The sequence below is a fragment of the Solimonas variicoloris DSM 15731 genome, assembly GCF_000382285.1.
Taxonomy (GTDB): Bacteria; Pseudomonadota; Gammaproteobacteria; order Nevskiales; family Nevskiaceae; genus Solimonas; species Solimonas variicoloris.
Map to the genome: position 1 here is coordinate 1 of NZ_KB907926.1, position 55,190 is coordinate 55,190.

At 68.5% G+C, this 55,190-nt stretch carries 54 protein-coding genes and 2 riboswitches (1 of these 56 running past the window's edge); of the genes, 16 read left to right on the forward strand and 38 right to left on the reverse strand.

All coding sequences use genetic code 11. The annotated features are described in order from the left end of the window. A partial coding sequence (locus H149_RS0102570; protein WP_020648168.1) for a BMP family ABC transporter substrate-binding protein occupies positions 1 to 882 on the forward strand: 882 nt, incomplete at its 5' end. Between the two features lie 11 nt (positions 883 to 893). On the opposite strand, the gene H149_RS0102575 is transcribed toward H149_RS0102570, so the two are convergent. Further along, complete coding sequence (locus H149_RS0102575) at positions 894 to 2,588, reverse strand: AMP-binding protein (RefSeq protein WP_020648169.1); 1,695 nt, start codon at positions 2,586 to 2,588, stop codon at positions 894 to 896. Positions 2,589 to 2,685: 97 nt separating this feature from the next. Between H149_RS0102575 and H149_RS0102580 the strand changes: the two genes are divergently transcribed. Next, entirely contained in the window at positions 2,686 to 3,831 is a 1,146-nt protein-coding gene (locus H149_RS0102580) for an acyl-CoA dehydrogenase family protein (protein ID WP_039747815.1), read from the forward strand. Between the two features lie 85 nt (positions 3,832 to 3,916). Here the strand turns inward: H149_RS0102580 and H149_RS22530 are convergent, their stop codons facing one another. From H149_RS22530 to H149_RS0102595, 4 genes are all read right to left on the reverse strand, one after another. Beyond that, positions 3,917 to 5,539, reverse strand: a complete 1,623-nt coding sequence (locus tag H149_RS22530) for an AIPR family protein (protein WP_083930768.1) — start codon at positions 5,537 to 5,539, stop codon at positions 3,917 to 3,919. Between the two features lie 240 nt (positions 5,540 to 5,779). After that, on the reverse strand, positions 5,780 to 7,786 hold the full coding sequence (locus H149_RS0102585; protein ID WP_020648171.1) for an acetyl/propionyl/methylcrotonyl-CoA carboxylase subunit alpha: 2,007 nt from the start codon (positions 7,784 to 7,786) through the stop codon (positions 5,780 to 5,782). Between the two features lie 94 nt (positions 7,787 to 7,880). Next, a complete protein-coding gene (locus H149_RS0102590; RefSeq protein ID WP_020648172.1) occupies positions 7,881 to 8,702 on the reverse strand; it encodes an enoyl-CoA hydratase/isomerase family protein in 822 nt (273 codons plus the stop codon). Positions 8,703 to 8,722: 20 nt separating this feature from the next. Then, positions 8,723 to 10,348, reverse strand: a complete 1,626-nt coding sequence (locus H149_RS0102595) for an acyl-CoA carboxylase subunit beta (RefSeq protein WP_020648173.1) — start codon at positions 10,346 to 10,348, stop codon at positions 8,723 to 8,725. A 255-nt stretch (positions 10,349 to 10,603) separates the two neighbouring features. Here H149_RS0102595 and H149_RS0102600 point away from each other — a divergent pair, with 255 nt between their 5' ends. Continuing rightward, the gene (locus H149_RS0102600) at positions 10,604 to 11,323 is read left to right on the forward strand and encodes a DinB family protein (protein WP_211213527.1); all 720 of its coding nucleotides are present in this window, start codon (positions 10,604 to 10,606) and stop codon (positions 11,321 to 11,323) included. A 91-nt stretch (positions 11,324 to 11,414) separates the two neighbouring features. On the opposite strand, the gene H149_RS0102605 is transcribed toward H149_RS0102600, so the two are convergent. From H149_RS0102605 to fabR, 15 genes are all read right to left on the reverse strand, one after another. After that, positions 11,415 to 12,278 (reverse strand): SDR family oxidoreductase, encoded by an 864-nt coding sequence (locus H149_RS0102605; RefSeq protein WP_026352778.1) that lies wholly within the window; start codon positions 12,276 to 12,278, stop codon positions 11,415 to 11,417. Positions 12,279 to 12,351: 73 nt separating this feature from the next. Next, positions 12,352 to 13,287, reverse strand: coding sequence for an electron transfer flavoprotein subunit alpha/FixB family protein (locus H149_RS0102610; protein WP_020648176.1), 936 nt, complete (start codon positions 13,285 to 13,287; stop codon positions 12,352 to 12,354). A gap of 19 nt (positions 13,288 to 13,306) precedes the next feature. After that, complete coding sequence (locus H149_RS0102615; RefSeq protein WP_026352779.1) at positions 13,307 to 14,053, reverse strand: electron transfer flavoprotein subunit beta/FixA family protein; 747 nt, start codon at positions 14,051 to 14,053, stop codon at positions 13,307 to 13,309. A 124-nt stretch (positions 14,054 to 14,177) separates the two neighbouring features. Further along, a complete protein-coding gene (locus H149_RS0102620) occupies positions 14,178 to 15,839 on the reverse strand; it encodes an electron transfer flavoprotein-ubiquinone oxidoreductase (RefSeq protein ID WP_039747818.1) in 1,662 nt (553 codons plus the stop codon). 146 nt (positions 15,840 to 15,985) lie between these two features. Further along, a complete protein-coding gene (locus tag H149_RS0102625) occupies positions 15,986 to 17,806 on the reverse strand; it encodes an acyclic terpene utilization AtuA family protein (protein ID WP_039747820.1) in 1,821 nt (606 codons plus the stop codon). Positions 17,807 to 17,933: 127 nt separating this feature from the next. Continuing rightward, positions 17,934 to 18,470, reverse strand: a complete 537-nt coding sequence (locus H149_RS0102630) for a phosphatidylglycerophosphatase A family protein (RefSeq protein WP_020648180.1) — start codon at positions 18,468 to 18,470, stop codon at positions 17,934 to 17,936. Further along, positions 18,467 to 19,420, reverse strand: a complete 954-nt coding sequence (thiL, locus tag H149_RS0102635) for a thiamine-phosphate kinase (protein ID WP_020648181.1) — start codon at positions 19,418 to 19,420, stop codon at positions 18,467 to 18,469. The genes H149_RS0102630 and thiL overlap by 4 nt, the downstream gene beginning before the upstream one ends. Positions 19,421 to 19,429: 9 nt before the next feature. After that, positions 19,430 to 19,885, reverse strand: a complete 456-nt coding sequence (gene nusB / locus H149_RS0102640; RefSeq protein WP_020648182.1) for a transcription antitermination factor NusB — start codon at positions 19,883 to 19,885, stop codon at positions 19,430 to 19,432. Continuing rightward, entirely contained in the window at positions 19,882 to 20,334 is a 453-nt protein-coding gene (gene ribH / locus H149_RS0102645; RefSeq protein WP_026352780.1) for a 6,7-dimethyl-8-ribityllumazine synthase, read from the reverse strand. Before ribH ends, nusB begins: the two co-directional genes overlap by 4 nt. A 97-nt stretch (positions 20,335 to 20,431) precedes the next feature. Next, positions 20,432 to 21,571 (reverse strand): bifunctional 3,4-dihydroxy-2-butanone-4-phosphate synthase/GTP cyclohydrolase II, encoded by a 1,140-nt coding sequence (gene ribBA, locus H149_RS0102650; RefSeq protein WP_020648184.1) that lies wholly within the window; start codon positions 21,569 to 21,571, stop codon positions 20,432 to 20,434. Positions 21,572 to 21,577: 6 nt separating this feature from the next. Next, a complete protein-coding gene (locus tag H149_RS19460) occupies positions 21,578 to 22,171 on the reverse strand; it encodes a riboflavin synthase (RefSeq protein ID WP_020648185.1) in 594 nt (197 codons plus the stop codon). Between the two features lie 23 nt (positions 22,172 to 22,194). Further along, positions 22,195 to 23,271, reverse strand: a complete 1,077-nt coding sequence (gene ribD, locus H149_RS0102660; RefSeq protein ID WP_020648186.1) for a bifunctional diaminohydroxyphosphoribosylaminopyrimidine deaminase/5-amino-6-(5-phosphoribosylamino)uracil reductase RibD — start codon at positions 23,269 to 23,271, stop codon at positions 22,195 to 22,197. 46 nt (positions 23,272 to 23,317) lie between these two features. Continuing rightward, complete coding sequence (nrdR, locus tag H149_RS0102665) at positions 23,318 to 23,851, reverse strand: transcriptional regulator NrdR (protein WP_020648187.1); 534 nt, start codon at positions 23,849 to 23,851, stop codon at positions 23,318 to 23,320. A gap of 29 nt (positions 23,852 to 23,880) precedes the next feature. Beyond that, positions 23,881 to 25,158, reverse strand: coding sequence for a serine hydroxymethyltransferase (glyA, locus tag H149_RS0102670; RefSeq protein ID WP_020648188.1), 1,278 nt, complete (start codon positions 25,156 to 25,158; stop codon positions 23,881 to 23,883). 138 nt (positions 25,159 to 25,296) lie between these two features. Next, a complete protein-coding gene (fabR, locus tag H149_RS0102675; RefSeq protein WP_039747904.1) occupies positions 25,297 to 25,968 on the reverse strand; it encodes an HTH-type transcriptional repressor FabR in 672 nt (223 codons plus the stop codon). A gap of 143 nt (positions 25,969 to 26,111) precedes the next feature. Between fabR and H149_RS19465 the strand changes: the two genes are divergently transcribed. The 3 genes from H149_RS19465 to H149_RS23735 are packed head-to-tail and all read left to right on the forward strand — an operon-like array spanning position 26,112 to position 28,751. After that, on the forward strand, positions 26,112 to 27,206 hold the full coding sequence (locus H149_RS19465; protein WP_020648190.1) for a ferredoxin reductase: 1,095 nt from the start codon (positions 26,112 to 26,114) through the stop codon (positions 27,204 to 27,206). Positions 27,207 to 27,244: 38 nt separating this feature from the next. Then, entirely contained in the window at positions 27,245 to 28,327 is a 1,083-nt protein-coding gene (locus H149_RS0102685; protein WP_154654617.1) for a fatty acid desaturase family protein, read from the forward strand. Between the two features lie 13 nt (positions 28,328 to 28,340). Then, positions 28,341 to 28,751 carry a hypothetical protein gene (locus H149_RS23735; protein WP_020648192.1) on the forward strand — a complete coding sequence of 137 codons (411 nt, stop codon included), beginning with the start codon at positions 28,341 to 28,343 and terminating at the stop codon, positions 28,749 to 28,751. 674 nt (positions 28,752 to 29,425) lie between these two features. Here the strand turns inward: H149_RS23735 and nadA are convergent. The 4 genes from nadA to H149_RS19470 form a co-directional block, all read right to left on the reverse strand. Beyond that, positions 29,426 to 30,523, reverse strand: coding sequence for a quinolinate synthase NadA (gene nadA / locus H149_RS0102695; RefSeq protein WP_020648193.1), 1,098 nt, complete (start codon positions 30,521 to 30,523; stop codon positions 29,426 to 29,428). A 79-nt stretch (positions 30,524 to 30,602) separates the two neighbouring features. Next, positions 30,603 to 32,387, reverse strand: coding sequence for an aspartate--tRNA ligase (gene aspS, locus H149_RS0102700; RefSeq protein ID WP_026352783.1), 1,785 nt, complete (start codon positions 32,385 to 32,387; stop codon positions 30,603 to 30,605). A 202-nt stretch (positions 32,388 to 32,589) separates the two neighbouring features. Next, on the reverse strand, positions 32,590 to 32,886 hold the full coding sequence (locus H149_RS0102705) for an FmdB family zinc ribbon protein (RefSeq protein WP_020648195.1): 297 nt from the start codon (positions 32,884 to 32,886) through the stop codon (positions 32,590 to 32,592). A gap of 84 nt (positions 32,887 to 32,970) precedes the next feature. Further along, positions 32,971 to 34,056 carry a sensor histidine kinase gene (locus tag H149_RS19470; RefSeq protein ID WP_083930770.1) on the reverse strand — a complete coding sequence of 362 codons (1,086 nt, stop codon included), beginning with the start codon at positions 34,054 to 34,056 and terminating at the stop codon, positions 32,971 to 32,973. A 126-nt stretch (positions 34,057 to 34,182) separates the two neighbouring features. On the opposite strand from H149_RS19470, the gene H149_RS0102715 reads away from it, so the two are divergent. After that, positions 34,183 to 35,055: a DMT family transporter gene (locus tag H149_RS0102715; protein WP_020648197.1), complete on the forward strand. Its 873-nt coding sequence runs from the start codon at positions 34,183 to 34,185 to the stop codon at positions 35,053 to 35,055. On the opposite strand, the gene H149_RS0102720 is transcribed toward H149_RS0102715, so the two are convergent. Further along, positions 35,052 to 35,837: a competence/damage-inducible protein A gene (locus H149_RS0102720; protein ID WP_020648198.1), complete on the reverse strand. Its 786-nt coding sequence runs from the start codon at positions 35,835 to 35,837 to the stop codon at positions 35,052 to 35,054. The genes H149_RS0102715 and H149_RS0102720 overlap by 4 nt on opposite strands. Before the next feature lie 49 nt (positions 35,838 to 35,886). Then, positions 35,887 to 37,650, reverse strand: coding sequence for an isocitrate dehydrogenase (NADP(+)) (icd, locus tag H149_RS0102725; RefSeq protein WP_020648199.1), 1,764 nt, complete (start codon positions 37,648 to 37,650; stop codon positions 35,887 to 35,889). A gap of 156 nt (positions 37,651 to 37,806) precedes the next feature. On the opposite strand from icd, the gene H149_RS0102730 reads away from it, so the two are divergent. Continuing rightward, on the forward strand, positions 37,807 to 38,352 hold the full coding sequence (locus H149_RS0102730) for a DJ-1 family glyoxalase III (RefSeq protein WP_020648200.1): 546 nt from the start codon (positions 37,807 to 37,809) through the stop codon (positions 38,350 to 38,352). Between the two features lie 63 nt (positions 38,353 to 38,415). On the opposite strand, the gene grxD is transcribed toward H149_RS0102730, so the two are convergent. Then, positions 38,416 to 38,742 carry a Grx4 family monothiol glutaredoxin gene (gene grxD / locus H149_RS0102735; protein WP_026352784.1) on the reverse strand — a complete coding sequence of 109 codons (327 nt, stop codon included), beginning with the start codon at positions 38,740 to 38,742 and terminating at the stop codon, positions 38,416 to 38,418. A gap of 172 nt (positions 38,743 to 38,914) precedes the next feature. Here grxD and H149_RS0102740 point away from each other — a divergent pair, with 172 nt between their 5' ends. From H149_RS0102740 to nadC, 4 genes are all read left to right on the forward strand, one after another. Further along, entirely contained in the window at positions 38,915 to 39,490 is a 576-nt protein-coding gene (locus tag H149_RS0102740; protein ID WP_026352785.1) for a superoxide dismutase, read from the forward strand. 79 nt (positions 39,491 to 39,569) lie between these two features. After that, positions 39,570 to 40,472, forward strand: a complete 903-nt coding sequence (gene argF / locus H149_RS0102745; protein ID WP_020648203.1) for an ornithine carbamoyltransferase — start codon at positions 39,570 to 39,572, stop codon at positions 40,470 to 40,472. Positions 40,473 to 40,580: 108 nt separating this feature from the next. Then, positions 40,581 to 41,240 (forward strand): DedA family protein, encoded by a 660-nt coding sequence (locus H149_RS0102755; RefSeq protein ID WP_020648204.1) that lies wholly within the window; start codon positions 40,581 to 40,583, stop codon positions 41,238 to 41,240. A 36-nt stretch (positions 41,241 to 41,276) separates the two neighbouring features. Continuing rightward, positions 41,277 to 42,131, forward strand: a complete 855-nt coding sequence (gene nadC / locus H149_RS0102760) for a carboxylating nicotinate-nucleotide diphosphorylase (RefSeq protein ID WP_020648205.1) — start codon at positions 41,277 to 41,279, stop codon at positions 42,129 to 42,131. Positions 42,132 to 42,141: 10 nt separating this feature from the next. Here the strand turns inward: nadC and H149_RS0102765 are convergent, their stop codons facing one another. From H149_RS0102765 to H149_RS0102805, 9 genes are all read right to left on the reverse strand, one after another. Continuing rightward, positions 42,142 to 43,272 carry an aminotransferase class V-fold PLP-dependent enzyme gene (locus H149_RS0102765; RefSeq protein WP_020648206.1) on the reverse strand — a complete coding sequence of 377 codons (1,131 nt, stop codon included), beginning with the start codon at positions 43,270 to 43,272 and terminating at the stop codon, positions 42,142 to 42,144. A gap of 106 nt (positions 43,273 to 43,378) precedes the next feature. Further along, positions 43,379 to 44,671, reverse strand: coding sequence for a D-amino acid dehydrogenase (locus H149_RS0102770; RefSeq protein WP_020648207.1), 1,293 nt, complete (start codon positions 44,669 to 44,671; stop codon positions 43,379 to 43,381). A gap of 52 nt (positions 44,672 to 44,723) precedes the next feature. Next, positions 44,724 to 44,832, reverse strand: a riboswitch (glycine riboswitch). A gap of 369 nt (positions 44,833 to 45,201) precedes the next feature. Beyond that, a riboswitch (glycine riboswitch) is annotated at positions 45,202 to 45,297 on the reverse strand. Between the two features lie 110 nt (positions 45,298 to 45,407). Continuing rightward, on the reverse strand, positions 45,408 to 46,184 hold the full coding sequence (gene murI, locus H149_RS0102775; protein WP_020648208.1) for a glutamate racemase: 777 nt from the start codon (positions 46,182 to 46,184) through the stop codon (positions 45,408 to 45,410). Beyond that, a complete protein-coding gene (locus H149_RS19475; protein ID WP_020648209.1) occupies positions 46,181 to 47,074 on the reverse strand; it encodes an alpha/beta fold hydrolase in 894 nt (297 codons plus the stop codon). The genes murI and H149_RS19475 overlap by 4 nt, the downstream gene beginning before the upstream one ends. 5 nt (positions 47,075 to 47,079) lie before the next feature. Further along, positions 47,080 to 48,972, reverse strand: a complete 1,893-nt coding sequence (gene sppA / locus H149_RS0102785) for a signal peptide peptidase SppA (protein ID WP_039747825.1) — start codon at positions 48,970 to 48,972, stop codon at positions 47,080 to 47,082. A gap of 22 nt (positions 48,973 to 48,994) precedes the next feature. Beyond that, positions 48,995 to 50,116 (reverse strand): beta-ketoacyl-ACP synthase III, encoded by a 1,122-nt coding sequence (locus tag H149_RS0102790; protein WP_020648211.1) that lies wholly within the window; start codon positions 50,114 to 50,116, stop codon positions 48,995 to 48,997. 37 nt (positions 50,117 to 50,153) lie between these two features. Further along, the gene (locus H149_RS0102795) at positions 50,154 to 51,563 is read right to left on the reverse strand and encodes an alpha/beta hydrolase family protein (protein ID WP_020648212.1); all 1,410 of its coding nucleotides are present in this window, start codon (positions 51,561 to 51,563) and stop codon (positions 50,154 to 50,156) included. Positions 51,564 to 51,680: 117 nt separating this feature from the next. Further along, positions 51,681 to 51,974 (reverse strand): hypothetical protein, encoded by a 294-nt coding sequence (locus tag H149_RS0102800; RefSeq protein WP_020648213.1) that lies wholly within the window; start codon positions 51,972 to 51,974, stop codon positions 51,681 to 51,683. A 13-nt stretch (positions 51,975 to 51,987) separates the two neighbouring features. Further along, a complete protein-coding gene (locus tag H149_RS0102805) occupies positions 51,988 to 52,299 on the reverse strand; it encodes a hypothetical protein (RefSeq protein ID WP_020648214.1) in 312 nt (103 codons plus the stop codon). Positions 52,300 to 52,346: 47 nt separating this feature from the next. Between H149_RS0102805 and H149_RS0102810 the strand changes: the two genes are divergently transcribed. After that, complete coding sequence (locus H149_RS0102810; protein ID WP_020648215.1) at positions 52,347 to 52,856, forward strand: YqiA/YcfP family alpha/beta fold hydrolase; 510 nt, start codon at positions 52,347 to 52,349, stop codon at positions 52,854 to 52,856. Continuing rightward, entirely contained in the window at positions 52,853 to 53,272 is a 420-nt protein-coding gene (locus H149_RS0102815; protein WP_020648216.1) for a DUF3293 domain-containing protein, read from the forward strand. The genes H149_RS0102810 and H149_RS0102815 overlap by 4 nt, the downstream gene beginning before the upstream one ends. Before the next feature lie 231 nt (positions 53,273 to 53,503). Here the strand turns inward: H149_RS0102815 and H149_RS0102820 are convergent, their stop codons facing one another. Both H149_RS0102820 and H149_RS0102825 read right to left on the reverse strand, forming a co-directional pair. After that, complete coding sequence (locus H149_RS0102820; RefSeq protein WP_020648217.1) at positions 53,504 to 53,818, reverse strand: Rdx family protein; 315 nt, start codon at positions 53,816 to 53,818, stop codon at positions 53,504 to 53,506. Next, positions 53,788 to 54,279, reverse strand: coding sequence for an acyl-CoA thioesterase (locus tag H149_RS0102825; protein ID WP_020648218.1), 492 nt, complete (start codon positions 54,277 to 54,279; stop codon positions 53,788 to 53,790). Before H149_RS0102825 ends, H149_RS0102820 begins: the two co-directional genes overlap by 31 nt. 95 nt (positions 54,280 to 54,374) lie before the next feature. On the opposite strand from H149_RS0102825, the gene H149_RS0102830 reads away from it, so the two are divergent. Together H149_RS0102830 and sufB are read left to right on the forward strand one after the other, a co-directional pair. Next, positions 54,375 to 54,833, forward strand: coding sequence for an SUF system Fe-S cluster assembly regulator (locus H149_RS0102830; RefSeq protein WP_026352787.1), 459 nt, complete (start codon positions 54,375 to 54,377; stop codon positions 54,831 to 54,833). Positions 54,834 to 54,862: 29 nt separating this feature from the next. Beyond that, positions 54,863 to 55,190, forward strand: partial view of a Fe-S cluster assembly protein SufB gene (gene sufB, locus H149_RS0102835; protein ID WP_026352788.1) — the 5' portion only. The gene runs 1,154 nt beyond the window's last position; 328 of the gene's 1,482 nt are visible here — the first part of the coding sequence; the start codon lies at positions 54,863 to 54,865; the stop codon falls past the right edge of the window.

The following is a 55,190-nucleotide window of genomic DNA, read 5'->3' on the forward strand; positions in this document are numbered from 1 at the left end:
TACGTCGAGAGCGTGCCCGAGGGCGCCGACGCCGAGCGCGTCATCCGCCAGCTCGCCGCCGACGGCAACAAGCTGATCTTCACCACCTCGTTCGGCTACATGGAGGCGACGCTGAAGGTCGCGCGCCTGTTCCCGAAGACCGTGTTCATGCATGCCACCGGCTACAAGACCGCGAAGAACGTCGGCGTCTACGAGGCCCGCACCTACGAGGCTGCCTACCTGCTCGGCGTGCTCGCCGGCGGCATGACCAAGAGCAACACGCTCGGCTACGTCGCCTCGTTCCCGATTCCGGAAGTGATCCGCAACATCGACGCCTACACGCTCGGCGCGCAAAGCGTGAATCCGAAGATCAAGACCAAGGTCATCTGGGTCAACACCTGGTACGACCCGGGCAAGGAGCGTCAGGCCGCCGAGACGCTGATCGCGCAGGGCGCCGACACGCTGTGCCAGAACACCGATTCGCCGGCGACGCTGCAGGTCGCGCAGCAGAAAGGCGTCTACGCCTGCGGCTGGGATTCGGACATGGCGCGCTTCGCGCCGAAGGCGCAGCTCGCCGCCGGCGTTTCCGACTGGGGGCCGTTTTACATCCAGACCGCCCGGGACGTGATCGCCGGCACCTGGAAGAGCGGCGACACCAAGTGGGGCGTCGCCGAGGGCATGGTGCAGATCGCCTCGCTGCTGCCCGGCATTCCGGCGCCGACGCTCAAGGTCTTCGAAGAGCAGAAGAAGGCGCTCGCCGCACAGCGCTTTCACGTCTTCCAGGGCCCGATCAAGGACCAGAGCGGCGCGGTCCGCATCGCCGCCGGCACGATGCCGACGGCGCAGCAGCTGCTGTCGCTGAACTGGTACGTGCAGGGCGTCGACGGCGCGCTGCCGAAGTAGGCGCGCGCGGTTCAGTCCCAGACCACGGGCTCGCGCCGCGCCTGCCAGCGCGACACCTCCGGCGCGTAGCGGCCTTCGAGCTGCGCGCGCCGGATCTTCATCGTCGGCGTGAGAAAGCCGTTGTCGATGGTCCACTGCTCGCGCACCACGGTGAGGAACTCCAGACGCTCGTGCGGATCGAGCCGCGCGTTGACCGTCTCGAGCAGGCCGCGCAGCTCGGCGTCGAGCGTCGCGCGCAAGGCGGCGTCGGCATCCGCCGCGCGCGACAGCTCGGCCGGCAGCATCACCAGCGCGAACGGCTGCGGCTGCTCGGCGCCGGCCACGCAGACCGCCTCGATGCGCGGATGCGCGCCGAGCCGGTTCTCGATCGGCGCCGGCGCCACGTACTTGCCCTTGCTGGTTTTGAACTGTTCCTTGGCGCGACCGGTGATCTTCAGACGACCGATCTCGTCGATCTCGCCGACGTCGCCGGTATGCAGCCAGCCGTCGGCGTCGATCGCCTCGGCGCTGCGCTGCGGATCGCGGAAGTAGCCCTGCATCAGCCACGGCGCGCGCATCAGCACCTCGCCCTGCGCCGAGAGCCGGCATTCGACGTGCGGCCACGGCGTGCCGACGTAGCCGACGCGCATCGTCTGCGGCCGCGAGGCGTGTGACAGTCCGAAGTTCTCGGTCATGCCGTAGACCTCCAGCAGATCGAGGCCGAGACCGCGATACCAGTCGATCACCGCCGGCGGCAGCGGCGCCGCGCCGGTCGCCGCGAAGCGCACCGCGTCGAGCCCCAGCTGGCGCAGGATCTTGCGCTTGATGAAGCGGCCGAGCAGCGGCACGCGGCAGAGCCGGTCGAGCTTCTCCTTCGGCAGCTTGGCGAACACACCCTGCTGGAACTTCACCCACAGGCGCGGCACCGAGAAGAACAGCGTCGGCCGCGCGCGCTGCAGATCGGCGACGAAGCTGTCGAGCGAATCCGCGAAGTAGACGCGGAAACCCTGCCGCACCGAGTTCGCCTCCACGCCGATGCGCTCGGCGACGTGCGCGAGCGGCAGGTACGAGAGGATGCGGTCATCGCCGCTGAAGCCGAAGGTCTCGCCCATCACCTTCGCGCAGCCGGCGATGTTGGCGAACGCGTGCATCGCGCCCTTCGGCGCTCCGGTCGTGCCCGAGGTGTAGACGATCGTCGCCAGATCATCGGCCGGCCGCGTCGGCGAATCGGCGATCGGCGCGTAACGCGCCAGCAGCGCGTCCCAGGACTCGCTCGCCGGCTCGCCGTCGAGCGGCGCCGGCGCCAGCGGCAGGCGAATGCGCGGCATGCTCTCCGGCACGCCCGGCGCCATCGCCGCCCAGTCGTCGAGCTTGCCGATGAAGATCGCCCGCGCCTCGGCGTGATCGAGGATCTGGCGGATCGAATCGGCGGCCAGCGTCGGATAGATCGGCACGCTGACGTGGCCGGCCATCCAGATCGCAAAATCGGCGAGCAGCCAGTGCGCGCAGTTCTTCGACAGGATCGCCACGCGCGAGCCGGCCGGCCAGTGCTGCGCGCGCAGAAACGCGGCGATGCGTCGCACCTCGTCCATCGCCTCGCGCCAGCGGTAGTCGCGCACCGCGCCGCCACCGAGCGGCTGCGTCAGGTAGATGCGCTCCGCGCGCTCGCGCTCCCAGCGGTACAGCCGCTGCAGCGGCAGATCGCTCTCAGCCAGCGTAAGGCCCATTACTTTCTTCCTCGTTTTATAGTCGGACCGCTCGCGATATCTCCTCGCGAAGCTGATTGAATCAGCGTTCAAACCAGAAAATCAACCGGTAATCAACGTGACCCATAAATCGCTTTTCTACACCGAGGAGCATGAGGCCCTGCGTCGTGAAGTGCGCCGCTTCGTCGAGCGCGAGGTGACGCCGAACATCGAGCGCTGGGAGGCCGCCGGCGAGCTGCCGCGCGCCCTGCACCGCCGCGCCGCAGAAGCCGGCCTGCTGCAGATCAGCTTTCCGTCGGCTTATGGCGGCGTCGAGGTGCCGGACCTGTTCTACATGATCGTGCTGACCGAAGAGCTGGCGCGCGCCGGCAGCGGCGGCCTGATCGCCAGCCTGATGTCGCATGGCATCGCCACGCCGCCGATCGCCCACGTCGGCACCGACGAGCAGAAGCGCCGCTTCGTCGCGCCGGTGCTCGCCGGCGAGAAAGTCGCGGCGCTGGCGATCACCGAACCCGGCGGCGGCTCCGACGTCGCCAACCTGCAGACGCGCGCGCGGCGCGACGGCGACCACTACGTCGTCAGCGGCAGCAAGACCTTCATCACCTCCGGCATGCGCGCCGACTTCATCACCACCGCCGTGCGTACCGGCGGCGACGGCATGGGCGGCGTCTCCTTGCTCGTCATCGAAGGCGACACGCCGGGCCTGACGCGCTCGCCGCTGCGCAAGATGGGCTGGTGGTGCTCGGACACCGCGACGCTGTACTTCGACGAATGCCGCGTGCCGGTCGCCAACCGCATCGGCCCCGAGAACCAGGGCTTCATGGCGATCATGCTCAACTTCAACCAGGAGCGGCTGATGCTTTCCGCGCAGGCCTGGGCCTTCGCCACCGTCTGCTACGAAGAAGCGCTCGCCTACGCGCGCGAGCGCCAGACCTTCGGCCGGCCGCTGATCCGCAATCAGGTGATCCGCCACAAGCTGATCGACATGCGCATGCGCATCGACGCCGTGAAAGCAAACCTCGACCTGCTCGCCTGGCGGGTCTCGAACAAGCAAATGCCGGTCGCCGAAGTCTGCATGCTGAAGAACCTGGCGACCGAAACGCTCGAATGGGTCGCCGGCGAAGCGATGCAGGTCTTCGGCGGCGCCGGCTACCTGCAAGGCTGCAAGCTCGAGCGCATCTACCGCGAAACCAAAGTCCTGACCATCGGCGGCGGCTCGCGCGAAGTCATGAAGGATCTGGCGGCGCGGCAGATGGGGTATTAAGACCTATTTTCGACGGCTTCTCAGAACCAGCTATAAAAACTGACCAAGCCCTACCTTGCGGCCCGAAGCAAACTCTCGTTGCGATTTATAAGCCAACCGCAGTGAGCTCCTGGCTAAGAACCTCGCACTTCTGCGCGTTCTTGAAGAGAACCGCCAAGTAACAATCCTTAAACTTATCATTAATTATTACCAATAGTGCATTATGCAGCTTCTCTACCGTGGCAGCATCAATGGAACCGGAGTGATTTAGGACTAATCGATTCTCGATGAACCGATTGCCATGCGTAGCCAATTGTTTCTCACGATCACTTTTGGCATCTGCTAACTCTTGCACAACTTTCTGGGCTTTCCGCCATAGCTGACAGTTCTTCCACGCTTTAGAGGCATCGGGAACTGGCGAAAACAACTTCTGATAGTAGCCAGCAGGATCAGTTAAAGAGCCGACGTTTCGCTTCGCCATAACCACATCCGTTATGTTCTTACTCGTTGCAGCGAGACTCAATGCAAGCTCCTGAACATCAAGTCCTTTCGCTAAATCAGAAATTACCTCACCTCGCCGATAACAGTACTGAACACCAATCTTCCTGAATGCCTCAGCGAGGCCATCCTGCACCGTATCTAGCGCCAAAAAATCTCGCGGCTCTACTCGATTCTGAGTATTTGTAGCCGTAGTTATTTGATTCCCAATATCGAGTGGCGCTTTCCCGATAGACACAATCTTGAGCTGAATATAGCCCTTTTTTACTTTCTGCGGTGCGCTCTTGTAAGCGTTCGCAATTGCACTCGTCGTTTGAGCCCCATTAACGATCTTTATGTTCGACACTGACCACAGAGAACTTTCGCGCTGATCCCCCAGGCCGACCGGTTTTCTTTTAATCTCGTCGCATATTGCAGTAATTCCGTTATTCAGATACCAGAACGTAGACGGACGCTCAGTCAAACTTTCCGCTATACGGGCATTAATGTCGCTGCTCGAAAGCGTATATCTAATATTTTCTGAAAAAAGCAGCTCACCATGAGCCTTATGCCATTCCGCAACATCAGCACAAGATATTCTCCCATAAATTGCATAATAGGGATCCTTATGCTCCCCCCAATCAAGGAGGCTCAGATCAACGTCTGTTTTTATTCCGGACTTCGAACTCTTTATTGCCCTAACAATATCCGTGATATTAAAAACAGAATACGCAACCACTTCCTGATCATTGGTATTGTTTTCAGACAGGAACTTATCCAGAATCCTTCTACAATCTTCGCTTAGAGGATTTTCACTGTTAAAAGTGGCGACGAGAACAATCCCGGGATCATTTTTAAGCCCCGCCTCGATCTCGGCCGCGATAGCGGAAAATCGTGGATTAAAGTTCTTCCAATTCAGATCAAGAAGCTCATAAGCCCCTTGGACGAATTTATGCAAATCACCCGTATCAATGGTTTTAGTGCCTGCGGAAGACCATTTAGACTGAATTAAAAAAAGCCTGTTTTTGTTTGGATCGTAATAGCAACCATCAATACCATTATCCTTGTATCCATCGGTAACGTACTTTGCCACGTCCTTATACGGAAGCCCGGAAATGCTGGCCAAGCAGATTGCAACGAGCCCGCGTGAAAGGACCTTCTGGTCGTCCCCTACACAGTCGCTGACATCAAGGACATCGCGAATGGACGCCTCTATATGCGTCTTTACCCTAGTCGCAAGTATCTTGCTCATGGATCGAGAGGTGAGTTAAAGGTCTCCATTTGCACTTTAGTTGCTCCAATGCCCCAAAGTCATCCGCCCGATCGCAGCACGGTTTTGCGCCAAGGACCACCTTCTCGCAGAGCAATGCGCCTCGCCGTCGGCAAGAATCGGAGCATTCGGAGATTCCCCGTAGATCTGGAGACACAGCCAGTGTGTGGCGGCGGCGCTACCGATTCGAGACGAATCCTAGCAACGGCGCGAGTCTGCGCCTCACCTCTCCGGCACCAGCTGCGCCAGCAGCTGCCGGCTCTTGACCTGCTGTCCCGGCTGGACGTGGACGCTTTCGACGCGGCCGCCGACCGGCAGGGCGAGCTGGAATTCCATCTTCATCGCTTCGAGCACGACCAGCGTCTGGCCCTTGCCGACGGTCTCGCCGGCGCTGACGTGCACGGCGACGACCTTGCCGTCGGAGTGCGCGAGCAGACGGCCGTCCGAGCCAGCGGCGGCGCCTTCGGCCGGCGCCAGCGTCAGATCGCGGAAGCCGGCGGCGATGCCCTCGGCGTCGAGCCACAGCTGGTCACGGTCGCGCGCATAGCGCGCCCGCGCCTGCACGCCATCACAAAGGTAGTGGAACTCGCCGTCGGTGCTGCGCGGCACTTCGATCGTCAGCGTCTCGCCATCGCCGGTGACGACGAAGCGCGGTCCCTGCGCGCGCAGCGTCAGCGCGTGGATCGCATCGCGCCAGCCGAGGCGCAGCTGCAGCGGCGTTTCGTGCGAGCTGTGCCAGCCGAGGAATTCCGCCGACAGCTGATGCGCCTCGCCGAGACGGCGCGCGTCATCGAGATAGAGCGCCAGCGCAGCGAGCGCGAGCGGACGCAGGCCCGGCCGCTCGGCAGCCAGACGCGACTGCGGAAAGTGGCGCTCGACGAAGGCGGTGCTGAAGCGGCCGGACGCGAAGGCCTCGTGCGCCAGCACGGCCGCGAGGTAGTCGCGGTTGTGGGCAACGCCGAGCAGCGTCGTGTCGCGCAACGCATGCACGAGGCGCATGCGCGCGGTCTCGCGGTCCTCGCCCCAGGCGATGATCTTGGCCTGCATGGAGTCGTAGTGCGGGCCGATGAGCTGTCCGTCGCGCAGCCAGGTGTCGACGCGCACGCCGGCGCCCTGCGGCGCCTGCCAGCGCAGCACGCGGCCGGTCTGCGGCAGGTAGTTGCGCTGCGGTTCCTCGGCGCACAGGCGCACTTCGATGGCCCAGCCGCGCCGGCGCGCGAGGATTTCGTCCTGCGTCATCGGCAGCGGCTCGCCCTGCGCGACGCGCAGCTGCCATTCGACGAGGTCGACGCCGTAGACCAGCTCCGTCACCGGATGCTCGACCTGCAGGCGCGTGTTCATTTCGAGGAAGTAGAACGCACCGTCGGCGCCGAGCAGGAATTCGACGGTGCCGGCGCCGACGTAGTCGACCGCGCGCGCGGCGGCGACCGCCGCCTCGCCCATCCGCTGCCGCAGCGCCTCGTCGACCGCCGGGCTCGGCGCTTCCTCGACGACCTTCTGGTTGCGCCGCTGCACCGAGCAGTCGCGCTCGCCGAAGTGCACGCGCTGCCCGTGGCGGTCGCCGAACACCTGGATCTCGACATGGCGCGCGTCGACCACGGCCTTCTCGATCAGCAGCTGGCCGCTGCCGAAGGCGTTCTCGGCCTCCGAGCGCGCGGAGGCGATCGCCGCCGCCAGCGCTGATTCGTCTTCGACCAGACGCATGCCGCGGCCGCCACCGCCGGCCGCGGCCTTGATCATCACCGGCAGGCCGATGCGGCGCGCCTCGGCGCCCAGCGTCGCGTCCGATTGCGCATCGCCGTCCGCGTCCAGGCTCTGGTAGCCGGGCACGCAGGGCACGCCGGCGGCGAGCATGCGCGCCTTCGCCGCGGACTTGTTGCCCATCGCCGCGATCGAGGCCGGATCGGGGCCGATGAAGACCAGGCCGGCGTCCTGCACCGCCTGCGCGAAGTCGGCGCGCTCGGAAAGAAAGCCGTAGCCGGGATGGATCGCCTCGGCGCCGCTCTGCCGCGCGGCGGCGAGGATGGCGTCGATCGACAGATAGGAATCGCGCGCCGGCGCCGGACCGATGCGCACCGCCTCGTCGGCTTCGAGCACGTGCAGCGCGTCGGCGTCGGCGTCGCTGTAGACGGCGACGGTGCGGTAGCCGAGGCGTCGCGCGCCGCGGATCACGCGCACGGCGATCTCGCCGCGGTTGGCCACCAGAATCTTGTTGAAGCGCTGGGTCATGTTGTCGTTCCCGCTGGCGGCGTCGCGAAACGCCGTTTCCGATGATGAAGCGCCGGCGGCAAAGTCCGCCCCGGCGCGCGTCCGGGCGCCGTGCTCAGGCGCCGCCCTCGCCCGCCCATTTCGGCGGCCGCTTCTGCATGAATGCGGCGATGCCTTCGGCGGCCTCGCCGCCGCGCACGCAGGCGGCAAAGCTTTGCGCGGCACCGTCGAGCAGCGCGTCGATGTCGACGCGACCGACGTCGAGCAGGATCGCCTTGGTCGCAGCGTTGGCGCCGGGCGCGCAGCGCAGGATTTGCGCGAGCGTGTCGTCAAGCGCGCGCTGCAAGGCCTCGCCGTCGGCGCAGACCTCGTGCACGAGGCCGAGGCGCAGGGCCTCGGCGCCGTCGAACTGCGCGCCGGTCAGGCACAGACGGCGCGCCTGCGTCAGGCCGATGCGCTCGACGACGAACGGCGCGATCTGCGCCGGCGGCAGGCCGCGCGTGGTCTCCGGCATGCCGAACTTGGCGCCGGCATGCGCGAGCGCGATGTCGGAGACGCAGGCCAGGCCGAAGCCGCCGCCGAGCACCGCGCCTTCGCAGACGGCGACGACCGCCTGCGGCGCCTGCGCGACCTTGCGCAGCATCGCGCCGAAGCCGCGATTGACGACGGCGACCGGGTCCGGCTCGCCGGGCGCCGGCGCCTTGAGGCCGCCGGCCATCATCGACTTGAGATCGGCGCCCGCGCAGAAATGGCCGCCGGCGCCACGCAGCACGATCGCGCGCACGCCGCGGTCGTCGCGCACGGCGTCGACCGCGGCACCGATCTCGGCGAGCATCGCGGCCGTCATCGCGTTGCGCGTGTCGGGGCGGTTCAGCGTCAGGTGCATCACGCCGCGCTCGATGCGCACGAGCAGCGATTCGAACGAAGAAAAGTCCATGGGCTTGCGTCTCCGGTCGCTCAGAAGCGCGCCACGCCGTAGCTGCTCGGGAAGACCTGGCGCGCCTGCGACTCGCGGCAGATCGACAGGCACAGGCCGAGCACGCGGCGCGTGTCGCGCGGATCGATGAGGCCGTCGTCGAACAGGCGCGCGGTCGCCGCGAAGGCGTGCGACTCCTTGTCGAACTGGCCGACGATGTTCTGGCGGATCATCCCCAGCATCTTCTCGTCGGTCTCGCCCATCACCTTGCCTTCGCGCGCCCACTTCTCGCGGGTGATGATTTCCATGACGCCGGCCGCCTGCTCGCCGCCCATCACCGAGGTGCGCGAGTTGGGCCACGCGAAGATGAAATGCGGGCCGAGGCCGCGCCCGCACATGCCGTAGTTGCCGGCGCCGAAGCTGCCGCCGACGACGATCGTCAGCTGCGGCACGCTGGCGTTGGCGACCGCCTGGATCATCTTCGAGCCGTGCTTGACGATGCCGCCCTGCTCGCTCTCGGTGCCGACCATGTAGCCGGTCGTGTTCATCAGGTACACGATCGGCACGTTGGACTGGCAGCACTGCTGGATGAACTGCGCGGCCTTGGTAGCGCCCTGCACGGTGATCGGCCCGTTGTTGGCGACGATGCCGACCGCGTGGCCGTGGATCACGGCGCGGCCGCAGACCGTCTGCGCGTCGTAGCCGGCCTTGAAGTCGAGAAACTCCGAGCCATCGGTGAGGCGCGCGATCAGCTCGCGGCAGTCGTAGGGCTTGCGGTAGTCCGGCGGCACCACGCCGCACAGTTCCTCGACGTCGTACAGCGGCGCGCGCACCGGCAGCAGTTCCAGACGCGGCCGCTGCGCGTTCCAGTTCAGGCGGCCGACGATGTCGCGGGCGATGCGCACGCCGTCGGCATCGTTCTCGGCGATGAACTCGGCGGTGCCGGCCAGCTGCGCGTGCATCTCGGCGCCGCCGAGCGCTTCCTCTTCGGCGATCTCGCCGGTCGCCGCCTTCAGCAGCGGCGGCCCGGCGAGGAACACCTTGGCGCGCTTGCGCACCATCACCACGTAGTCCGACAGGCCCGGCAGATAGGCGCCGCCGGCCGTCGACGAGCCGTGCACGACGGTGATCTGCGGAATGCCGGCCGCCGACAGCCGCGCCTGATTGGCGAAGGTGCGGCCGCCCGGAATGAAGACCTCGGCCTGGTAGAGCAGATTGGCGCCGCCGGACTCGATCATCGAGATCACCGGCAGCTTCTGCTGCAGGGCGATCTCCTGCATGCGCAGGCCTTTCTGCACGCCCCACGGCGTCATCGTGCCGCCCTTGATCGCCGCGTTCGACGCGCCGATCAGGCAGCGCACGCCGGACACGTAGCCGATGCCGGTGATCTGATTGCCGCCGGCCAGCGAGCCGTCCTTGTCGTCGTGCAGGCGATAGCCGGCGAGCGTCGACAGCTCCAGCCACGGCGAACCGCGGTCCAGCATCAGATGCACGCGCTCGCGCGGCAGCATCTGCCCGCGCTTGTGGAAGCGCTCGCGCTTGCTCTCCTCCTCGGCGCGCCCCTTGGCCTCGACCGTCCGCCAGGCCTCGATCAGCTTCAGCATCTCCTCACGGTTGCGCTGGAACACCTCGCCCGCGGTATCGATCTTCGATTCGATAACAGACATTTCCGCTCCGCCGATCCGTTTTGATTGTTTGGCGATTCTGCCTTGCCAATACTGAGTTTTCATCGGAAATTTTCATTCCCTAACGGACGGCATCGGGTACGCGGCGGAACCGCCGGCGGGCGCCGCGCGCAGACCCCGGCGTGCCGGCCGGCGGACGCCGCCAGGACGGCCGCTCGCCGAGCAGCCGGAACGAATCCGGCGCCGGATCGACGGCATGGCGATGGCGGGCGACCTCCGGCACAGGTGGCGGCGCCGATGGCGGTCGGCGCGGAGATGCTGGCGATCGTCGGCGCCTGCCGCGTGCAGCTCGACGCCGCCGCATGGATCCGCGCAATACGGATCCGCGCAGCAAGGCCTGCTTCGAGCGCGGCGCGCTGCTCGCATGGATTGCCGCGGCAGGAGAACGAGCGGAAGCTGCACGCGCCGGCGGCCTGCCGGCTGGACCCCACACCGCCCTGGAGCGAATCGATGGACCTGCTGCCCTACGCGCGCACGATGGCGGCGTACAACCGCTGGATGAACGAGCGCCTGCACGAAGCCTGCGCGCAACTGCCCGACACGCGACGGCGCGAAGATCTCGGCGCCTTCTTCAAGTCGATACACGGCACGCTCAATCATCTGCTGCTCGCGGATCGCGTCTGGCTCGGACGCTTTACCGGCATGCCGTTTCGCGCCGCCGCGCTCGATCAGGAGCTGTACGCCGGCTTCGCCGAACTCCGCGTCGAGCGGGAACGCACGGACGCCGCGATCGAGGCCTGGAGCGCGACACTGACGGCGCATGATTTCGCCGGCGAGCTGTCGTACACCCGCATCAGCTCGCCGCAGCCCGTGCGCCTGCCGTTCTGGCGCGCGCTCGTGCACTTCTTCAACCACCAGACGCACCATCGCGGCCAGATCACCACGCTGCTGAAGCAGAGCGGGATCGATCCCGGCGTCACCGATCTGATCGCCATGCCCGCGGCCGAGCTCGCCTGAGCGCAGCGCGCCGCCGCACCACACGGGCGGCGGCGCGGCGATCAGCGGCGCGGGACGATCGGCGCGAGCGGATCGCCCGCCACCGCCTCGCTCAGCCGACGGCCTTGGGCCGCACCGCGCGATGAAAGCCCTGGTAGGGCTTCGCGTTCTTGTGCTCCAGCAGCGGGAAAGCCTTGGCGCCGAGGCTGGAGCCGCCGTCGATCTTGATGCAGGCGCCAGTGATGAAGGCCGCGCCCTCGCTGAGCAGGAAGACGATCGCGCTGCTCACTTCGGCTTCCTCGGCCATGCGCTGCAGCGGCGCGATCTTCGACAGCTTCGGGATCACTTCCTTGGCGAAGTTGGCGTCATAGTGGTCCATGCCGCTCGACGCGACGTAGCCCGGCGCGACGGCATTGACGCGCACGCCCGACACGCCCCACTCGATCGCCGCCGTCTCGGTGAAGTTCAGCATGCCGGCGCGCGCCGCACCGCTGTGGCCCATGCCGGGCATGCCGCCCCACATGTCGGCGATCATGTTGACGATCGCGCCGCCGTTCTTGCGCATCCACTGCGTGTAGACCTCGCGCGCCATCAGGAAGCCGCCGGTCAGGTTGTTGGCGACCACTGCCTCCCAGCCCTTCTTGCCGATCATCGCCAGCGGCATCGGATACTGGCCGCCGGCGTTGTTGACGAGGCCGTCGATGCGGCCGCGCTCGGCGAGGATCGCCTTGACCGCATCGCGGACCGCGTCCTCGTCACGAATGTCGAAGGCACGCGTCGACACGCTGCCGCCGTCCTCGACGATCTCGGCGGCGGTCTTCTCCAGCTTCTCGGCCTTGCGGCCGGTGATGACGACATGCGCGCCGAGGCTGGCGAGCTCGTGCGCGGCGCAGCGGCCGATGCCGGAGCCGCCGCCGGTGACGACGATCGTCTGGCCCGCGAACAGGCCGCTACGGAACACACTCTGGTAAGACATGTTTCTTTCTCCCGAAACGGCGAAGGCCGGCAAGAAGCCGGCCTTCGCGATCAGCATGTACCGCGATGGAATCTCACAGCTTGGCGGTCATTTCCGGCAGGACCTGGAACAGATCGCCGACGAGGCCGAAGTCGGCGACTTCGAAGATCGGCGCTTCCGGATCCTTGTTGATCGCCACGATCGTGCGCGCGTCCTTGATGCCGGCGAGGTGCTGGATGGCGCCCGAGATGCCGACCGCGATGTACAGCTCCGGCGCGATGATCTTGCCGGTCTGGCCGACCTGCATGTCGTTCGGCACGTAGCCCGAGTCGACCGCGGCGCGCGAGGCGCCGACGCCGGCGCCGATCTTGTCGGCGAGCGCGTAGACGACCTTGAAGTTCTCCGACGAGCCGAGCGCGCGGCCGCCCGAGACGACCTTGGCGGCCGACTGCAGGTCCGGACGCTCCGACTTCTGCGCCTCGAGCTTGACGAAGCGGGTGTGCGTCGGCAGCGCGGCCGACACGCTCACCGTCTCGACGGCGGCGCTGCCGGTCTGGGCGACGGCGTTGAACGACGCCAGGCGCACCGTCGCGACGACCGTGCCGGCCGGCGCTTCGACCGTGGTGATGGCGTTGCCGGCGTAGGTCGGACGATCAAAGCTGCTGGCGCCGTGCACGGCCATGATGTCGCTGACCTGCTGCACGTCGAGCTTGGCGGCGACGCGCGGGGCGAGGTCCTTGCCGAAGGTCGTGCCCGGGAACAGCACGTGGGTGTAGCCCTGCTTGGCCAGTTCGACGATCTGCGGCGCCAGCACGGCCGCGGTCGGCTGCGCATTGGCGGCGTTGTTGACGACCAGCACCTTGGCGACGCCGGCCAGCTTGGCGGCCTCGGCGGCGACGGCGGCGCCGTCGGCGGCGAGCACGGCGACGTGCGTTTCGCCGCCGATCTTTTCGGCGACGGCCAGGGTCTTGGACACCGAGGCGTTGAGCTTGCCTTCGGCGTGCTCGGCGATGACGAGAATCTTGCTCATGTTGTCTTTATCCCTCTTCTCAGACCAGGCCCTTGGCCTTCAGCGCCGACACCAGCTCGTCGACGGTCTTGACGACGATGCCCTTGCTGCGCGACGGCGGCGGCACGGTCTTGGTGGTCTTCAGACCGGCGGCCGGCGTCACGCCGAGATCGGCGAAGCTCACCGTTTCGACCGGCTTCTTCTTCGCCTTCATGATGTCCGGCAGCTTGAGGTAGCGCGGCTCGTTGAGGCGCAGGTCGGCGGTGATCACCGCCGGCAGGTCCACTTCCAGCGTTTCGAGGCCGGCGTCGACCTCACGCGTGACGATCGCCTTGTTGCCCTCGACCTCGACCTTCGAGGCGAACGTCGCCTGGGCGATGTCGAGCAGCGAGGCGACCATCTGGCCGGTCTGGTTGGCGTCGTCGTCGATCGCCTGCTTGCCGGCGATGAACAGCTGCGCGCCTTCCTTCTTCAGCACCGCGGCGAAAGCCTTGGCGGCCGTCAGCGGCTGCACTTCGCCGGCTTCCTTGATGTGGATCGCACGATCGGCACCGAAGGCCAGCGCCGTGCGCAGGGTCTCTTCGTTCTTGTCGCCGCCGATCGTCACCGCGACGATCTCGGTGACCTTGCCTTTCTCCTTCAGACGCACCGCCTCTTCCATGGCGATTTCGTCGAACGGATTCATCGAATGCTTGACGCCATCCGTCACCACGCCCGTGCCATCCGACTTCACCTGGATGCGCACGTTGTAGTCCACCACGCGCTTCACGCTTACTAGGGCTTTCATTCGCTCTTTCCTGATACCTACCGAGTGAAAAATGATCCTTGGAGACGCCGCGCCGCACTTTAACCAAGCTTCCGGCCCGCGCTTCCCTCATGCGGACCAGTCGAGCGCGACGCGCCTGGGTACCTTACATATTGGCGTAGTTCGGACCGCCGCCGCCTTCCGGCGCGACCCAGTTGATGTTCTGCGCCGGATCCTTGATGTCGCAGGTCTTGCAGTGCACGCAGTTCTGCGCGTTGATCTGGAAGCGCTTGGCATCGCCCTCGCCGACCACTTCGTAGACGCCGGCCGGGCAGTAGCGCTGCGCCGGTTCGGCGTACATCGGCAGATTCTTGGCGATCGGAATCGACGGATCCTTGAGCTGCAGGTGGACCGGCTGGTCCTCCTCGTGGTTGGTGCTCGACAGGAACACCGACGAGAGCTTGTCGAAGGACAGCTTGCCGTCCGGCTTCGGGTATTCGATCTTCGCCGACTCCGCCGCCGGCTTCAGCGACTTGTAGTCCGGCTTGAGGTCGTGGAAGGTGAACGGGAAGTTGCCGCCGAACCAGTTCTGCTCGATGTAGTTCAGCGCGCCGCCGACCAGGGCGCCGAACTTGTGCATGATCGGGCCGAAGTTGCGCGAGCGGAACAGCTCGTCGTGCAGCCAGCTGGCCTTGAACTTGGCCGGATAGCTGTCGAGCGCCTTGCCGCCTTCGTCGCCGGCCAGCAGCGCCTCGGCGACCGCCTCGGCGGCGAGCATGCCCGACTTCATCGCCGTGTGGCTGCCCTTGATCTTGGCGAAGTTCAGCGTGCCGAGGTCGCAGCCGATCAGCGCGCCGCCCGGGAACACCATCTTCGGCAGCGAGTTCAGGCCGCCCTTGCAAATCGCGCGGGCGCCGTACGAGGTGCGCGTGCCGCCTTCCAGGTGCTTGCGGATCACCGGGTGATGCTTGAGACGCTGGAATTCGTCGAACGGCGACAGGTACGGATTGGTATACGAGAGGTCGACGATCAGGCCGACGACGACCTGGTTGTTCTCGAAGTGATAGAGGAACGAGCCGCCGAGCGCGTCGGTGCCGGTCAGGCTCAGCGGCCAGCCGGCGGTGTGCACGACCAGGCCCGGCTTGTGCTTCTCCGGCGGCACCGTCCAGATTTCCTTGATGCCGATGCCGTAGTGCTGGGCGTCGGCGTCCTTGTCGAGCTGGTACTGCGCGATCAGCTGCTTGCCGAGGTGGCCGCGGCAGCCTTCGGCGAACAGCGTGTACTTGGCACGCAGCTCCATGCCCGGCGCGAAATCCGGCTTGTGCTCGCCTTCGCGGTTGATGCCCATGTCGCCGATCTGCACGCCCTTGATGACGCCGTCCTCGACGATCGCGTGCTGGGCGGCGAAGCCCGGGTAGATCTCGACGCCGAGGTCCTCGGCCTGCTTGGCGAGCCAGCGGCACAGATTGCCGAGGGAGATGACGTAGTTGCCCTCGTTGTGCATGGTCTTCGGCACGAACAGGTTCGGCATCTTGAATGCCGCGCTCTCGCTGCGGAAGAAGTAGATCTCGTCGCCGGCGACCGGCACGTTCAGCGGCGCACCCTTGGCCTTCCAGTCCGGGAACAGCTCGTTGAGCGCGCGCGGCTCGAAGACCGCGCCGGACAGGATGTGGGCGCCGACTTCCGAGCCCTTCTCGACCACGCAGACGCTGATGTCCTGGCCGGCTTCGGCGGCCTTCTGCTTGAGACGGCAGGCGGCGGACAGGCCGGCGGGACCGGCGCCGACCACCACCACGTCATATTCCATTACATCGCGTTCGACGGACATGGGCTCTGATTCCTGGCGTCCCGGAAGGCCGGGCTCGGATGGCTAGGGATACGTAAAGGTCGCGCATTGTATTACGCGCGCGGCCATGACGCAGCGCCAAAAAAACAGCGGACTACTGGCCCAAGAGCCAAAAAATACCCAGCCGCCTAAAGCGCTTGCGCGAGCGCCCGCGGCACCGGCACGGGAAATTCGAGCAACATCTGGGCGAAGGCCTTGCCCTGCGGGTCGGTGCGCAGGCTGGCCGCTCCGCCGCCGCCGAGGGCCTGGTGGAGCAGGAAGTTGAGCGCCTGCGTGCCGGGCAGCGTCCAGCGCTCGACCCGGCCGTCGCGGCCGCCGGCGAGCACGTGGGCGAACCAGTCGCGCACCGCCTCGGCCGTCAGCGCCGCCTCGATCAGCGGCAGGAACTCCGGCCGGCGGGCGATCACGCCGATGTTGGCGTCGTCGCCCTTGTCGCCGGAGCGGGCCAGCGCCAGGCGCAGCAGCGGCAGCTCGACACAGTCGCCGGACGGCGCCGCCGGCGCTGCCGCGGCGGGCGGCGGCGGCGCCACGAAGCCGCCGCTCGTCGGCACCTCGACCGCGAAGCGCTCCGTGCCGATCGCCACCTCGATCGGCACGCGGGCCTTCGGCACCAGCGTCGAGAACAGCTTCGGCACCATGTGCGGCTCGGGCCGGCCGGCGCCGAAGTAGCCGGTGAAGCCCGGCGCCATGCCGGTCGCGGCCTGCGCGATCTCGCGCGAGAACAGCTTCAGCGCCTTGGGGTGCGGATGCTGGACGGCAATCTTGACGACCACCTCGCGCGTCGCCGCGGCACCGGGCCGCGCGTGCGGGCCGTAGCTCTCCTCGGCGCCGATGCAGTGGATGTCGACGCCGGAGAAATCGCCGAGCTTCTGCGCCAGCAGCTGGCGGCGCACCTTGTCGACGATCGCCGTCGCCGAGGCGCGACCCTTCTTCGCGGCGTCGATGCCGCCGATCATGAACAGCGCCGCGCAGCGCATGCCGGCCGGCATGGTCGCGCTGACCTTGTAGGTGTCGGTCGGCGCCTGGCCCTTCGCGCCGCTGACGCGGACGCGGTTGTCGCCGGCCGGCTCCAGCCGCACCTGGGTGAAATCGCAGGCGACGTCCGGCAGCAGATAGGCGCGCGGATCGCCGATCTCGTAGAGCATCTGCTCGAGCACGGTATGCACCGAAACCAGACCGCCGGTGCCATCCGGCTTGGTGACGACAAAGCCGCCGTCGGGCTCGACCTCGACGATCGGAAAGCCCATGTCGGCGTAGCCCGCGCGCACCAGTTCCCAGTCGGTGAAGTTGCCGCCGGTGCACTGCGCGCCGCATTCGATGATGTGGCCGGCGAGCGAGCCGGCGGCGAGGCGGTCGTAGTCGTCGGCGCGCCAGCCGAACTCGTGCATCAGCGGCCCGAGCACGACCGCCGAATCGACGCAGCGGCCGGTGATGACGACGTCGGCGCCGGCGGCGAGCGCGCGGGCGATCGGGATCGCGCCAAGGTAGGCGTTCATCGAGATGGTCGTCGCCGGCAGCGGCTTGCCGCTGCCGATCTCGACGCAGTCGGCGAAGTCCTTGCGCCGCGCGTTGAGATCGTCGCCGAGCACCACGGCGACACGCAGCGCAATGCCGGCCTTGGCCGCCGCGGCTTCGAGCGCCGCCTTGCAGGCGAGCGGATTGACGCCGCCGGCGTTGGCGACGACCTTGATGCGCCGCTCGACCAGCTGCGGCAGCAGCGGCGCCATCACGTGCTCGACGAAATCGGTCGCGTAACCCTCGTTCGGGTCGCGCAGGCGTTTGGCGGCGAGGATCGACATGGTGATCTCGGCCAGGTAATCGAAGACCAGATAGTCGAGCGCGCCGCGCTCGACGAGCTGCGCCGCCGCCGTGTTGGTATCGCCCCAGAACGCCGAGGCGCAGCCGATGCGGATGCTCTTGTTCACAAACCCTCCTGCGGTAAGCCACATTGCCGTTGCGCCGCGCATGACGGCACCTGCACGGCAGAATGCGTGCAGACTCAGGGGCGAAGCAAGGAAAACCTGGCTTACGGCGGGGTCGTACAGCAGCGCGCCGCGCGCCGTGCCCGGACGCGCGCTACAGCGGCAGCAGCCAGCGCCGCAGCGCCCACAGCACGGCGGCCGCGAGCAGGCCGGCGACGGCGTCGTCGAGCATGATGCCGAAGCCGCCATGCACCTGACGGTCGATGACGCGGATCGGCCAGGGCTTGACGATGTCGAACAGGCGGAACAGCGCGAACGCCAGCGCGATGCCCAGCGCCCAGCGCCCGCCGCCCTGCGGCGCCAGCCAGACCAGCGGCGCGGCGGCGATCAGGTAACCGACGATCTCGTCGAAGACGATGCCGCCGTAATCGTGCACGCCGAGCAGGCGCGCGCTCTCGCCGCAGATGAAACAGCCGGCGACGAACAGCAGCGCCGTCACCGCCACGAACGCCGGCCACGGCAGCCACAGCAGCGCCAGAAAGAACGCGACGCCGACCAGCGTGCCGAAAGTGCCCGGCGCACGCGGCGCGAGCCCGGCGCCGAAGCCGAAGGCCAGCACGTGCTCCGGCGTCGACCAGATCAGCTCGGCCGGCGGCTTCGGGAACGGGGCGGTCTTCGGGATCGGCTTCATGGGAAATGTCGGTAGGCCTGCGGCAGGTGCTCGACGATACCACCGCCCGCGTCGCGCACCCGCAAGCCGGGCTCGGCGACGATGCGGCCGACCACGCTCAGCGCCAGCGGCGCGCAGGCACGGCGCGCGTCGTCGAGGCGCTCCGGCGGCACGCAGACGCACAGCTCGTAGTCGTCGCCACCGGCAAGCTGCAGCGCGGCAGCGGCGCTGCCGGCACCGCGCGCGAACGCCGGCGACGCCGGCAGCGCCGCCAGTTCCAGTTCGGCACCGACGCCGCTCGCCGCGCAGACGTGGCCGAGATCGCCGGCCAGACCGTCGGACAGATCGATCGCGGCGCTGGCGATGCCGCGCAGCGCGAGCCCGGCGGCGTTGCGCGGCGTCGGCCGGTCGAGCCGGGCGCGCAAGGCGCGGCCGTCGTCATCGTGCGGCAGCTCGCCGGCCTGCCAGCGGCGCAGTGCCAGCGCGGCATCACCGAGCGTGCCGGTGACGCAGATACAGTCGCCGACACGCGCGCCGGCGCGGCGCAGCGCGGCACCGCGCGGCACGCTGCCGAGCGCGGTGACGGTGATCGACAAGGGGCCGCGCGTGGTGTCGCCGCCGACCAGCGCGATGCCGGCTTCGCGCGCCAGCGCACCGAGACCGGCCGCGAAGTCCGCGAGCCACGCGGCATCGGCCTGCGGCAGGCTCAGCGCGAGCGTGAACGTCCACGGCCGCGCGCCCATCGCCGCCAGATCAGAGAGATTGACGGCGAGCGCCTTCCAACCGATGTCGAAGGCCGCTGTTTCGGCCGGAAAATGGCGGCCGGCGATCAGCGTGTCGCAGGTGATCGCGATCTGCGTGCCGGGCGGCGGCTGCAGCAGCGCGCAGTCGTCGCCGACGCCGAGCGCCACCCCCTCGCCGTCCGGCGTCAGGCCGGCGAAGTAGCGGCGGATGAGCGCGAACTCATCCATGGCGTACGGCTAGAAGCCCGCGCGCATTTCCTCGGCGCGCGCCACGTGCGCGAGCTTGTCGAGCACGCCGTTGACGAACTTGTAGCCGTCCTCGGCCCCGAACATCTTGGCCAGGTTCACCGACTCGTTGACGACGACCTTCCACGGCACGTCGCGGCGATGCTCGATCTCGTAGGCACCGAGCAGCAGGATCGCGTGCTCGACCGGATCGAGCTGCGTCAGCGGCCGGTCGAGGTGCGGCACCAGCGCCATCGTCAGGTCCGGCGCCTGCTGCACGACGCCGTTGAGCAGTTCGGCGAAGTACGCGGGATCGGCGCGGCCGAGCCCTTCCTCCTGCTCGCGGAACTGCTTGAGCAGCGCTTCCGGCGAAGCTTCGTTGAGCAGCCACTGATACAGCGCCTGCACCGTCAGGCGGCGCGCCAGACCGCGGCGGCTCTGCGGCGCACTCTGCGGGAGCTCGCTCATGCCAGCTCCTTGCGCAGGCGCAGCATCTCGAGCATCGCGGCGGCGGCCTCGTAGCCCTTATTGGTCTCGCCCGGGCCGGAACGCTCGACGGCCTGCGCGACGGTGTTGACCGTCAGCACGCCGAAGCCGACCGGCTTGCCGGTCGCCAGCTGCACGTCGAGCAGGCCGCGCGCGCACTCGCCGGCGACGTAGTCGAAGTGCGGCGTGTCGCCGCGGATCACCGCACCGAGCGCGACCACGCCGTCGTAGCCGGAATCGAGCAGCAGCTTGGCGGCGAGCGGCACCTCGTAGGCGCCGGGCGCGCGATGGAAATCGACACGCTTGTCGGCGACGCCCCAGGCCTTCAGGCAGGCGCGCGCGCCGGCAACCAGCGCATCGACGATCTCGACGTTCCAGCGCGTCGCGACGATCGCGATGCGCGCCTTGGCGAACTCGCCGGCCTTCGGCATCTCCGGCACGGCGTAGCCGGTCTTGGCATCGGCCGGCACTGCGCGGCGCGCGGCCGGCGCCTTCTTCTTCGGTTTCGGGTTCTTGCTCATCAGGGTTTCAGTCGCAGGCCACGTATTCGACGACTTCGAGACCGAAGCCGGAGATGCCCTGCATGCGTTTCGGGGCCGACAGCACGCGCATCTTGCGCACGCCGAGGTCGGAAAGGATTTGCGCGCCGATGCCGTAGGTGCGCAGCAGCGGCCGCGTGTCGTGCGGCGTCTCGTCCTGCATGTTCAGCGAGACGATCTGCTGCACCAGCTCGCGCGACGATTCCGGCTTGCGCAGCAGCACGACCACGCCGCTGCCCTCGTCGGCGATGCGCTTGAGCGCGCGGCGCAGCGGCCAGGCGAAGTCGTCGTGGCGGACGCCGAGCACGTCCTGCAGCGTGTTGCGCAGATGCACGCGCACCAGCGTCGGCTTGGCCGAATCGACGTTGCCCCTGACCATGGCCAGATGCACGGTGTTGTCGACCGTGTCCTGATAGGTGACGAGGCGGAAGTCGCCGAACTCGGTGCTGACGTGCGTCTCGGCGACGCGCTCGACGGTGTGCTCGTTGTCGAGCCGGTAGCGGATCAGGTCGGCGATGGTGCCGAGCTTGATGCCGTGCTCACGGCCGAACTTCTCGAGGTCCGGGCGGCGCGCCATCGTGCCGTCCTCGTTCAGCACCTCGACGATCACCGCCGCCGGCTCGAAGCCCGCCAGGCGCGCCAGATCGCAGCCGGCCTCGGTGTGGCCGGCGCGCGTCAGCACGCCGCCGGGCTGGGCCATCAGCGGAAAGATGTGGCCCGGCTGGACCAGATCTTCGGGCTTGGCGTCGTGCTTGACCGCCGCCAGCACGGTGCGCGCACGGTCGTGCGCCGAGATGCCGGTGGTGACGCCGTGCGCAGCCTCGATCGAGACCGTGAACGCCGTCTTGTGGTTTTCCTCGTTGCGCGAAACCATCTGCGGCAGGCGCAGCTGCCGGCAGCGCTCCTGGGTCAGCGTCAGGCAGATCAGGCCGCGGCCGTAGCGGGCCATGAAGTTGATGTCCTCCGGGCGCACGCGCTCGGCGGCCATGATCAGATCGCCTTCGTTCTCGCGGTTCTCGTCATCCATGAGGATGACCATCTTGCCGGCCTTGATGTCGGCGACGATGTCCTCGATCGAGTCGAGCTTGCCGCCGCGTGCCTCGTCGATGTTCGCAATCTTGGTGCTCATACCTGCTTAACTCCTCGCCTCCAGCAGCCGCTCCAGATAGCGGGCGATCAGGTCTACCTCGAGGTTGACCGCGTCGCCCGGCTGCAGCGCGCCCAGACTGGTATGGGCGAGCGTGTGCGGAATGATGTTAACGCCAAACGTGCGGCCCTCGACGTCATTGACCGTGAGGCTGACGCCGTCGATACAGATCGAGCCCTTGCGCGCGATGTAGCGCGCAAGCGCCGCCGGCGCTTCGAAGCGCATGCGCGTCGAGCGCGCGTCCTCGTGCCGTTCGAGCAGCTGGCCGACGCCGTCGACATGGCCGGACACCATATGGCCGCCGAGCGGCTTTTCCGGCGTCAGGGCGCGTTCGAGGTTGACCGCGGCGCCGGCCTGCCAGCGGCCGGCCGTGGTCAGGTTCAGGGTCTCCGCCGAGAGATCGGCCATGAAGCCGTCGTCGGACAGGCTGGTCGCCGTCAGACACACGCCGTTGACGGCGATGCTGTCGCCGAGCTGCGTGCCGCGCAGATAGCCCGGCGCGCGGAAGACCATGCGGCGGTCGCCGCCGACCGATTCGATGCTGTCGATGCGGCCGAGCGCTTCGATGATGCCGGTGAACATCGCAAACTCCTTGCGTGGGGCCTTCAGGGCCGGGGGCGCAGCGTGAGGCGCAGGTCGGCGCCGACCGCGCGCGTCTCGACGAATTCCAGCGCGATGCGCTGCGACAGCCGCGCCAGGCCCGGCAGGTACGCGAACGGGCGCGCGTCGTGGCCGAGCAGCGTCGGCGCGACGTAGGCGACGATCTCGTCGACCAGGCCATGCAGCAGGGCCGCGCCGGCCAGCCGCGGCCCGCATTCGAGCAGGATCTCGTTGACCTCGGCGCGCGCCAGCGCCGCCAGTGCCGCGTCGAGCTGCAGCGAGCCGTCGGCGGCGCGCGCCACGTTCAGCACCTCGACGCCGTCCGGCACTTCGCGCGGCGCCACGCCGACGACCCAGAAGCGCCGCGCCTCGCCGTCCCAGACGCGCGCCGTCGGCGGCACGCGCGCGGTCGAGTCGAGGACGATGCGGTCGGGCTGGCGCCGGCCGGGCGCCGTCTCGTCGCCGTCGGCCATCGGCAGACGCACCGTCAACTGCGGATTGTCGGCCATCACCGTCGCCACGCCGGTCATCACCGCACCGGCCGCGGCACGCAGGCGGTGCACGTCGGCGCGCGCCGGCGCGCCAGTGATCCACTGGCTCTCGCCGCTCGCCATCGCCGTGCGGCCGTCGAGGCTGGCGGCGAGCTTGAGCGTCAGCCACGGCCGCGCGCGCCGCATCCGCGACAGGAAGCCGCGATTGAGGCGCTCGGCGTCGGCGGCGAGCAGACCGGTCTCGACCTCGATGCCGGCGGCGCGCAGCCGCGCGATGCCGCCGCCATCGACCTTCGGATTCGGGTCGGCGGTCGCGACCCAGACCTTGCCCACGCCGGCGGCGACCAGGGCGTCGGCGCACGGCGGCGTGCGGCCGTGATGGGCGCAGGGCTCGAGCGTGACGAACACCTCGGCGCCGCGCGCCCGTGCGCCGGCCATGCGCAGTGCGTAAACCTCCGCGTGCGGCTCGCCGGCACGCAGGTGCGCGCCCTCGCCGACCACTTCGCCGTCGCGGACGATCACGCAGCCGACGCGCGGATTCGGGTGCGTCGTGTAGACGCCCTGCTCGGCGAGCCGCAGGGCTCGCGCCATGTGCCGCGCCGCGTCAGCCGGAGTCATGGATGGAGAAGACCGGCGTTCAGCCGGACTTGCCGCGACGGCGGGCGGCCGTCGCGTCGGCTTCGAGCAGCGGCAGTTGCGACTTGCGCTCCTCGGCGCTCGGCTGCGCCTGCAGGCGCTCGATTTCCTCGCGGAAGGCGTTGACGTCGGAGAACGCGCGATAGATCGACGCGAAGCGCACGTAGGCGACGTGGTCGAGGTCGCGCAGCTCCTCCATCACCCACTCGCCGACCTGGCGCGACGGCACTTCGCGCTCGCCCGACGCGCGCATCTTGCGCATGACGTTCTCGACAGCGTGATCGACCATCTCCGGCGACACCGGTCGCTTGTAGATCGCGTGGCCGATGCCGGCGCGCAGCTTGTCCTCGCGGAACGGCTCCGGATCGCCGCTGCGCTTGACGACATTGGGCATCGACAGCTGCGCGCGCTCGAAGGTCGTGAAGCGGCCGCCGCAGCGCTCGCATTCACGGCGGCGGCGCACCTGCGCACCGTCCTCGGCCAGACGCGAATCGACGACGCGGGTATCCGGCGCCTTGCAGAACGGACACTGCATCGTCGTCTATTCCCTTGCGGACCGTCGGCTCAGGCGCGCCGGCCGTAGACCGGGAAGCGCGCGCACAGCGCCTCGACCTCGCCGCGCACGCGCGCGACGACCGCCTCGACGTCGGCGGCCGCCGACATCGCGTCGACGATGTCGGCGATCCAGTTGGCGACGGTGGCCATCTCGGCCTCCTTGAAACCGCGCGTGGTCGAGGCCGGCGAGCCGAGACGCAGGCCCGAAGTCACGAACGGCGACTTCGGGTCGTTCGGCACCGAGTTCTTGTTGACGGTGATGTGGGCGCGGCCGAGCGCGGCCTCGGCGTCCTTGCCGGTCACGTTCTTGGCGATCAGGTCGAGCAGGAACAGATGGTTGTCGGTGCCGCCGGAGACGACCTTGTAGCCGCGGTCGAGGAAGACCTGCGCCATCGCCCGGGCGTTGGCGACGACCTGCTTCTGGTAGACCTTGAAGCTCGGGTCCAGCGCTTCCTTGAAAGCGACGGCCTTGGCGGCGACCACGTGCATCAGCGGCCCGCCCTGGATGCCCGGGAACACCGCCGACTGGAACTTCTTGTTGAAGTCCTCGGACTGGCCCTTGGCCAGGATGATGCCGCCGCGCGGACCGCGCAGCGTCTTGTGCGTGGTGCTGGTGACGACGTGCGCGTACGGCAGCGGGCTCGGATACTCGCCGGCGGCGACCAGGCCGGCGACGTGCGCCATGTCGACCCAGAAGTAAGCGCCGACCTTGTCGGCGATCTCGCGCATGCGCTTCCAGTCCTTGACGCGCGAGTACGCCGAGAAGCCGCCGATCAGCAGCTTCGGCTTGGTCTCCAGCGCGATGCGCTCCATCTCGTCGTAGTTGATCAGGCCGGTCTCGATATCGAGGCCGTAGGGCACGATCTTGTACTGCTTGCCGGAGAAATTCGCCGGATTGCCGTGCGTGAGATGGCCGCCCTGCGCGAGGTTCATGCCCATCACGGTGTCGCCCGGATTGACCAGGGCGAGGAAGATCGCCGCGTTGGCCTGCGCGCCGGAGTGCGGCTGCACGTTGGCGTAATCGCAGTCGAACAGCTGCTTGAGGCGCTCGATCGCCAGCTGCTCCGCGATGTCGACGAACTCGCAGCCGCCGTAGTAGCGCTTGCCCGGATAGCCTTCGGCGTACTTGTTGGTGAGCACGCTGCCCTGCGCTTCCATGACCGCCGGGCTGGCGTAGTTCTCGGAGGCGATCAGCTCGATGTGCGCCTCCTGGCGGCCGGCTTCCTTGACGATGGCAGCGTTCAGTTCAGGATCGAATTCGGCGAGACGCGGGGCGCGTTCGAACATGGGCGGGAGTCCCTCGGCGGGCAAAGGATTGAAGATGGAGACGACTTTGGGGGCGCGTATTCTACCCGAGCCCCAAGCGCTTGGGGCTCGCGCCCCGGCAGCCCGCAATCGGTAGTAAGGCTTAGGGGAAGCCGCGGCTCAGGGCGCGCCCGGCTCGGCGCGCCATTGCTCGGCGCCGAGGAAGATCAGGCGCAGCTGGCCGACGAAGTTGGCCTCCAGCTCGCGCGCCAGCTGCGGCTGCTCCGGCGGCAGGTCGAGGATGTCGCTGGCCGCGTTGAGCATGGTGTTGACGACCAGGCTGCAGATCATCTCCAGCGTCTCGCTCGGCAGGTCCGGCCGAAAGCCGAGCTGCCGCAGGTCCTGGGCCATCTCGCGCACGAAGTGGCCGACTTCGGTGCGGATCGCCTGGCGCATCGCCGGCGAGCCGCCGCTGCGTTCGCTGGTCGCGGCGCGGAACTGGCGCGGATGGGCGCGCACGTACTGCAGGTAGATCGCCACCGAGTGGCGAATGATGTCGTGCGTCGGCACCCCGCCCTTGCGCGCCTCGCGCAGCAGGCGACGCAGCGTCAGCCCGCACTCCTCGACGAGCGCGAGGCCGAGTTCGTCCATGTCGCGGAAATGCCGGTAGAACGCCGTCGGCACCACGCCGGCCTCGCGCGTCAGCTCGCGCAGGCTCAGGCTCGGAAAGCTGTGCCCGCGGCTCATCAGCGTCAGCGCCGCGTCGAGCAGACGCTCGCGCGTCAGCTGCTTGCGCGCGCCGCGGCCGAGCGGTTCGCCGTCGAGCGGAACCGGGCGCGAAGGTAGTTTCATCGCCATGTTCACAGCATAACAGCCTTTTGCAGCATGGACTTACGCTTCACATCTCGATGAGATCACGTTTTCAGTGAACACTTGTTGACATTGGATGATGGCATCGGCAGGATGTGTGCACACTTGTTCACAGAGCCGCGCCCATGCCCTCCGCCGCCCCGCTGCCACTGCTGCGCCGCGCCGCCGACCGCGTCCTGCGCGCGTCCTGGCTGCATCCGCTGAACGACGTCGACGCGCTCAACGATCTGCTCGGCCGGGTCGATCCGCGCTGGTCGCTGACCGAGATCCGCGCCGAACTGGTCCGCCGCGAGCCGGAAACCGACGAGGTCTGCAGTTTCTGGCTGCGCCCGAACCACCTGTGGCCGGGCTTCGCCGCCGGCCAGCATCTCAGCGTGCAGGTCGAGATCGACGGCGTGCGCCAGCAGCGCTGCTACAGTCTCAGCTCGGACCCGGCCGAACCGCGCCTGCTGCGCCTCACCGTCAAGCGCCATGACGGCGGCCGCGTCTCGCGCTGGCTGCACGAGCGCCTGCAGCCGGGCGACATCGTCACGCTGAGCGCGCCAGGCGGCGACTTCATGCTGCCGGCGCGCCTCGAACATCCGCTGCTGCTGATCGGCGCCGGCAGCGGCATGACGCCGCTGCTCTCGCTGCTGTATGCGCTGCGCACGCGCGCGCCGCAGGCCGACGTCGTGCTGCTGCAGGTCTGCCGCAGCCCGGCCGACGAACTGTTCGCCGGCGAACTGCAGGCGCTGGCGCGCGACTGGCCGGGCCTGCATGTGCAGGTCTGGCATACGGCGCAGCGCGGCCGCCCCGACGCGGCGACGCTGCTGGCCGGCATTGCCGACGCCGCCGCGCGCGAAACCTATGTCTGCGGCCCGGCGCCGTTCATGGCGGCGATCGAAGCGCAGCGGCAGGCCCTCGGCGCGAGCGCGCCGCTGCATCTGGAACGCTTCGGCCTGCCGCCGCGCGCGCCGGTCGACGGCGCTGCCGCCGACGTGCGCTGCGCCCGCTCGGAACGCGCCTTCGCGGCGGCACCCGGCACGGCCCTGCTGGCCGCCGCCGAAAGCGCCGGGCTCAGGCCCGCGTACGGCTGCCGGATCGGCATCTGCCACACCTGCCTGTGCCACAAGCGCAGCGGCAGCGTCGAAAACCTGGTGAGCGGCGAGCGCAGCGACGGTGACGAATGGATCCGCCTCTGCGTCAGCGCCGCCCGCAGCGATCTCGAACTCGACCTTTGAATCCGATGACCACCCTCTCGAAGTCCATGGAGAAGCGCATGAACGCCGCCAGGCCCCGCCTCAGCCGCACCCAGGTCGCCGCGCTGCAGGCCGAACTCGACGCCGTGCGCGACAGCGTGATGAGCACGCTCGGCGAACGCGACGTCGCCCATATCCGCAAGATGATCCGTCGCGCGCGCGGCAGCGCGATCGCCGGCCGCGCGATGATCGGACTCGGCTTCGATCCGCTCAGCTTCGCCGTCGGCGTCGCCGCGCTCGCGCACGCCAAGATCGTCGAGAACATGGAGATCGGCCACAACGTCATGCACGGCCAGTACGACTGGACCAACGATCCGGCCCTGAACTCGCTGCGCTACGAATGGGACAACGTCTGCGACGCCGGCATGTGGCGCCATTTCCACAACTACGAGCACCACACCTACACCAATATCCTCGGCAAGGACCGCGACTTCGGCTACACGATCCTGCGCCTGTCGGACGAGCAGAAGTGGCATCCGTTCTTCCTGTTCCAGCCGCTCTGGAACGCGATCCTGGCGCTCGCCTTCGAGTTCGGCGTCGGCGGCCACGACATCCAGGTCGAGCGCCTGCTGAACGGCACGATGAGCTGGCAGGAATTCAAGGCGCGCTCGAAGCCTTTCCATCGCAAGATCCGCAAGCAGCTCGCCAAGGACTACGTGCTGTTCCCGCTGCTGACGTTCTGGAACGCGCCACGCGTGCTGCTCGGCAACCTGCTCGCCAACCTGATCCGCAACCTGTGGTCGTACGCGATCATCTTCTGCGGCCATTTCCCGAATGGCACCGAAGTGTTCAGCGAAGAGGAAACGCAGAACGAGACGCGCGGCGACTGGTACGTACGGCAGATCGTCGGTTCGGCGAACATCGAGGGCAGCCGCACGTTCCATATCCTCAGCGGCCATCTGAGCCACCAGATCGAGCACCATCTGTTCCCGGACATGCCGGCACATCGCTACGCCGAGATCGCGCCGCAGGTTCGCGACATCTGCGCCAGGTACGGCCTCGCCTACAACACCGCAAGCTTCGCGCGCCAGTACGGCACGGTGCTGGCCAAGGTGTTCCGCCATGCGTTACCGTCGCGGCGCGCCACCCCGGCGTTCGCTTGAGGCTCGACCCGCCATGAAGACGCTGCAGCGCCTCGAACTGCTCAAGGATCTCGTGCAGCAGGCCGTCGATCGCGGCGCGACCTCGGTCGAAGCCGTCCACCAGCACATCGCGGCGCTGCCGTTCGAGATGCTGGAGAAGTCCGGCCTGCTCGATGACGACAAGCTCAAGCTGAAGGAAAAGCAGCAGCGCACGATCGGCGCGGTCTACGACGCGATCCGCCGCGTCAACCAGCAGATCGGCCAGCTGCTGTCCGACCAGTTCGAACTCGTCGAGGACGGCGCGCACATCAAGCGGGTGCTCGACGAACAGGCGCAGCCAGCGCCCAAGCCGGTACCGAAGCGAAAACCGGCCGCGAAGAAGCGCGCCCCGGCAAGCAAGGCACACAAATCAGGCGCCAAGACCAAGAAGCCGGCCGCTTCCTGATCGGGGTTTTCCTGATCAGGCCTTTCCTGATCGGACTTTGGATTTCGCGCTGACGCGCGCCCTACTTCTCTTTGCTTGTGCAAAGAGAAGTAGGCAAGAGAAACACACCCCTGGCTTACGCGCCGGCCCTCGCAGTAGCTCGGGCGTTCGCCGGGGCGGATGTCCACCGGACATCCGCAAACCCCCGGCTCACCCTGCGATGCTCGCCGGCCCGGCCGGCGCTGAAACTCGCGGTGCTGCGCACCGCTCAAACAGTCAGCGCCGGACAGCCCCGGACCGGCTGCGCTTCTCGGCGCTACGCAAAGGGGACCCAAAAGAAAGCAGCAAAGCGTCCTCGCCACTGCGTTCTGCGGTTGCCTTTGCCGTACGGGTCCCCTTGGGCCGCACCGAGCAGCGCAGCGCGCGCAGGGAATGGCCGGCCAGGACGGCCGGCCAAGTCGCCGCCGCGGCAGGGATGCCGCGTCGGCGACGGTCCCGAGCACGTGAGCAGCACAGGGCACTTCGCGCAGCGAAGTGCGGCCCCAGGGGTGTGCTTTCTTTTGCTTACTTTTCTTTGCACAAGCAAAGAAAAGTGAGGCGCGCGTCAGCGCGAAATCAAATGCCCGATCAGGAAGAAACGCGACGAAGGGCGCGCAGACGAAAGCGCACCGGCCCACCCTCCCGAACCGTCGCGCTCAGTCGACGACCTCAAGCATCAAATCGAGCGCCGCGCGCGCCGGCTTCGCGACCTCTTCCGGCACGCGGATACGGTTGACCGTGTTGCCGGCGACGAGGTTGTCGAGCGTCCAGGCCAGATGCTGCGGATCGGTGCGGAACATCGTCGAGCACATGCACACGGTCGGCGACATGAACTCGACCGTCACGCCCTTGTCCTTCATTTCGTCGGCGAGGCGGTTGACGAGATTGAGCTCGGTGCCGACCAGCCAGTGCTCGCCCGGCGCCGACGCCCGCACCACGCGCAGGATGTACTCGGTCGAGCCGACGTAGTCGCTCGCCTCGCAGACCGCGAGTGCGTTCTCCGGATGGCTGATGACCTTGCCGTGCGGCACGCGCTGGCGGAAAGCGTCAATGTGCGCCGGCTGGAACATCTGGTGCACCGAGCAGAAGCCACGCCACAGGATCATCTTCGCGGCCTTGATCTGCTCCGGCGTATTGCCGCCGAGCGGCTTGGTGAAATCCCAGACGATCATCTGCTCGAGCGGGATGCCCATCTTCTTCGCCGTGTTGCGGCCGAGATGCTGGTCGGGGAAGAACAGCACTTTCTCGCGGCGCGCGAAGCTCCATTCGAGCACGGCGCGGGCGTTGCTCGACGTGCAGACGATGCCGCCGTGGCGGCCGCAGAAGGCCTTCAGGTCGGCCGCCGAATTGATGTACGTGACCGGCGTGACGAGCTGGTCCGGATCAAGGATCTCGGACAGCTCGGCCCAGCACTTGTTGACCTTGACCAGATTCGCCATGTCGGCCATCGAACAGCCGGCGGCGAGGTCCGGCAGGATCACCGTGCGCTTGCCGTCGGTCAGGATGTCCGCGACTTCGGCCATGAAGTGCACGCCGCAGAACACGATGAAATCGGCATCGGTCTTCGACGCCAGCTGCGAGAGCTTCAGCGAGTCGCCGGTGAAATCGGCGTGCTTGAAGACCTCGTTGCGCTGGTAGTGATGGCCGAGGATGCAAAGGCGCTTGCCGAGGATCTGCTTGGCGGCGGCGATGCGGGCATCGCACTCGCCGTCGTCGAGCAGGTTGAATTCGTCGATTTTCAGAGCCGCTGCCATCTCACACCTCCATCTGCCTGTCCCGCGCCGCGATTCCGCGACACAGCGGCCGCGGCAAGGCGCGGCCGCTGCCGGCGCTTCACGAACCCGGCGCTTCCTTCGGCTGCACCGTCGAGCGAATGCTCAACTCGCGCAGCGAACGTGCGTCGACCTCGCTCGGCGCCTGCGTCAGCGGGTCGAACGCGGTCTGCGTCTTCGGGAACGCGATCACCTCGCGGATCGACTGTCCCCCGGCCATCAGCATGACCAGGCGGTCGAGACCGAGCGCCAGGCCGCCGTGCGGCGGCGCGCCGTACGACAGCGCTTCGAGCAGGAAGCCGAACTTCTCCTGCTGCTCCTCGGCGCCGATGCCGAGCAGGTCGAACACCGCCTGCTGCACGTCCGGCGCGTGGATGCGCACCGAGCCGCCGCCGATCTCGACGCCATTGAGCACGATGTCGTAGCCCTGCGACAGCGTCGCGCCCGGATCGGCGCGCAGCGCGGCGGCGTCGAACGGCTTGGGCGCGGTGAACGGATGGTGCAGCGAGACCCAGCGGCTGTCGTCCTCGTCCCACTCGAACATCGGCCAGTCGACGACCCACAGCGCGCGCCAGCCGCCCGCGGTCAGGCCGAGATCGTTGCCGATCTTCAGGCGCAGCGCGCCGAGCGCGTCGCTGACGACCTTGCTCTTGTCGGCGCCGAAGAAGATCACGTCGCCGGTCTGCGCGCCGCTGCGTTCGAGGATGCCGGCGAGCGCCGCATCGTGCAGGTTCTTGACGATCGGCGAGCGCAGACCATCGCGGCCCTTGGCCTTGTCGTCGACGACGATGTAGGCCAGACCGCGCGCGCCGTAGATCTTGACGAACTCGGTGTACTTGTCGATTTCGCCGCGCGACAGCTTGGCGCCGCCCGGCACGCGCAGCGCCGTGACGCGGCACTTCGGATCAACGGCCGGCGCCGCGAAGACCTTGAAGTCGACGTCGGCGACCAGGTCCTTGACGTCGACCAGTTCGAGCGGATTGCGCAGGTCCGGCTTGTCCGAGCCGTAGCGGCGCATCGCCTCTTCGTAGCTCATGTGCGGCAGCGTGCCGAGATCGACGCCGAGCACGCCCTGGAACAGATCCTTCACCAGGCCTTCGATCAGGGCCATGATCTGTTCCTGCGTCAGGAACGAGGTCTCGACGTCGAGCTGCGTGAATTCCGGCTGGCGGTCGGCGCGCAGGTCCTCGTCGCGGAAGCAGCGCGCGATCTGGTAGTAGCGATCGAGCCCCGACATCATCAGCAGCTGCTTGAACAGCTGCGGCGACTGCGGCAGCGCGAAGAACTTGCCGGGGTGCGTGCGCGAGGGCACGAGATAGTCGCGCGCGCCTTCCGGCGTCGCCTTGGTCAGGATCGGCGTCTCGACATCGACGAAGCCGTTGGCGTCCATGAAGTCGCGGATGCGCTTGATGACGTCATGGCGCAGGCGCAGGTTCTTCTGCATCTGCGGGCGGCGCAGGTCGATGTAGCGGTACTTCAGGCGCGTGTCCTCGCCGACGGTCTCGTCGTCGAGATGGAACGGCGGCGTTTCGGCGCGGTTCAGCAGCTCGATGTCCTTGGCGAGCAGTTCGACCTTGCCGGTCGCCAGGTTGGCGTTCTCGGTGCCGGCCGGACGCGGGCGGACGCGGCCGCTGATTTTGACCACGTATTCGGAGCGCAGCTTGTCGGCCGCGGCGAAGGCTTCCTGCGTATCCGGATCGAACACGCATTGCAGCAGACCTTCGCGATCGCGCAGGTCGATGAAGATCACGCCGCCATGATCGCGACGGCGATGCACCCATCCGCAAACGGTAACGGTCTGGCCGGTCAGGGCTTCGGTGACTTGGCCGCAGTAATGGCTACGCATCGATGATTTCGTGGAGATTCCGCCCCGGGCGGAACGTATGGCGTGGATGGAGGCAGACCGTTCGCGAGGGACGGCGCCCGCTTAGGGCCGCGTAGTGTAACCGCGCCCCGCGGCATCGGCCACGCGCGGACGCCGCGCCACGCAAGGCGGCGCCGGTCGCGATCGACCGGCGCCGCCCGTCATCGGATCGGCAACAGGCCGCTCAGGCGGCGGCGCTCTTGGCCGCGCAGGCCGGCTGGCCGCAGCCGCCCGGCGCGCAGGATTCGGCGGTGGCCGAGCTGCCGCCACTGCTGTCGCCGGCGAGATTCTTCTTGCTGCCCGACTTGAAGTCGGTCTCGTACCAGCCACCGCCGCTGAGGCGGAAGCCCGCGGCCGACACCTGCTTGACCAGATTCGGCTTGCCGCACTCCGGACAGACCGTCGCCGGCGGATCGGAAATCTTGTGCATCACTTCGGTATCGGCGCCACAGGCCGTGCAGTGATAGTCGTAAATCGGCATGACAATCCTTGAGCGTAAGAGGCCCGGTCCGTGGATGGGGCCGGGGCGCGTATTTTCAAGAAGCGTGCCGCCGCGGTCCAGCGATCAGCGGCCGGGTTCGCGACTGGCCAGGCGCGAGCGCTGCGGCAGCAGCAGGTGGATCTGCGCGCCGCCGACATGCGGCTCGGCCCAGATGTCGCCCTCGTGATGCGCGGCGATCTTGCGGCAGATCGCCAGGCCCATGCCGGCGCCGCTGAACTGGTCCTGGCTGTGCAGGCGCCGGAACGGCGCGAAGACGTGGTCGATCTGTTCGGCGGGAATGCCGATGCCGTTGTCGGTGATCGTCAGGCGCCAGTCGTCATTCTGGCGACGCGCGCGGATCGTCACGCGCGGCTTCTGGCCGGGCGGCTGGAACTTGAGGGCATTGCTGATCAGGTTCTGGAACAGCTGCGTCAGCAGCGTATGGTCGGCGCTGATCGCCGGCAGGTCCGGCGCGACGATCTCGGCGCCACTGCGCTCGATGTCGCTGGCCAGCTGCTCGCAGGCCTGGCGCACGGTGTCGCCGAGCGGGCGCTCCTCGATCTTGGCCTCGCGCCGGCCGATGCGCGACAGCTGCAACAGCGCGTCGACCAGCTGCTGCATCTGCTGCACACCCTGCGTCATGTAGCGCAGATAGGCGCGGCCGTCGTCGTCGAGGGTGCCGCCGTAGCGCTGTTCGAGCAGGCGGGCGAAGCCCTCGATGTTGCGCAGCGGGGTCTGCAGATCGTGCGAGGCGGCGTAGGCGAACTGCTCGAAATCGGTCGCCGAACGCCGGTAGTCGGCCAGCGCGTGGCGCAGGTGCTGCTCGGCCGCCTCGCGCAGCAGCAGCTCCTCGCGCAGCTTCTCGACCGTGCTGTCGGTGGCCGGCGGCTCGGCGGCGCCGATCGTGCCGATCCAGTGCGCGGCGAGCATGCCGGCGCAGCCGATCAGCAGCACCAAGCACAGCGTCAGCAGCCAGGGCATGTTGAACTGTCCGCCGCTGAGCAGCAGCGAAGCGCCGGTCGCCAGCAGCAGCGCCATCAGCAGGCCGCGCTCCCAGGATAGAGGCCGCGGCCGTGCGGTCCACCATGACAGCGCGGCGGCGGCAGCGGCGAGCGCGCAGGCGGCTGCTGCCAGACCGTGCGCGAGAAAGGGGGCGTCGAAGAGTTTCATGCTTCCGGCATCGGCCACTCATGCCGGACCCTGCCGGCGACGTCTGCTTGATCGTAAAATTCTGCGGCCCGTCGCTGCCGGCCGCTCTCCGCTCATCCGGCCAATACCGCCGTTCACCGTCTCCCCATGCGCAACGATCTCCGCCGCGGCGCCCTGCACGCCCTGCTCGCCGCGGCCGCCTTCTCGGTCACCGGCGTCTGCATCAAGGCGGCGGCGGCGACGACACCGAACGAGATGGTCGTGTTCATCCGCTGCTTCGTCAGCCTGCTCGCGCTGCTGCCCTGGCTGCTGCGCCGCGGACGGTCGGCGGTGCGCACCACCCGGCTCGGCGGCCATCTCTGGCGCTCGGCCTTCGGCGTCGCGGCAATGTACTGCTTCTTCTACGCGATCGCCGCGCTGCCGCTGGCCTCGGCGATGCTGCTGACGTACTCGACGCCGCTGTGGCTGCCGTTCATCGCCTGGGCCTGGATCGGCGAACGCCCGCCGTGGATCGCACTGCCGGCCGCCGTCATCGGCCTCGCCGGCATCGCCCTCATCGTCAGGCCCGGCGCCGGCGGTTACGGCGGCCTCGGCTGGGCCGGTCTGATCGGACTGGGGTCCGGCCTGCTCGCCGCCTGCGCGATGGTCAGCATCCGCCGCATCTCGGATTCCGAACCGGCCGAGCGCATCGTGTTCTATTTCGCGCTGATGGCGACCGCGATCTCCGCCGTCCCGCTCGTCTGGGCCTGGCAGACGCCGACCCCGCACGCGCTGGCACTGCTGATCGGCGCCGGCATCGCCGCGACCGTCGGCCAGCTGCACCTGACGCACGCCTACGCCTGGGCGCCGGCGGCACGCATCGGCCCGTTCACGTACTTCTCGGTGCTGTTCTCGGCGGCGCTGGCCTGGCTGCTCTGGGGCGAACGCCTCGACGGCTGGGCAGCGCTCGGCGCGCTGCTCGTCATCCTGACCTGCGTGCTGGTCAGCTGGCGCCCGGCGCCGCCGGTCGTCGCCAGCTAGCCGTTGCCGCCGGGCATTTGAGGCGGCGGCGCCAGCGCCTCGACGCGCAGATCGGCGAAGCGCGTGAGCCCGGCGAGGAAATGCCGATAGGCGTCCGCGGCCAGTGCGCGCGCGCCCTTGAAGCCGAACTCGATGTGGCGCGGACGCTCCGGGCTGCCGCGCGACGGCAGGCTCGACAGCTTGATGCCCGGATAGCGCGCGAGCGTCTCCTGCATCAGCGGCAGCAGGTCGCCCTCGCCGCTGGTGCCGATCGCGCGCAGGCGGAATTCGACGTCGGGCTCGGCGCGGTGCAGCGCGCGCAGCGGCCCGTCGAGCACCCATTCGAGCATCGGCCAGGCCATTTCGGGAAAGCCGGGCACGAAGTAGCAGCGGCCGATCGAGAAACCGGCGACCCGGTTGACCGGATTGGGGATCAGCGCCGCGCCCTGCGGGAAGTCGGCCATCAGCACGCGGTTCGGCCGCGCCGCCGCGCCGTACTGGTCGACGATCAGCGCCTCGGCCTCGCGATGGCGCACGATCGGCACGCCGAACGCGCGCGCCGCCGCCTGCCGCGTGCAATCGTCCGGCGTTGCGCCGATGCCGCCGCAGGACAGCAGCGCATCGCCACGCGCCTGCGCGGCGACGATCGCCTCGGCGATCGCGGCTTCGTCGTCGCCGAGAAAGCGCGCCCACGACAGCTCCATGCCGCGCGCGCGCAACAGCTCGATGACGCGCGCGAAATGGCGATCCTGGCGCTTGCCGCTGAGGATTTCGTCGCCGATCACCAGCAGGCCGACGCTCATGCGCGCCCTCCGGGCGGCGAAAAGCGCAAGGCATACGCAGTGGGGCGGATCATTCGGCGGTCCATGCGTATTTTTCGAAGGCGTTGAAGATGTCGGTCTCGGTGACGATGCCGATGATCCGGCCGCCCTGGGTGACGGTCAGGCGGCTGAAATTGGCATCCGAGATCTTCGCCGCCGCGTCGCGGATGCTGGTTTCCGCCGGCACCGAGACGACCGGCCGCGTGCAGACCTCGCCGACGCGCGCGGTCGCCGGGTTCTTGCCGGCGCGCACCAGCTTGGCGACGATGTCGCGCCGCGTGAGGATGCCCCACTCGCCGGCCCCGTTCGGCTCGACGACGACGGAGCTGACGTCGTTGTCGGTCATCAGATGCATCGCCGCCTCGACGCTCTCTTTCTCGGAGACCGTGATCAGCGAACGCGTCATCAGGTCGGAGACGGTGGTCGGCAGGCGGCCGGTGTCGATCATTTCCTCGAGCGGCTGCAGCAGGCGGCGGATCTCGCGCTGCTTGCGCTCCTTGGCGAGCTGCGCCTGCTGCGCGCGGCGCCGGGCTTCGAGATCGACGCCGCCTTCGATACGCTCGATCAGCGCGTCGGCGAACTGCGAAGTGCCGACCTCGGTCGCGCCGTCGATCTGGCGCGCGAAGTCGTAGGTGACGATGCCGTCCGACACCACTTCCGGATAGACCAGGGTGATCAGGTCCGCGGCCTCCTTCCAGCCCATGTACTCGAGCATCATCACGCCCGAGAACAGCAGCGAGCCGGGATTGACCTTGTTGAGGTTGGCGTACTTCGGCGCGGTGCCGTGCGTGGCCTCGAACACCGCGACGAAATCGCCGATGTTGGCGCCCGGTGCAATGCCGACGCCGCCGACCTCGGCGGCGATCGCGTCGGAAAGATAGTCACCGTTGAGGTTCATCGTCGCGATCACGTCGAACTCGTCGGGCCGCAGCAGCATCATCTGGAACATGATGTCGGCGATGCGGTCCTTGATGACGATCTTGCCCTCCGGCTGCTTGCCCTTGTACTCGGCGTAGAGCTGCTCCTCGGTGATCGTGACGTTGCCGAACTCCTCGCGCGCGACCTCATAACCCCAGTTGCGGAACGCGCCTTCGGTGAACTTCATGATGTTGCCCTTGTGCACCAGGGTCACCGATTCGCGGCCGTTGTCGATCGCGTACTGGATGGCCTTGCGCACGAGACGCTTGCTGCCGAAGGCCGAGATCGGCTTGACGCCGAGGCCGGCGCCGTCGAAGAACTTGGCCTTCAGTTCGTCGCGCAGGAATTTGGTGAGCTTGTCGTTCTCGGCCGAGCCGGCCTTGTATTCGATGCCGGTGTAAACGTCCTCGGTGTTCTCGCGGAAGATCACCACGTCGACCTTGCCCGGATTCTTCAGCGGACTCGGCACGCCGGCGTAGTGGCGCACCGGCCGCACGCAGGCGTAGAGATCGAGATCCTGGCGCAGCGCCACGTTCAGCGAGCGGAAGCCGCCGCCGACGGGCGTGGTCAGCGGCCCCTTGATCGAGATCACCAGATCGCGCAGCGCGGCGATCGTCTCGTCCGGGCAATAGTTGCCGTCGTAGAGACCGGCGGCCTTCTCGCCGAGGAAAGCCTCGCACCAGTGGATCCGGCGCTGGCCGCCGTAGGCTTTCTCGACCGCCGCATTCCAGATGCGCAGGCAGGCCTTGGTGATGTCGGAGCCGATGCCGTCGCCTTCGACGTAGCCGATGATCGGCTGGTCGGGAACCCGCAGCTTGCCGTCCCGGATGGTGACTTTCTCGCCCGACGCGGGCAGCTGGATATGACGGTAGGTCATGGGACTCTCGCGCTCCTGTGCTGATTCCGGATGTGCCTCACGAGCCGTTTGTCGAAACGATTTTACGCCCGTTATGCTGGCCTCGGCGAACCGCGGAACCTACCATCGGAAGCGCGCCGCGCGCCGGCGTCACGCTTCGCACACTGGAGAACAACAATGAATGTCCTGGTCCCGATTGCCGAAGGATCCGAGTCCCTGGAGACCGTCGCCATCGTCAACGTCCTGCGCCGCGGCGACGTCGAGGTCACCGTCGCCGCGATCGGCAAGAGCCGCACGGTCCACGGCACGCGTGACATCGTGCTGCACGCCGACGCGCTGTTCGAAGACGTTGCGCAGCGCACGTTCGACGCCATCGTGCTGCCCGGCGGCGATGCCGGCGCGCGCGCGCTCGGCGCGCATGCAGCGCTGATCGAGAAGCTCAAGGAACAACGCATGGCGCACCGCTGGTTCGGCGGCATCTGCGCGGCGCCGGCGCTGGCACTGGCGCCGCACGGCCTGCTCGACGGCAAGCAGGCGACCTGCTACCCCTCGTATCGCGAGGCCCTGCTGCACTGGGTCGACCAGCCGGTGGTCGCCGACGGCCACTGCATCACCAGTCAGGGTCCGGCGACGGCGATCGCGTTCGGCCTCGGCCTGCTCGAAAAGCTGGCCGGCAGCGCGCGCCGCCACGAGGTCGCCGCGGCGATGCTGGCCGAAGCCTGAAGCAGCCGCCGTCGCAAAAAAACGCCCGCTCGAAGCGGGCGTTTTTTCTTGAAACCGCGCGGCTCAGGCCGCCTTCTTGCCGACCGCCTCGGCGAGCATCTTCTGCAGTTCGCCGCTCTGGTACAGGTCGAGCGTGATGTCGCAGCCTCCGATCAGCTCACCCTTCACGTACAGCTGCGGGAACGTCGGCCAGTTGGCGAACTTCGGCAGGGCCCGGTAGACCTCTTCGTCCTCGAAAATGTTGACGAAGGCGAACGGCACGTCACAGGCCTTCAGGGCCTGCACGACGCGCGCCGAGAAGCCGCACTGCGGAAAGTCCGGCATCCCTTTCATGTAGACAATGATCGGGTTATCAGTGACTTGCTTCTTGATTCGTTCCAATGCATCCATGTCTCTCTCCGACAAGAGGAGTTCAAACGGCGGCGGATTATACGCATGCCCGCTGGCGCCCGCTGCCCGACGCCGTCTCGCTATTGAATTCGCTGGTGGTATTCGCCTATGTTGTCGAGCCCCACGAGCCAGTAGGCGCTTCGCGCTGAACCAGCACAAGAGGAATAACACAATGGCTTTGACCCTCCCCGAGCTTCCGTACGCCCGCGACGCACTCGCGCCGCACATGTCCGCAGAAACGCTCGATTTCCATTACGGCAAACACCACAAGGCCTACGTCGACAACGGCAACAAGCTGATCGCCGGCACCGAATTCGAGAACATGCCGCTCGAGGACATCGTCAAGAAGTCCTCCGGCAAGATCTTCAATAACGCTGCGCAGGTCTACAACCACAACTTCTTCTGGAATTCGCTGACGCCGAGCCAGAAGGCGCCGGGCAAGAAGTTGACCGACGCTTTGGTCAAACAGTTCGGCGGCATCGAAGATTTCAAGAAGCAGTTCACCGAAGCGGCGATCGGCCAGTTCGGTTCGGGCTGGGCCTGGCTGGTGCAGAACGCCGACGGCACGCTGGCGATCACCACGACCGCCAACGCCGACAACCCGCTGACCAAGGGTCTGAAGCCGCTGCTGACCTGCGACGTCTGGGAACACGCCTACTACATCGACTACCGCAACGCGCGGCCGAGCTTCCTCGAGCATTTCTGGGCGCTCGTGAACTGGGAATTCGTCGAGAAGAATCTGGGGTAAAATCCTCAGCCGATGGGGTTGAAGGCCGCGCTTGCGCGGCCTTCGCCGTTTTTTGTTGTGCGGAAACGAGAGAGCCGCCATGCCGCGTCACCTGCTGAAACTGTCCGATCTTGCGCCGGCCGAAGCCCGGCAGATCGTCCTGCGCGCGAGCGCGCTCAAGCGACAGGCGGACAGCGGCTATCGGCCCTTCGTCGGCAAGACGCTGGCGATGATCTTCACCAAGAACTCGACGCGCACGCGCGTCAGCTTCGAGGCCGGCATGGCGCGCTTCGGCGGCCACGCGCTGTTCCTGGCCGCCGGCGCGACGCAGATCGGCCGCGACGAGCCGCTGCGCGACACCGCCCAGGTCCTGTCGCGCATGTGCAGCGCAGTCATGATCCGCAACGATTCGCAGCGCGATCAGGAAGAGTTCGCGGCGCACTCGCGCGTGCCGGTCATCAACGGTTTGTCCGACTTGCACCATCCGTGCCAGCTGCTTGCCGACCTGCAGACCTGGTTCGAGCATCGCGGCGATCCGCGCGGCAAGGTCGCGGCCTGGATCGGCGACGGCAACAATGTCTGCCATTCGTTCATCGAAGCCGCGACGCTGTTCGGCTTCACGCTGCGCATCGCGGCGCCGGCTGGCTATCAGCCGGACGCCGCCGTGATGGGCGCGGCCGGCGATGCCGCGCAGCTCGCCGACTCGCCGGCCGCCGCCGCGCGCGGTGCCGACCTGATCGTCACCGATACCTGGACCAGCATGGGCCAGGAAGCCGAGCAGCAGAAGCGCCTGCAGGCTTTCGCCGGCTATCAGGTCGACGCGGCGCTGATGCAGCTGGCCAAGCCCGATGCGATCTTCCTGCACTGCCTGCCCGCGCATCGCGGCGAGGAAGTCGCCGCCGAGGTCATCGACGGTCCGCAGTCGCTGATCTACGACGAGGCGGAGAACCGGCTCTGGGCGCAGATGGCACTGCTCGAATTCCTGTTCGGCATCGCCGCCTGAGCATGACCGCGCCCGCGGCCCGCAACGGATCGGGACACCTGCCCGATCCGCGGCAGATCGGCGCCGCGCTGCGCTTTCGCCGCTGCTGAAGCGCCGCCGGCATCGCCCGTGGACCTGCTCGACCCGCTGCTCGCGTTCTTCACCGACAACGGCTATCTGGCCGTCTTCGTCGTGCTGCTGGCCTGCGGCTTCGGCATGCCGATTCCGGAGGACATCACGCTGGTCGCCGGCGGCATCATCGCCGGCATCGGCGACGCCAATGTCCATCTGATGTGCCTGGTCGGCCTCGCCGGCGTGCTGTCGGGCGACGCCGTCATGTTCTGGACCGGCCGTCACTTCGGCGAGCGCGCGCGCCAGCTGCGCTGGGTCTCGTGGCTGCTGACCCCGAAGCGCTATGCACGCATCGAGGCGCTGTACCGCCGGCACGGCAACCGCCTGATGTTCATCGCCCGCTTCCTGCCCGGCCTGCGCACGCCGATCTATCTCACCGCCGGCATGACGCGGCGCGTGCCGTTCTGGCGCTTCCTGATGCTCGACGGCCTCGCGGCGCTGATCAGCGTGCCGCTATGGGTCTATCTGGGTTACTTCGGCGCCGAGAACCACGAATGGCTGCTGCTGTGGATCCGGCGCAGCAAGACCGCGCTCGCCATCATCCTCGCGCTCTTCCTCACCCTGCTGCTGGTCTACGTCTGGCGCCGCCGCACGCGCCGGCAGCGCCTGTGCCGCGAGCGCGAGGCGCGCCGGCAGCGGCGCCAGCCGGCCTCGTAGAATCGCCTGCCCGCATTTTCCAGCCGTTCACTGCCCATGACCGCTCCGACGCCTCCGACCGACGTATCCGCGACCGTACAGCGCGCCCTCGCCGAGGACATCGGCAGCGGCGACGTCACCGCCCGCCTCGTGCCGGCGGAACAGACCGCGAGCGCGACCGTGATCTCGCGCGAGGCCGCGGTAATCTGCGGCCGTCCCTGGGTCGACGCCGTGTTCGCCGCACTCGACCCGACGATCGCGATCCGCTGGCTCGTCGCCGAAGGCGAACGCGTCGTCCCCGATCAGCGCCTCTACGAGTTGCACGGCCCGGCGCGAGCGTTGCTGACCGGTGAGCGCACGGCGCTGAACTTCCTGCAGACGCTGTCCGGCACCGCGACCGCGGTGCGCCAGTACGTCGACGCCGTGACCGGCACCGGCTGCAAGATCGCCGACACGCGCAAGACCCTGCCCGGCCTGCGCAATGCGCAGAAGTACGCGGTGCTCTGCGGCGGCGGCATCAACCACCGCATCGGCCTCTACGACGGCATCCTCATCAAGGAAAACCACGTCGCCGCCGCCGGCGGCATCCGCCAGGCGATCGCCAATGCCCGCGCGCTGAACGCCGGCGTGCCGCTGATGACGGAAGCCGAGGATTTCGATCAGGTGCAGGCCGCGCTGGAGGCCGACGTCGACCTGCTGCTGGTCGACGACTTCACGCTGCCGCAGATCCGCGAGGCCGTGCAGCTGACGCGCGCGCACCGCGCGCGCGGCGGCCGGACCGTCATCGAATATTCGGGCGGCGCAACGCTGGAGACGGTCCGCGCCATCGCCGAATGCGGCGTCGACCGCATCGCGATCGGCGCGATCACCAAACACGTGCGCGCCGTCGACCTGTCGATGCGCTTCGCCTGAGCGGCGCCGCTCAGGCGCGCAGCGCGCGCACCGCCGCCTCGAAGCGCTGCACTGCGCCGTCGACATCGGCAAGCTTGTCGAGCCCGAACAGGCCGACGCGGAAGCTGCGGAAGCCTTCGGGCTCGCCGCACATCAGCGGCACGCCGGCGGCCGTCTGCAGGCCGAGCGCGGCGAAGCGGCGGCTGCTGCTGATCTCGACGTCGTCGGTGTAGGCGACGACCACGCTCGGCGCCTCGTAGCCCTCGGCGGCGACGCTCGGATAGCCGTGCCGCGCGAGCACCGCGCGAATCTGCGTGCCAAGCGCCCACTGCGCCTCGCGCAGCGTCTCGATACCGGCGGCCAGCGTCTTCTGCATCGCGTCGCGCAGCGTCAGCAGCGCATCGGTCGGCATCGTCGCGTGGTAGGCGTGGCCGCCGTCCTCGTAGGCCTGCATGATCTGCTGCCACTTCTTCAGGTCGGCCGCGAAACTGGTGCTGCGCGTCTGCTCGAGGCGCCGCCGCGCCTCGGCGCCGAGCATGACCAGCGCCGCGCACGGGCTCGCCGACCAGCCCTTCTGCGGCGCCGTCAGCAGCACGTCGATGCCGCAGGCCTGCATGTCGACCCAGATCGCGCCGGACGCGACGCAATCGAGCACCAGCAGGCCGCCGTGCGCGTGCACGGCCGCGGCGGTGCGACGCAGGTAATCGTCGGGCAGGATCAGGCCGGCCGCGGTCTCGACGTGGGCCAGAAACACGACGTCCGGACGCTCGCGCGCGATCGCAGTTTCGAGTTCGTCGATCGACGGCGGCGCGAACGGCGACTTCGGCGCGTCGGCGACGGCGGACGCGCAAAGCACGGTCTCGCGCGACGGGATGCCGCCCATTTCGAAGATCTGCGACCAGCGGTAGCTGAACCAGCCGTTGCGCACGACCAGGCAGTGCCGTCCCGAACCGAACTGGCGCGCGACCGCCTCCATGCCGAAGGTGCCGCCGCCCGGCACGATGGCGACGGCATCCGCCTGGTAGACCGACTTCAGGGTCGCCGAGATGTCGCGCATCGCCTGCTGAAAACGCTGCGACATGTGATTGGTCGCCCGGTCGTTGAAAACGACCGAGTACTCGAGCAGGCCGTCCGGATCGACCGACGAAAAGAAGCGCGACATCTGCTGACTCCCGCGGGTTCGCAGCCCGTCTGGTGAGGGGGGGAGGCGGCATTGTAGCCGCCCCCACCTCCCCGCCCGCCGCGCCGGACGGCGGAACGCGGCCGCGCTAGGCGGCAGCGACGCTCAGCGTCGGCTTGCGCTCCGGCAGACCGCAGAACGCGAAGTCGCAGTCGGGGCGGCGGCCGTCGATGATGTCGGCGATCGCGCGGCCCGAGCCGCAGCCGTGCGTCCAGCCCAGCGTGCCGTGACCGGTGTTGAGATACAGGCCCTCGACCTTGCTGCGGCCGATGTACGGCACGTTGCCCGGCGTCGCCGGACGCAGGCCGGTCCAGTGCTGCGCCAGTTCCGCACGGCTCAGGCCCGGGAAGACCTGCAAGGTGCGCTGCACGATCGCCTCGCAGCGCACCCGGTTGAGTGCCATCGAATAGCCGTCGAACTCGGCGGTGCCGGCGACGCGCAGGCGATCGCCGAAGCGCGAGAACACCAGCTTGAACTCGTCGTCGGTCAGGCTCGCGGTCGGCGCCAGCGCCGGTTCGAGCACCGGCAGCGTGATCGAATAGCCCTTCACCGGATAGATATCGAGCGCGACGCCGGCGGTGCGCGCGAGCTGCGGGCTGAAGCTGCCGAGCGCCAGCACGTAGGCGTCGGCCTTCTCGACCTGGTAGGCGCCGGTCTCGTCGGCATACTCGACGCCGAGCATGCGCCCGCCCTCGGCATGCAGGCGCTGGATGCGCACGCCATAGCGGAACTGCACGCCGCGCTCGGCGCAGCGCGCCGCCAGTCCGGTCGTGAACTTGTGCACGTCGCCCGATTCATCGGCGCTGGTGTAGGTCGCGCCGGCCAGCTGCGAGCGGATCTGCGCCAGCGCCGGCTCGATGCGGACCACCTCGTCGGCGTCGATCACGCGCCGCTCGCAGCCGATCTCGCGCATGATGCGCGCCGGCTCGATCGCCAGATCGAATTCCTTGGCGCTCGTGTAGTAGTGCAGGATGCCGCGCTCGAGATGGTCGTACTCGACACCGGCCTCGACGCGCAGCGCCTGCAGGCTTTCGCGGCTGTAGGTGCCGAGGCGCACGAGCTGGATCATGTTGTGCGTCGAGCGCCTGGCGCTGCACTCGCGCAGGAACTTCATACCCCAGGACCACTGCGTCGGATCGGCGCGCAGGCGGAACAGCAGCGGCGCGTCTTCCTTGCCGAGCCAGCGCAGCATCTTGCCCGGCGCCGACGGATTGGCCCAGGGCTCGGCGTGGCTCACCGAGATCTGGCCGCCGTTGCCGAAGCTGGTCTCGCGCGCCGCGCCGGCATTGCGTTCGAGCACCACCACCTCGTGCCCGGCCTTCGCCAGATACCACGCCGAGGCCACGCCGATCACGCCGGCGCCCATCACGATCACTTTCATCTCAAGCTCCAAAGAAAATGGTGAGGCAGCGCGGCGACTCGCACCACGCAACCGAAACCCCACTGTCCTTTTGCCTGAGAGATTCACCGCACCCCGACGCGGCTTGCCCCTTCGGCGGCCGCTCGACCGTTGCCGGCGCGGCGCTCTCCAGTTTGTGTGCTGCTTCCAGTATCGAGGCCTGAGCGTTTCGGGTCTGCGCCTTCGGCAGCGCGGCCCCGACGGCAGGGCGCGCGCGTTCTCCTGGGTTTACCACGCGAGGGTATGGATGAGTGCGTGAAATGGCCGCCAGCATCGACCGACCGCGATCGCCGCGCGCGCACGCGCTGCAGGCGATCTTTCTTCGACGATGGCACGGCGGGCCGAAGCCCGAATCCTCCTCTGTCCCGGACGCGAAACGACACCGCAACCCCGCTATACGAGGCAACCGGCGCCGCTCCCGCTGTCCTGGGGCCTGAAAGATTCGGCACGCCGCGGACGGCGACCTTGCTTCTTCGGCGGACCCGCTCGCGCGGATCACTCTTCAGACGGCAAACAGCGACGCAGTACAGGGACCTGAGCGTTTATGGGAGTTTGCGCCTTCGGTGGGCCGCCGCTCCTGCCGGCTGCCGCTCTCCTGCGTGGCTGGGTGAAATGTCCTGCCACCGGCAGGCCCGAAGCGGGCCGCAAGCGGCCAATCATTCGAGCACTCAGCATGCCACACGCGACCGCGGTCGCGCACGCCCCAGGCTCGCCGACCTCAGCCGGCGAGCAGGCGTTCGATCACCGGCCCGACGCGCGCCACGTCGCCGCTGCTGCGCCAGTCGACGCGCCCCGCCTGGGCCTCGGGCGCCAGCAGCCCCTCGCGCTCGAGCACGCGGCGCGCCTGGCGGGCGACCGCCGCGCCGGTATCAAGCAGCGTCACCGCCGGCCCGGCGATCTCGGCGATGGCCGGCCGCAGGAACGGATAGTGGGTGCAGCCGAGCACCAGCGTATCGGCGCCGTCGCGCAGCAGCGGCTCGATGTAGCGACGCAGCAGCGCGCGCAGCGCCGGACTGTCGAGTTCGCCGCGCTCGACGAATTCGACCAGGCCCGGACAGGGCTGGGTGATGACGCGCACGCCGTCGCCGTGCTCGGCCTGCAGGCGCAGAAACTTGTCACCGGCCAGCGCCGCGCCGGTCGCCAGCACGCCGACCACGCCGCTGCGCGTCTGTCGCACCGCCGGCTTGATCGCCGGCTCGATGCCGACGAAGCTCAACGGATAGGTCGCGCGCAGCTGCTCGACGGCGGCGATCGTCGCCGTGTTGCAGGCGACGACGATCAGCTTGGCGCCGGCGGCGAGCAGCTCGTCGGTGATCGCGAAGGCGCGCGCCGCGATCTCGATCGCCGGCTTGCCGCCGTACGGGCAATGACCGCTGTCGGCGTAATAGATGAAATGCTCGTGCGGCAGCTCGCGGCGCAGCTCGCGCAGCACCGACAGGCCGCCGACACCCGAATCGAACACGCCGATCGGCGCGGCCGTGCGCCCGGCGCTCACTCGTCGCCTCCGGCTTCGGCGATCGCCGCGACTGGCGGCGGCGAATGCGGATGCGGCGCCAGATCGCGCGGCCGCAAGCGGCGACCGTCGCGCGGCCGCGCCGGCGCCGCACGCGCGCGCAGGAAGCGCCCGACCAGCTCGTTGAAGATCTCCGGCCGCTCGGCCGGCAGCGCGTGATGCGCACCCGCGACGATGTGCAGACGCGCGCAAGGCAGCGCATGCGCGAAGCGCACCGTCTCCTCGCGCGTGAAGAAATCATGCTCGGCGCCGACCACCAGCACCGGCATGCGCAGCTGGCCGAGCCGCGGCAGCACTGACCAGCGGCCGAGCGCCGCCAGCGCCGAGAGATAGGCGTAGCGCGTGTTGCGCGCGCCGCGCGCGATGCTCTTGCGCCGCGCTTCGGCCTGATCGCGGCCGGGATACATGCGCGTCGCCCCGATGCGCGACAGGCGCGCCGGCCCGAGCAGGCCCATCACCAGCCAGCGATAGCCGAATTCGAGATGGTGGCGCAGCGTCTGCGGCCGGAACATCGGCATGCTGTTGGCGATGACCAGGCGCTCGACGCGGCCGCCGCCGTCGAGCGCCAGCTGCTGGGCGATCGCGCCGCCCATCGAATGCCCGACCAGCGCGAAGCGCTCGACACCGAGCGCGGCGAGCAGCGTGGCGACGTCACGCGCCAGCCGCCGGATCGTGAACAGGCGCCGGCCGTGACCGCTGGCGCCGAAACCGCGCAGATCCGGGGCGATCACGCGGTAGTGCTGCGCGAAATGCCCGATCTGGTGCTCCCAGTCGAGATGGCTGCCACCGAGGCCGTGCACCAGCACCAGCGGCGGGCCGGAGCCCGCCTCGGCGTAGTGCATGTCGAAATCGTCAACGCGTAGCTGCGGCATCGCGCTCAGCGGCTGTGGCCACCCTGCTGCGGCGTGCAGAAGCACTGCGCGTACATGCCGCGCGGATCGTTGAAGCCGGACAGCCAGCGCTCGATATCAGTCTGCGCGCTGAGCGTCTGCAGCCAGCCGCGCATGCCCGCCGGCATCCAGGCGAGCTGCGCGCGGCCGTAGAAGCGCGACAGGAAGTCGAGCGCAAACTCGCGCTTCGGCGCCATCTCCAGCAGCTCGTAGTCGCCGTCCTCGATGCCGGCGAGCTTGGCCGCGGCGTCGGCAGCCTGCTGCAGACCGCCGATGTCGTCGACCAGGCCCAGGGCCTTGGCGTGCGCTCCGCTCCAGACACGGCCGCGGGCGATCTCGTTGACCTTCTCGACCGGGATGTCGCGGGCCTTCGACACGCCGCCGATGAAGTCGCGGTAGCCCTTGTCGATCTGCGCCTGGATGATGCGGCCGAGTTCGGCCGACAGCGGCCGGTCGATGCGTAGCGTGCCGGCCAGCGGCGTGGTGCCGACGCCGTCGGTGTGGATGCCGAGCTTGGCGAGCCCGCGGTCGATCGTCGGGATCATGCCGAAGATGCCGATCGAGCCGGTGACCGTCGAGTCGTGCGCGTAGATCTGGTCGGCGTCCATCGCCACCCAGTAGCCGCCGCTGGCGGCGACCGTCGACATCGACGCGACCACCGGCTTGCCGTCGGCCTTCAGCGCCTGCACCTCGCGACGGATCTGCTCGGAGGCCCAGACGCTGCCGCCCGGCGAGTTGACGCGCAGCACGACGGCCGAGATGTCGTCGTCGCGGCGCGCCTGATCGAGCAGGTCGGAAATGGTGTCGCCGCCGGCCTGGCCGACCTGACCGGTGCCGTCGACGATCTCGCCCTGCACCGCGACCAGTGCGATCGTGTGCGCGTCGTGGGCCTTGCCGCCCTTGAGCGTGCCCTCGCGCTCGACCGCCGACAGGTAGTCGAGATAGTAGATCTGCCGGAAGCTGCCGAGCTCGTCATCGAAACCGACGATCGCGCCCATGCGCTTGCGGAACTCGGCCTGCGTCTCGACGCTGCTCACCAGGCCGCTGGCCTTGGCGTAGGCGGCCGGATCGCCGCCGTGCGCCTCGAGCCCCGCGGCGAAGCGGCGCACGTAGTCGTCGACCGCCGTCGCCGGCAGCTTGCGGCCTTCGGCCACGCCCTTGCCGTAGTCCTTCCACAGATCGCCGAGCCAGTCGAGGCTGGCGGCGCGCGCATCCGGCGACATGTCGTTGCGCGTGAACGGCTCGACCGCCGACTTGTACTCGCCGACGCGGAACACGTGCACGTCGACGCCGAGCTTGTCGAGGCCGTCCTTGAAGTAATTGTTGTAGCTGCTGAAGCCCTCGATCGACAGGCTGCCCATCGGGTCCATCACCACCTCGTCGGCCTGCGCCGCGGCGTAGTAATAAGCCTGCTCGTAGGACGGGCTCCAGGCGATGATCTTCTTGCCGGTGGCGCGGAAGTCCCGCATGGCCGCCGCCAGCTCCTCGAGCTGCGGCAGGCCGGCGTCGGCCAGACCGTCGAGCTTGAGCACCGCGAACGGAATGCGCGGATCGTCCTTGGCGGTTTCGAGGGCGTCGATCAGATCGCGCAGCGAGGACTGCGACGGCAGCTGGCCGTTGAGATTCTCGAGCAGGCGCTGGCTCGGATCCTCGTCGATCTGCTCGACCAGCACGCCGCTCGGCGCGAGCACCAGCGGCGTGTTGTGCTCGATGCGCAGGCCGCCGTGGCCGTTGCGCAGCAGCAACCAGATCGCTGCCAGCGAGCCGAGCACGAACACGATGGTGATCAGCTTGAGCAAGCCGCTGACCAGCATCCACAGGAAATGGAACAGACGGCCGAGTACCGAACGTCCGCGCACGGGGGAGTGGCTGTCGCTCATCGGCAAAGATCCTTTCGCGTGCTCAGACGCGCTTCATGATCACGGAACCGGCCGAGTAGCCGGCACCGAACGCGCACAGCACGACGATGTCGCCGGGCACGAGATCGTCGTGATACTTGTGGAACGCGATCACCGAGCCCGCCGAGCTGGTGTTGGCGTATTCGTCGAGAATCACCGGCGCTTCCTCGATCGACGGGTCGCGGCCCAGCACCTTGCGCGCGATCAGCTCGTTCATGTTGAGGTTGGCCTGGTGCAGGAAGAAGCGCTTGACCTGGTCGGGCTCGACGCCGAGCGCGCCGAGATGCGCGCCGAGCAGCTCCGACACCATCGGCACCACTTCCTTGAAGACCTTGCGGCCTTCCTGGCGGAACAGCACGTCGTCCCACGGCCGCGGCGGCACCTCGCACTCGTTGAGGAAGCCGAAGTTGTTGCGGATGTTGCTCGAGAACTGCGTCGCCAGCTTGGTGCCGAGCACCTCGAAGCGGGTCTTCGACACGGCGCCTTCGAGCGGCTCGACCAGCACCGCGGTGGCGGCGTCGCCGAAGATGAAATGACAGTCGCGGCTGCGCCAGTTCAGATGGCCGCTGCAGACCTCGGGATTGATGACCAGCACCGCGCGCGCGCTGCCCTGACGCACCGCGTCGACCGCTGCCTGGATGCCGAACGCCGCCGAAGCGCAGGCCACGTTCATGTCGTAGGCGAAGCCCTGGATGCCGAGCAGCGCCTGGATCTCGACCGACAGCGCCGGATAGGCGCGCGGCGGATTCGAGCACGCGACGATCACGAAATCGACGTCGGCCGCCGTGCGGCCGGCGCGCTCCAGCGCCTGGCGGGCCGCGGCGATGCCCATGTCGGCGAGCAGCGAGGGCTCGTCGTTGCTGCGCGTCGGCAGCCGCGGCCGCATGATGTCGATATTGAGCACGCCGGTCTTGTCGAGCACGTAGCGCGACTTGATGCCCGAGGCCTTGACGATGAATTCGCTGCTCGACGGCTGCAGCGGCGCGGTGGTGCCGGCGGCGATCGCCTCGGCATGCTCGGCGTTGTAGCGCTCGACGTAGGCGTTGTAGCAGGCCACCAGCTCGTCGTTGGAGATCGACTGCGCAGGCGTGAAGAGTCCGGTGCCGGTAATCGCGGCTTTGATCATGGCTTCAGGATGAGGGGTCCGTGGGATGGCGCCGATTCTACTCCACGCTCCAGCCGGCCCTGGCGATCGCCAGGTTCAGGGTGTCGCGGACCTCGTGCTCTTGACGGATCGACAGGTGCGAGCCCTGGTACCACTGCACCGGCACGTTCCAGTGGCGGCCGAGTTCGAGCGGATGGCGCGGCACGACGATGCGATCGCCGGTCGCGGCGACCACGAACAGCCGCTCGCGGGAGAGCAGCGGCGCGCGCGACAGCGGCGACACCGGCTGCAGGACGCTGCGGTAGCGGGCTTCGTCGAGGCCGTGCTCGGCGTAGTAGGCGCGATGCGCCGGCGGCGCCACGCTCCACAACGCGAACGCCAGATCGATCACCGGAATCGCGGCGACCGCGAAGTCGAGCTCGGCGTCGTAGCCGGACAGCAGCGCCGCGTTATAGCCGCCGAGCGACACGCCGAGCACGCCGACGCGCGCGCCGGGCTCGTTGGCGCGCAGCCAGGCCAGCGTGCGGCGCAGATCCCACAGCGCCTGTGACTCGGCGTAGACCAGGTCCGACAGATCGCCGTCGAGATAGAGGTCGCCGGAACGCAGGCCGGCGCGGCGCGGGCCGTGCAGCGGCAGCACCGGCTGGATGATGTTCAAGCCGAGCTTGTGATGCAGCCAGCCGGGCGAGAACAGGCTCAGGTCCATCCATGGCGACCCCATGCGATAACCGTGGATGCACATCAGCCACGGCCGCGGCTTGCCCGGATGGCGCAGCAGGCGCACGTGGCACTCGGCGTTGTTGGCGTGGCTCTTCCAGATCACCGCGTTCGGCAGCTCGCTGGGCGGCGCGTAGCCGCTGTCGAAGCGCAGCACCTCGTAGTCGTGGCCGAAGATGCGGCCGCGGTCGATGTAAGTCTCCTCCGGCGCCGGCGGGGCCGGATGCATGGCCTGCGGATCGCGATCCCAGCCGTGCTGGCGGATCGCGTCCTCCATGCGCAGCGAATCCTCGCAGGTGCGCGAGGCCTCCTGCCCGCTCGGAATGCGCGAGGCACCGACGAAGTAGCCGAGCACGGCCTCGTCGATCGCGACCTTGAAGTCCATGCGCGTGGAGATTTCCGGCGGCGTCGCGCCGAGATACAGCGGCGCGCGGCGCAGCGCCGCGCGGCCGGACGCCAGGAAGCTGGCGAACGACAGCAGGCCGGTGAAGAACGCCGTACCGAAATCGGCGACCCACCACGCCGGCAGCGTGAACAGCAGGCCGAACACGGCGCCGATCGACATCAGGCTGATCGTGCGCGGATCGCCCGGCGTCAGCAGCAGGCCGATGCCCGACGCCAGCAGCAGCGCGCCGGGCACGATCGCCCAGAACAGCCAGGCGCCGCCATCGTGTGCGAGCAGCCAGTACAGGCCGGCGACGATCGGCACCCAGCTCAGCACTTCCCACTGCTTGGGCTTGGGATATTCCATCCTTTCCTCTTCTTCGGTTGGCGCTTGGAGCCGAACGGGACGCGCCGCAGCGCGGCCGGCCTCAGTGTAGGCGGGCCGGCGGCGGCTTTTCGAGCGCCGCCGCGGCCCCGGCAGCGTTCAGGTGAGAAGGCGCGACAGCCACCAGATGCTGCCGGCCAGCGCCAGCAGCTGCGCGCCCTGCGCCGGCCAGCGCCAGGCCCGCTGCCGGTGCTGGCCCCAGAACGCGAACGCGGCGACCAGCGTCAGCACCAGGAAGCTCAGCGTCATCTGCGTGACCAGCCGCCACTCGGCACGCAGCCGCGGCTCGACGTCCAGGTTGAACGCATACATGATCCAGACCGCGCCGAGCGTGACCGCGAAGGTCGCCGCCAGCGCCAGCATCACGGCATTGAAGATGTTGAGGGCCTTCATCCTCGGGCGTCTTTCATCCTCGGGCGTCTTTCGGTTTGCGCCGGCGCGCCGGCAGCGTCAGCAGCGGAAACAGCTCGCGGGCGATGCGCGGCTGCTTCATCGCGGTGCGGATCATCAGGCTGACGAAGCCGCGCAGGATGCGGTCGCGATTGGCGATCACGCTGCCGACCATCGGTACGCGACGGTTATTGATGACGGTGACGTGATCCTCCGGCGCCGCGCCGAAGTTGAAGCGCACCGTCAGCTGCACGTCGAGCGGCTCGGCCGCACGACGCCGCCGGCGCTGCGTGCCTGCCTCCGCCTCTGCCTGCCCTTTGCGTATCATCCGTCGCGCTTCTCCAGACTTCGTCCCACCGGCGTGACCGACCTTCGATGACCGAGAACCTGATCGTCTTCGCCCACGGCAAGGAAAGCGGCCCCTGGGGCACCAAGATCACGCATCTGGCGCAGACGGCGCAACGCCGCGGCTTCGCCGTCATCAGCCCGGATTATAGTCACACGCACGATCCGCAGGCCCGCATCGCGCAGCTGCTCGCGCTGCGGCCGACGGCGCGGCGGCTGGTGCTGGCCGGCTCGAGCATGGGCGGCTACGTCTCGGCGATGGCCTGCGCCGCGCTGCAGCCGCAGGCCCTGTTCCTGATGGCGCCGGCGCTCTACTTCCCGTATCCCGGCTGGGACGGCGAGCCGCAAGGCATTCCGCCGCGCTGCAGCGTCGTGCATGGCTGGCACGACGACATCGTGCCGCTGGCGCAGGCGCAGCGCTTCGCGCAGCAGCATCGCGCCGCGCTGCACGTGCTCGATACCGGGCACACCCTGAACGACCAGCTGCCGATGCTCGACCTGCTGCTCGACCGCCTGCTCGCCGAAGTGCTCGCGGCATGAGCCGCGACGCCGCACTGGCTGCGGCGTACGCGAACGCGCGCTACGAAATCGATCTCGGCACGCAGCGCATCGTGCGCCGCATCGGCCGCCGCGACGCCGGCGCCGACGCCGCGCTGCGCACCGCCGGCTGCCGCCGGCACTGGTTCATCGTCACGCCCTGCAATCCGGATTCGCGGCGGCTGACGGACGCCGACAACGCAGCGCGGCTGGCGCGCTTCGCGGCAGACCTCGCCGCACACCGCTGGGATACGCGGCCGAGCCTCGGTCGCGCCGACGACGGCTGCTGGCCGGAGGCCGGCGCCTGCGTGTTCGACGCCGAGCCGCCCGCGGTCCTGGCGCTGGCGCGCGCTTACGGCCAGGCCGCGTTCGTGCAGGGCCGTCTCGGCGCGGCGCCGACGCTGGTCTGGACGCGCTGAACGAAACGCCGGCGCCGCGCGAGCGCAGCGCCGGCACGGACGCAGCCCGCGTGCGCGTCGGCCTTCGTGATCGTGCCGCGGGGACGCCGGGCGCGACTGCCGGCACTGCCAAAAGATGCGCCGCCCCTGCGGTCCGGCCGGGATCGGCGCGGCGACCGCGCCGCGTCCGCGCTGCGCCGCCAGCAGGACCGACGGCGACGCGCGCGTCGCGCCGGGCTCGCCGCGGGCGCTTCAGTCCGCCTTACGGTCGCTGTGGCCGAGATCGCGCTGCGGCGCGATGCGGTCGCGGATCGCCTGCTTGAGCAGCGGCAGATCCGGAAAGCCGCGATCGCGCGCGCGGTCGGCGAGCAGCTCGCCGTCGAGCCGCACGCGGAACGCGCCGCCGCTGCCCGGCTGCAGCGCGACCTCGCCGAGCTCGTCCTGGAAGGTCGTCAGCAATTCCTGCGCGACCCAGGCGGCGCGCAGCAGCCAGCGGCACTGCGTGCAGTATTCGATCTCGATGCGCGGCCGGGCGCTCACGCGGCGCCCTCGCCGCGCCGCGGCCATGGCTGATAGGCGTGGAATTCCGGCGGCATGCGCCGCGGCCGGCCGCTCTTCATGTCGACGCAGACCCAGTGCGTCTGGCCGCGCAGCACGGTCTTGCGGTCGCTGGCGCGCACGATCTGGTAGCGCCGCCACATGCTGAGGCGGAAGTCGTTCTCGTGCACCCAGGTCGCCAGCCACAGCTGATCGCCGGCGAAGGTCGGCGCCAGATAGTCCAGCTCGTGGCGGCGCGCCACGCAGCCGGCGCCGAGCGCGCCGTAGGCGGCGAAGTCCAGGCCCAGGCTCACCGAATGCCCCCAGGCGACCTGCTCCAGCCAGGACAGATAGACGACGTTGTTGGTATGGCCGAAGGCGTCGAGGTGCTCGGCACCGACGAGCACGGTCTGCGTGTACGGACGTTCGACATCCCACACGGTATCGAGGGCCGGATCGGCGGTCGGGCCCGGCGGATCTGCGTGATTCATGCCCGGGAGATTAGCGGATCGACCGTGCGCCGGCATTGCGGCGGCGGCCTTCCGTTCGTACAATTTCAATCCGTACTGATTTGGTCTTGATTGTCGTGTTGAAGCTCAGCCGCCTTGCCGACTACGCCACCGTCCTGATGACGGCGGTCGCGCGCGCGCCGCAGCGGACGCACACCGGCCAGGAGCTCGCGGAACGCACCCGCATCCCGCTGCCGACGGTCGCCAAGCTGCTCAAAGTGCTCGCCAGGGGCGGACTGCTCGAATCGCTGCGCGGCGCCCACGGCGGCTACCGGCTCGGCCGCGCCGCCGAACAGATCTCGGTCGCCGACATCATCGGCGCGCTCGAAGGGCCGATCGCGGTGACCGCCTGCGCCGGCCACGGCGGCGAACCCTGCAGCATCGAGACGGACTGTGCGACACGCGCCAACTGGCGCCTCATCAATTCGGCGATCCATCAGGCCCTCGCCGCGGTGACGCTGGCGCAGATGGCGCAGGGCGGCGGCGCCGCGCCCCGCACGACGCCACCCCAGGAATTCCCGCTGATCCGGGCCTGACCGGATCCGCCCCAATGGATAGCGACCTCATGGCAGCCAATCCCTCCGACATCCCGGTCCCCGCCGAGGGGATCGAAGCGCTGGTCCAGAACCGCAAGTACGCGGCCGGCTTCGTCACCGACATCGAGTCCGAACGCATCGCGCCGGGCCTCAACGAAGACGTCGTGCGCCTGATCTCGGCGAAGAAGCAGGAACCCGAGTGGCTGCTCGAGTTCCGCCTCAAGGCCTTCCGCCGCTGGCAGTCGATGCGCGAGCCGCACTGGGCGCACGTCGAGCACCCGCGCATCGACTTCCAGGCGATCACCTACTGGTCGGCGCCGAAGTCGATGGCCAACCAGCCGAAATCGCTCGACGAGG

What these genes read in the sequence shown, in the direction of transcription:
- fabR (WP_039747904.1), bottom strand. Translation starts at nt 25,968, where the DNA reads ATGAAACTACCTTCGCGCCCGGTTCCGCTCGACGGCGAACCGCTCGGC.
- thiL (WP_020648181.1), bottom strand. Translation starts at nt 19,420, where the DNA reads ATGGATGAGTTCGCGCTCATCCGCCGCTACTTCGCCGGCCTGACGCCG.
- H149_RS0102740 (WP_026352785.1), top strand. Translation starts at nt 38,915, where the DNA reads ATGGCTTTGACCCTCCCCGAGCTTCCGTACGCCCGCGACGCACTCGCG.
- ribH (WP_026352780.1), bottom strand. Translation starts at nt 20,334, where the DNA reads ATGCCGAAGGCCGGCGAGTTCGCCAAGGCGCGCATCGCGATCGTCGCG.
- H149_RS0102600 (WP_211213527.1), top strand. Translation starts at nt 10,604, where the DNA reads ATGGCGGTCGGCGCGGAGATGCTGGCGATCGTCGGCGCCTGCCGCGTG.
- H149_RS0102610 (WP_020648176.1), bottom strand. Translation starts at nt 13,287, where the DNA reads ATGAGCAAGATTCTCGTCATCGCCGAGCACGCCGAAGGCAAGCTCAAC.
- H149_RS0102685 (WP_154654617.1), top strand. Translation starts at nt 27,245, where the DNA reads ATGAACGCCGCCAGGCCCCGCCTCAGCCGCACCCAGGTCGCCGCGCTG.
- ribD (WP_020648186.1), bottom strand. Translation starts at nt 23,271, where the DNA reads ATGGCGCGAGCCCTGCGGCTCGCCGAGCAGGGCGTCTACACGACGCAC.
- H149_RS0102825 (WP_020648218.1), bottom strand. Translation starts at nt 54,279, where the DNA reads ATGAATCACGCAGATCCGCCGGGCCCGACCGCCGATCCGGCCCTCGAT.
- H149_RS0102770 (WP_020648207.1), bottom strand. Translation starts at nt 44,671, where the DNA reads ATGAAAGTGATCGTGATGGGCGCCGGCGTGATCGGCGTGGCCTCGGCG.
- H149_RS0102590 (WP_020648172.1), bottom strand. Translation starts at nt 8,702, where the DNA reads ATGGACTTTTCTTCGTTCGAATCGCTGCTCGTGCGCATCGAGCGCGGC.
- nusB (WP_020648182.1), bottom strand. Translation starts at nt 19,885, where the DNA reads ATGAGCGAGCTCCCGCAGAGTGCGCCGCAGAGCCGCCGCGGTCTGGCG.
- ribBA (WP_020648184.1), bottom strand. Translation starts at nt 21,571, where the DNA reads ATGAGCACCAAGATTGCGAACATCGACGAGGCACGCGGCGGCAAGCTC.
- nadC (WP_020648205.1), top strand. Translation starts at nt 41,277, where the DNA reads ATGACCGCTCCGACGCCTCCGACCGACGTATCCGCGACCGTACAGCGC.
- H149_RS0102765 (WP_020648206.1), bottom strand. Translation starts at nt 43,272, where the DNA reads ATGTCGCGCTTCTTTTCGTCGGTCGATCCGGACGGCCTGCTCGAGTAC.
- H149_RS19465 (WP_020648190.1), top strand. Translation starts at nt 26,112, where the DNA reads ATGCCCTCCGCCGCCCCGCTGCCACTGCTGCGCCGCGCCGCCGACCGC.
- H149_RS19470 (WP_083930770.1), bottom strand. Translation starts at nt 34,056, where the DNA reads ATGAAACTCTTCGACGCCCCCTTTCTCGCGCACGGTCTGGCAGCAGCC.
- H149_RS0102720 (WP_020648198.1), bottom strand. Translation starts at nt 35,837, where the DNA reads ATGAGCGTCGGCCTGCTGGTGATCGGCGACGAAATCCTCAGCGGCAAG.
- H149_RS23735 (WP_020648192.1), top strand. Translation starts at nt 28,341, where the DNA reads ATGAAGACGCTGCAGCGCCTCGAACTGCTCAAGGATCTCGTGCAGCAG.
- icd (WP_020648199.1), bottom strand. Translation starts at nt 37,650, where the DNA reads ATGACCTACCGTCATATCCAGCTGCCCGCGTCGGGCGAGAAAGTCACC.
- H149_RS0102595 (WP_020648173.1), bottom strand. Translation starts at nt 10,348, where the DNA reads ATGTCTGTTATCGAATCGAAGATCGATACCGCGGGCGAGGTGTTCCAG.
- H149_RS0102820 (WP_020648217.1), bottom strand. Translation starts at nt 53,818, where the DNA reads ATGGCCGCGGCGCGGCGAGGGCGCCGCGTGAGCGCCCGGCCGCGCATC.
- argF (WP_020648203.1), top strand. Translation starts at nt 39,570, where the DNA reads ATGCCGCGTCACCTGCTGAAACTGTCCGATCTTGCGCCGGCCGAAGCC.
- H149_RS19475 (WP_020648209.1), bottom strand. Translation starts at nt 47,074, where the DNA reads ATGCCGCAGCTACGCGTTGACGATTTCGACATGCACTACGCCGAGGCG.
- H149_RS0102625 (WP_039747820.1), bottom strand. Translation starts at nt 17,806, where the DNA reads ATGTGGCTTACCGCAGGAGGGTTTGTGAACAAGAGCATCCGCATCGGC.
- H149_RS0102620 (WP_039747818.1), bottom strand. Translation starts at nt 15,839, where the DNA reads ATGTCCGTCGAACGCGATGTAATGGAATATGACGTGGTGGTGGTCGGC.
- H149_RS0102605 (WP_026352778.1), bottom strand. Translation starts at nt 12,278, where the DNA reads ATGTCTTACCAGAGTGTGTTCCGTAGCGGCCTGTTCGCGGGCCAGACG.
- H149_RS0102800 (WP_020648213.1), bottom strand. Translation starts at nt 51,974, where the DNA reads ATGAAGGCCCTCAACATCTTCAATGCCGTGATGCTGGCGCTGGCGGCG.
- H149_RS0102815 (WP_020648216.1), top strand. Translation starts at nt 52,853, where the DNA reads ATGAGCCGCGACGCCGCACTGGCTGCGGCGTACGCGAACGCGCGCTAC.
- aspS (WP_026352783.1), bottom strand. Translation starts at nt 32,387, where the DNA reads ATGCGTAGCCATTACTGCGGCCAAGTCACCGAAGCCCTGACCGGCCAG.
- H149_RS0102615 (WP_026352779.1), bottom strand. Translation starts at nt 14,053, where the DNA reads ATGAAAGCCCTAGTAAGCGTGAAGCGCGTGGTGGACTACAACGTGCGC.
- nadA (WP_020648193.1), bottom strand. Translation starts at nt 30,523, where the DNA reads ATGGCAGCGGCTCTGAAAATCGACGAATTCAACCTGCTCGACGACGGC.
- H149_RS0102795 (WP_020648212.1), bottom strand. Translation starts at nt 51,563, where the DNA reads ATGGAATATCCCAAGCCCAAGCAGTGGGAAGTGCTGAGCTGGGTGCCG.
- nrdR (WP_020648187.1), bottom strand. Translation starts at nt 23,851, where the DNA reads ATGCAGTGTCCGTTCTGCAAGGCGCCGGATACCCGCGTCGTCGATTCG.
- H149_RS0102730 (WP_020648200.1), top strand. Translation starts at nt 37,807, where the DNA reads ATGAATGTCCTGGTCCCGATTGCCGAAGGATCCGAGTCCCTGGAGACC.
- H149_RS0102810 (WP_020648215.1), top strand. Translation starts at nt 52,347, where the DNA reads ATGACCGAGAACCTGATCGTCTTCGCCCACGGCAAGGAAAGCGGCCCC.
- H149_RS0102585 (WP_020648171.1), bottom strand. Translation starts at nt 7,786, where the DNA reads ATGACCCAGCGCTTCAACAAGATTCTGGTGGCCAACCGCGGCGAGATC.
- H149_RS0102630 (WP_020648180.1), bottom strand. Translation starts at nt 18,470, where the DNA reads ATGAAGCCGATCCCGAAGACCGCCCCGTTCCCGAAGCCGCCGGCCGAG.
- H149_RS22530 (WP_083930768.1), bottom strand. Translation starts at nt 5,539, where the DNA reads ATGAGCAAGATACTTGCGACTAGGGTAAAGACGCATATAGAGGCGTCC.
- H149_RS19460 (WP_020648185.1), bottom strand. Translation starts at nt 22,171, where the DNA reads ATGTTCACCGGCATCATCGAAGCGCTCGGCCGCATCGACAGCATCGAA.
- H149_RS0102705 (WP_020648195.1), bottom strand. Translation starts at nt 32,886, where the DNA reads ATGCCGATTTACGACTATCACTGCACGGCCTGTGGCGCCGATACCGAA.
- sppA (WP_039747825.1), bottom strand. Translation starts at nt 48,972, where the DNA reads ATGAGCGACAGCCACTCCCCCGTGCGCGGACGTTCGGTACTCGGCCGT.
- glyA (WP_020648188.1), bottom strand. Translation starts at nt 25,158, where the DNA reads ATGTTCGAACGCGCCCCGCGTCTCGCCGAATTCGATCCTGAACTGAAC.
- H149_RS0102715 (WP_020648197.1), top strand. Translation starts at nt 34,183, where the DNA reads ATGCGCAACGATCTCCGCCGCGGCGCCCTGCACGCCCTGCTCGCCGCG.
- H149_RS0102790 (WP_020648211.1), bottom strand. Translation starts at nt 50,116, where the DNA reads ATGATCAAAGCCGCGATTACCGGCACCGGACTCTTCACGCCTGCGCAG.
- grxD (WP_026352784.1), bottom strand. Translation starts at nt 38,742, where the DNA reads ATGGATGCATTGGAACGAATCAAGAAGCAAGTCACTGATAACCCGATC.
- H149_RS0102805 (WP_020648214.1), bottom strand. Translation starts at nt 52,299, where the DNA reads ATGATACGCAAAGGGCAGGCAGAGGCGGAGGCAGGCACGCAGCGCCGG.
- H149_RS0102575 (WP_020648169.1), bottom strand. Translation starts at nt 2,588, where the DNA reads ATGGGCCTTACGCTGGCTGAGAGCGATCTGCCGCTGCAGCGGCTGTAC.